Origin of the sequence: Piscibacillus salipiscarius (genome assembly GCF_042685285.1) — a bacterium.
Classification (GTDB): Bacteria; Bacillota; Bacilli; order Bacillales; family Alkalibacillaceae; genus Piscibacillus; species Piscibacillus salipiscarius.
Genome location: NZ_JBHUMZ010000050.1, coordinates 1 through 57,671, shown reverse-complemented (window position 1 = coordinate 57,671; position 57,671 = coordinate 1). Strand labels below are relative to the sequence as shown.

The following is a 57,671-nucleotide window of genomic DNA, read 5'->3' as shown; positions in this document are numbered from 1 at the left end:
AACAGCCTCACTTGCATATCTAGGGTCTCTATACCACACTTTCCTATTGCTTACTGATTTATGAGTTGGCTTCTCAATAGGCTTGTCTACAATGTTTCTTATATTGTCCTTATCAGGTTTCTTATGTAAATATTGCTCAAAGTCCAATTCTTCCTTTAATAGTTCTGCTTGAAATCCCCTAGCATTACTATGTTCTATGTATCTTTTGAAATGCTTGAAAGCTGTACTATACATTCTATTTCCTTTATTGTTTTTCTTTATAAATTCAGGATTAGAAAGAATTACATCTATAAATGTAGAGTCATTCAGATTATATAGATTCTTATCCTCCAGTCCATAACCTTCTAGCTCAGAGGATATAGTGTCTATTGCTCCTGCATATCTACCTATGGAATAAGGCTTTAATTTAGCCTGAGTCTCTAAGTACCTAGCAAAATCTTCTTTGTTCATCATTATTTGAACCTCTCCCCTCACTTGCCACACCTAATTCTTACAATAAAAAGGAAAGAGCAATAAAGCTCCACCCTCACATCTTAAAAACATCTAAAATGGTAAACCATCATCCTCTAATTCATAAATTTCATTTTTAAGCTTTTCAACAAACTCTAAGAGCATAATACCTTTTGGTACTGTTTCATCAGGCATCTCACTATACATTCTATCTCTATATTCATTTGCTTTAGTATAATCTAAAGTTCCAAGAGTAGAGATTAAGTCTATGGCTTTATTCACTATTCTTGGAGATGCTATATTTAATGCCCATGAAATTGCATCATCATAAATATGAGTAGAAAAAGCCTTATCATTCTCACTAAAAGCAATTTTTAATTCATTTTTAAAGTGAGCTTTCTCCTCCTCAACTAAATATTCCATTAACTTATTTATCTGTACATCTTTGAACTGCTTACTAAGAGAAGACACTACACCTATTCTGTATGCCATTAATTTAGCATTTTTTCTCTTCATTTCTTCTACCTTATCATCTGATTTTCTTATATGTTCCAGCTCTTTGTTAAAGTTCTCTACTTCTTGCTCTGGTACACCATCGCCCCAATATTCTCTTGCATACTTAACAAATTCATCTATTCTATACATATAAAATTTTTGTGATGTTTTTTCTAAAAATTCATGAATCAAATTAGGTTGAGGTCTTTTGATACCTCTTTTATCTTTTTCCCACCAATCTTCTTTTTTATCTTCAGTAATAAAAATTATTGGAGTTGAATGTTGGTCACCTTTAGCTTTGTCAATCATTTGATTCCATAAAATTAAGTCACCATATTTTTGAGTATATTTCAATGTACCATAAGTTCTTATATTTTCTTTGTTATTGTCTTTCGCATCTTCCCATCCTGGTGGAACCTCATTATGGTATCTTTCTCCACCTTCATTTTCTATGGAATTTATCTTATCTTGGGTATATGGATGTCCCACAATTCCATCCATCAACTCCAAAACCTTTTTCTCTGTATATTCAGCTTTTGGTAACTCATTAATTTCCTCAGTTATCTTTTCTTGTACCTCATCAATTGATTTTTTCAACTCATCTATAAAATACTTGAATTTGGATATTTCTATGTAAGGATGTGAGCTTTCAATTGTCGAAAATGCTTTCTCAGCATCCTTGTTTAGTTTAAGGAGTTTTTCCTTTAAAGAGTTATATCCTTCTGTTTGCTTGGACATATTGCTTTCATAATTGTGAAAGTATTCTAATGCTACCTGATGAGGAATCCACAACCTCTCTTCAATTTTTAATCTCATTAGTATATTAAACAAGGTCTCAGATTGTTTAGATGAAAACTTATAGAAATAAATTAGGATATTGGTATCTACTACAACTAAGGCATTTTCCCACAAATTTTTAAACTCTTCATCAGAGTAGCCAATAAACCCTTTGAAATTTTCTAACACTTATAATCCTCCTATTATGCGAGTTTTTCTTTCTCCTTCCTAATTAAGGAATATTAACTACAAGTATACAATATTATACATTCAATTTAAAAAAGGAGACATTTCTGTCTCCTTTCCTTACTACTCCTCTGTCTGTCCTGCTTTATGGTCTCCTACTCTTTTGTACTAATGTTACCCTATACATTCGCTAAGTTAGTAACAGTACAAATAAACAAACAAAAAAACAGCCATGTTATTACGACTGTTTTACACTTATCAAGCTTTGATTTAAAGTATCCTGTATTTTCCATAACTCATCAGAAAGAATATATCCAATAAATGATTGTAATCTCTTTTTGTCTATCGTAAATACTAAATCAAAATCCCACACAAAAAATCCTCTCTTATCTTTTTCCCCATTAGATACTACGACAATTGTGCAAGGACTATGTTTATTTCCCTTGTCGTTTTGTATAACTAGTACTGGCTTTAAAGTACCATATTTGGATGTTAATAAACCTTTTAAATTTGCTAATAATATCATTCCTCTTTTTACATCAAACTCACTCTTAGATTTCAAAATAATGCACCTCTTTTTAAATAAGATGCAAAATTATATAATGAAACCTTTTTATATCGAAATTAGGCTCATTCTTATATCTTAATTTGACATTTATCTTTATCAATATATAATGACTTAAATATTTTTAAAGTGAGTGGTGATTAAAACAATTATTTTAGCGATTGACCCAGCTTTAACAACAACAGGATATTCAATATTTCAAATTAAAAATAAAACTTATATACAATTAGAATACGGTCGGTTTAAATTAGACAATAATTTAAACTATTTTGACCGCATAATAACAGTTAAAGTGCAACTTGATAAACTACTCTCTAAATATAAAATAACCGATGTTGTTATAGAAGACATTCATTACCAAGCAAGAAGTGGGATAAAAGTTTATAAAAAGTTGGCACAAATGCAGTTTTACTTATTGTATTACTTTTTTAATTTACAGATTTGCACAAGTTTAGTTCAGGTTAATTCGTGGAGACATCTTGTTTGTAAATTTTATGGATTAGAAAATGCTAAAAAAAGTACATGGTACAAATTTATTTGTAATGAAATGATAGTTACTGACATCGATAACAATACTGCAGATGCAATTGGAATTGGTATATGGAAATATATAAATTTAACTAACCTCAGTTTATCGATAAATAAAGATATATTTGTCGATTAAATAAAGTCGTTGTTTCAAAATTTGACTTTATATAATCCTAATATATAATTCAATTACATTATTAAATACATATAAAAAACTACCTCAACGTATGGCTGTACGGAGGTAGTTAAAAGGACTAAAATTTCATATTTAGATACGTAACTATACCATATAAATAATAAAATACAAATTTTACGTATCGATGAGTCCTTTCCATTTTAACATCAGGGAAGGGCTTTTTTATATAAAACTACCGTACAAAAAAATAAGAGGTTGGTAGTAAGCCTCTTCCCGTTACTCGCCATAACGGAGATGTCGCACGTTAGAGGTGCATCTGCTTATATGGTGAGCAACAATTTAGATACACCATATAGGTCATAGAGTTGGCGACTTCCCTGAAGCTCCAAATTTGGAGGTCAAACCGTCCCAGTGCCATTAGGCAGGGATAGTACTAGCAGTTAGAGGGATTTTCTTTCCTACTATGTGTGGTAAAGCTGGACCAGGGCACAATATGCTAGTATGCGTTTATAACGCTGCTATACGGATACATTCGACACACTGACGGCTCCGTCGGTCATTATAAAGTATAGAACTATCTCCCTTTCGTACATAAAGTCTATTTTTATGTGCGGAGGGGGGATATACTAGCCGTTGCACTTCTCTTCCTAACTCACCGTTTGTCATTATTTTAAAACCTAAAAGATTTACAATCATCTAAATATATATATAAACGATATACAGACTAATGAATATAAATGTTAGCATTATTGGCATCCAGCTGGAAATAACTTATAATCTATAGTAACTCTTTTGAAGGGAGAGTAATAATAATGTTTAACGAAATAGATATTATGTTGCTACTAAAGTTGCAAATATTATGTATATGTTTAATTTTATCCTTAATATCGATATATTATTTCCTCGCTGTAAATCTAATTAAGCAATCTCATCAATTTGCTAAAGAAAAAGGATTATTAAATGACCGATTAATTAAAAAATGGATTAAAGAGAATCGCTTTAATTTACAAGAACATATAGAGTAGTCACTAATAAGCGAAAATCGTTTAAACTTTAACGTTTAAACGATTTTTTATTTATAACAATTTTTATATCAAACACCACTTTTATTTGAAAGATGCTCATTTTTTTACAATATTATATTAATACTTATCATTTATAAAGCTTTACGTGTATTCTTTATAATCAGTTCAATATTATATATTTTAGTACCAGCACTTAAGTACGTTACAACATTCAAAAAACTATTAATCCTATTTAACATATAAATTTTACATATAAGATATATCTCCTATAATAGATTTGTTATATACAATAAATTTGTTATATACAATAAATCCATTATAAATAATATATACCATCTAATGCATATACCTATTCCTTGTATTTTCAATTTAATGTAGAAGTTTATTCACCTAAATCTTTGAGCGCATCAGTTAATATCACACAATTGTTCTCATCTTCATTATCAGTTATTGTAGTACTTCCTTTAATAAAACGAGTAGAATTCAATGATGCTCTGATTTTTTTAAAGTATTCTTCTGCCTCTTGGCGAGTATAAAATACCTCAGTTGAATATTCGGTAAAATCTCCCCAAACTTCTACAATAAAGTTTTTTTCCATTTGTTACACCTCTTGTTTGTGATTTCATCTGTCATTTTAGCTAATATAATTTGTTTTTTATTCTACCTATTAAATATATTATTTGATTTTACAAATATAATGCTACCAGCTAGAATAGGTCCATTCAATCAAAATGATGAGGTGATAAAAATGGAATTCAATGAACTTCAATACAAACGTTGTGCATTCTATGTAAGGTATTACAATGATAAAATGAAAACTAATCAACTACTAAGCCTAATGGAATTTTGTCACGAATACGGGATTCTACTAGGGTATTCCGCATATTTCGAAGATTATATGAATGACGAATATACTGAACGTAAAAACTTCTCTCAACTCATCAAAATAGCTAAGTTAGGTGAAATAGAAGTAATTGTCGTGCATAGCAGTCACTTTATTGATTTGGATTACAACCAGTTCTGCTCCCTAAAAAATGAATTACATCAGAATAATGTTCAATTAATTACTTTAAGTGATATATCATAAAGGTCTGACAAATAATTAGGTGTTTTTTAATATTCTCTAAAATACCTTTATATTGTTTATATTAGACCCCTGAATAATAACTTTCCTATTATTCAAGGGTTTTTAAAAAATTATAATCAAATCCCTATTTGGGCACTTTCATAATATTATCGTTGTAGCTTGATGTAGCTAGTCAAATATTAAAAGTTTTTTTGTAGTGACATTCAATGTTTTTAAGGATTAACAATAAAACTATCCTCTGAAAATGTAATTTCTGACTCGTTTTTTTCAATTTCATTCTCTATTTTAACAACCTTATTTCTCGACATCTGATTACTAATAATTTTAATTTCTACAACATTTCGACCGTCTATAATATATTCTGATAAATCCAATGAATGGGTGTATTGATTTCTAGATTTTTTTATGTAGAACTTATAATTATCTGTTTTTGTATCATCATATACCTCAATTACATTTCTATTAAAGTCATTATTATCTAATCTAATAACATTTGGCGATATATTTTCTTTATCATTAACAATATTAATTGTAGCTTCTATATTCTCCATGTTTTGCACAATTAATTCCAAAGCTATATTTTCATTGTTATCTTTAAAATTAACCTCAACAAACTGATTTTGATTGAATGAAACTAATGTTATACAGATACCTACAAATAGTGCCAGAAAACTTATATATATTAGAGAACCATAGGGTGCTATAGTTTCTTCAATTTTTTCAGCTTTTGATACAACTTTTTTTAATTTCTCTTTTTTGACAAAGAATAAAATAATAAAAAATATTAAGGCTAATAAAGCGCCAAGTATAAAATACCCTAATAAATTGGGGTCATTAAACAATTCAAAAATACCAAACAGTAGTGCTACTCCAAGTATTGCATAAGCACACTTTTTAATAGTTTTAAAGATATCATTAAATTTAATATCTGCGCTCTTATAAATTGTTTGTTTTTCTTCCTCACTTTCAAACATTTGAAAAGTTTTAAGCTCTGCATAAATGTAAAGGATTACCTTTATTATTATTGTTAATATTACTGTAAATGATATCACAGATATTATATTCTCTATACTAATAAAAGATTGGGTATATGCACTTGAAGAAAAAATATTAACCCATGATTTAAAAACATTTTTTAGTAAAAACCAGGTTCCACCAAACATTGTTAATGTTACAATTAACCTAGTTGTTCTATCTACTTTATTATTCTCCATTTTATAAAACACCTTTTTATTTATTGTTAAGTTGTTATTTATTAGAATTTATATCGCTAAATTTCAAATTTTCATATTTACTGTAATTGAATTTTTTACCTAATTTTTTATCTGCGTACCTCTTAATTTTAGTATTGTCACTTTCTGCAGCACTTCTATTAAAAAGTTGGTTATTATAATTTATTCCACTTAATAGTTCAATAATATTTCCTCTTGAAAATTTGTCCAAATAAGGTTCTATACATCTCATAAATGTAATATCTGCTTCATCAAATGAACCACTATAACAATGATGTTCTATAATAAAGTCAAAAAATTCCTCGGAACAGTTGTGACTATTAGAAAGTTCTTCTAAAAACTTTATTTGAGGAGGAGTTATTAAATATTCCAACCTATATGGCGAGTAATCATATCGTTCTTTGTGTAGTGCAATTGATAATTCTTTAAAATGTTCTACTGGATTATCATATAAAAAATGACTCTTAATTTGGAATGAGTATTTAGTTTTTACTTTTTCCTTTATAAGTTGCTTTGAATGGTCTTCCAGCAAATTAAAAACTCCATCATATGTTGCAAGAAAATCTATCATTTTTTCTATATTGATATTATTTCTTGAAATTTGGCTGAAGTAAGAAGTATTTTCTTTAATTATCTGAAATAAATTCACTCTATTCCGCTTAAACATAATTGTCAAAACTCTGTAATTGATAACTCTATTGTTCTTAAATTGTTCTCCATCATCATCTTCTTTTCTAAATACAAACTTCCATAATGCTTTGAATACTTTCTCCTCTAAATTTTTATTAAAGTATTTAAAATATTTTGTATCAAGATATTTTTCAAGATTATCATCTTCTTTTTTGGGAAAATATTCTTGATTTTCCGCAATATCTTCCATAAAGAAGTCAAATACATCTTTTGAAAAGATTGGTGATTTAACTAACAAACCTTCAAGCATATTACGAATGTGACTCCTTGCATTTTCCTTAGTTGGCATAAATAAAATATCAAGTTCATTAAGTACAGGGTGAGCAGATAAATGACGATGTTGTTTCAGATGTCTGATATTTTCATTAACTACATTATCTAATAAATTTGTTTTCTCAAATACTAAGTTAATCAACTTTTGTTCCCAATCAGGGGAAGTTGAAGACTTTCGTTGTTCCTCCCTAATGATTTCAAGTATTTCTTCAGCAGTATCGTCTTCGTACTTCTCATAAAGTTCTTTAAGTTTATAAACTAAATCACATACAACAACAGAATATAACATTACAACTGCTGAACGATAATTACCAGTTGTATATGAGTCGAGGACCTCTTCAAAGTATTCTTTTGTTTTTTTGTGATAGATATTTTCGAACATTAACTCTATTGAAGACATATTAGACAATCCTTTCTTTAACTCACTTAATCTCTATTATATAATTCTCCTGTTCTTATTTTTTCAATCAATTCCTTTGTATGTTCATTATCTGCCCAAATTGATGAATGGAGGCTTCCATAATTACCTTTAAAATAATCTGCTAATTGCATCATTATCTTCTGTATTGTCTGCTCATTTAATAGATTAGCAACTTTAATATATTCAATCTCTCCAAATCTAGCTTTATAATATGCAATTTTTTTTATGTTCATATGTTGATAGTTATAATCGATATCGGACATAGTTTCTATTGCAAGTTCATTCAAGAAAAAATAACCCAATAACTGTAAGTTATCTAATTGATTAAATTCATTATATTTGGTTGTTTTGAAATCATATAAGGTATCGTCAATAAATACATCAGCATCTGCACCATTCACCAACAATGAAGCAGCACCAAATTTCGGGTTAAATACAACTTTACTTCTTTTTTTTATTATTTCAGGCACGATGAAATTCTTCTCAAAAACATTTAATAGACCGTCTAGTTCATTCAACACATTTTTAGTTGCTGGTTGAAACATGATGTAATTTACATCGATTTTTTCTTCTCTTACTCTACTTCTTGAGAATTGTTCTAACTTAGCTAAATGAACCGCTGAGTCATAAATGGTATTTATAGAAACTGATTCGCTTTTCAAATACTCTAATACAGGATTAACTATTTTAAATATTCATCGTCATCTAATTCTCTATATCTTTTCAACTTGTCAAATCCTTTTAGAGCAACGAGGTCATAAACTGCATCATTTTTATTTATAAATTTACTAATTCTAAAGCGAGCAAGGTAATCGAATGCAGTACCCACCAAACCTGAGTCATATGTATTATTCAATTCATTTACTACAAAATAATTATAATTTCTTGAGAACGGTTCCAAACCGCTCTGTGTAAAGAAATCCTGCTTAGAAGGTGCAACCGATAATAAAATGTTTTTAAAGTGTTTATCTTTTTGATTCTTCGCATTAAGTTTGCTCGTTAATGACATGAAAACATCTCCTCGCTAGGTCATTGCTAAAGTCACTTATCATTATAGTACCATATTCTCATATTAATCCATCTATGGAAACAAAAAGAAAAATCATAAAGGTTAAGTGCAAATTTGAGTTCCGTTACTTAAATTTCTTGTTATAATAATAGCAGTTTAATCATTTGTGCATTTTATATTTATAATAAATAATCCAATAGTATCATAACTATAAAATCACATTCATCCCATTTTAATATAGGAGATTCATCCGTTTGACAATTACTAGTGGTATGATTCATCGAAATTATTTACTCCCACTTAAATGTCATAACTCCCTCTTAGAATAATCATTACTTTTCTAATACTTCTATGAATATTAAAAAAATATATTATTAAAGTTACAATTAAAGAATGAGGTGAAATTCATTGAGAAAAGCTGAGCTTGGAAAATTATTAAAAGATATGTATAACTCTGCTCCTCCAAAAGAACAAGTGACATTTATTCATCTATTTGGAATTAAATATGGAACCGAAATCTTACGAAATGATTATAATATCGCTGAAATTGTTAGCATTTCAGGAATTAGTGAATCTTACAAGACAGAAGTGAGAAAAGGTGTTAATCTATCAAAATACGTTAATATAATGAAATAATATAAACTAACTCTCTAAATCTTTATTTCTGTGAAACAAATAAAGTAAGTTGCTCAACATTAGAATAAGTTGTCGGCATTTTGTCGGCAAAAAGGGAACAAGCAGAAAAAACTAAAAGTGATTAAGAGGGAAATAGTACATTTACAAACACTTAAGAACGCTGATTTAAAGAGGTTTTTGGTCACTATAAATTACATCGGGTGAAAAGAGGTTGAACAATACCTCTTAATTGACAGGGTGGAGGTCGGTGGTTCGAGCCCACTCGGAGTCATAGGGTGCCAAACCCCAAAGACCCCTTTCGTCGCAAGGCCTGAGGGGTCTTTTCATTTTTATATACTATATAATAATGATTAAAAATAAGTATGCAATTGATGACCATTTAAAAAAAGAACCAATTATAATACTCTATGTTTCCATTTCATCAGTTATGAATCTTATCAATTATTTTTATTTCCCCTGTTAACAGATATTCCCATAACGGTTTAAAACCAAATTTTGAATTTAATTCTTTATATGTTTCACCTGACCAGTAAATATTAGCAAGTAGGGAAAACATTAAATATGATTGCTGAATACCTAACAAGTTCATATCTGCTCTAAAGTATTGGCTACTTTGCACAAGGTATATTGTTCCTCCACTAATATTAAGCTTAGATTTCATCCTTTCTATATCATCAAGTGTTGAAAATCCAAAAAACGACTGAAACCTGGATGGCTTGTCTTGAAAATTACTTCTGCGTACATATTCAAAGAACCATTCAGTCTGTGCATTATTACCTTGAAGAGCATTAATATATTGTAGTCCATGTTTACTAATACCCTCTTTAAATAATTCTTTAATGTGATTTGAGATCTCTTTAGAATTCGAATTAACATATATAGGATTTAGTGATATTTCTTTACCAATTTCTAAACTTCCAATTCTATCTAGATGGTAAAATTGTCTAGAATTTTTAATCTCTTCATCAGTTGATTGTATATTACCAAATTCGCTCATAATACCCCCCCCTAATCATTTTTTTCGACAAATAGTAACTTTTTTCCTCTATATAAGGATAAGGGGTTAGTGGATGATATAGAAAAGTTAAAATAACTCAGGATAAGAAGGGTAAAACACGATTATTAACTGCATAGATTAATCTCAAAAAAAATAATAAGGATAGCGTATAAGCTATCCTCTAATTAATGCGGATAATATTGGAGCTTCCATTTATTTTGATTCCCTGAAGCTCTCCCCTCTTAACATGATGAATACTACATCTTTCTCGCTCATTTTCATTGTTTTTTCATTGGCTACGATGTGCTCATCTTCTCCTCCACGATCTACAATAGCGACACCTTTTTTAATTTCATTTGTAAATGTTGTCATTATCTAATATCCTCTCATTTAATAAATTATGATGGTTCAAAATGTTCAAAAGTTCTTTGCCCCATCTTCTTTCGTGTAGTTCACATCATCAGCTAAATTTAAAACAACGTCTAAAACTTCTGCATCTATTTTCGTTTCAAAATATACTTCGTGTAATTCTTTGATGGTCATTAAAAACCCTCCCTAAATGATGTTATGGAATCTGCATTACGATGTATCGTCATCTTTCAAGTGCGATGTTATTTTTAACATGAAAATTAACGTAAAACTAGATTTTAATTTTTAATATGGTATTCCATTAATAAAAGGCATACAGGAATATCTCTGTAAAAACTTATTACAAGTGTTCTGAAGGTTAATATCCCAATATATGTAGTCATGCATATAGGAATGTAGCATAGCGTTGCATAGATCGTTTCATATTACATAGTACATTCAAGTGAACATGAGATTTAATGTTACATGTGCTATTCAAAACGATATAGTAATCCATATAGGAGGGTGTTATAAGCGTTGTAATAGATGGACAATAGATATGATCTATCTTTTTTCTTGTCCTAAGTTATGGGAATAGATCGTAAAACTCATATACATGAGTTAAATTAAATGAGTGGTAGGCTTCAGTCTTTTTTCTCCTCCCCTCTTCCGTATGTCAGGGTGAAATATTATTTAATTAATGCGGACAAATAGCAGGTTAATCACTTGATTGAATCTAGTATCTAAAAAAAGATGTTTATGTTAGGTAGGTGGGTAGTTCTAAAAAAGTGTGAGAGTTTAAAAAAGCACTCAATAAAATGAGTGCTTTAAATATCAAATTCATTAATTTTAAAATTGCCTAACTTATCAATCTCTAATTCATAAGCTCCTTTTGATTTAAGGTATTTTAGAATATTGACTAACATCATGTAGTTAATACCTTTTCTCTCCATTGATAATCTGAATTCTGTAAAGTCAGGCATCTCTTCTAATGGTTTCTCTTGTTTGTAATAAGGGTCTAATTCATCCATTACTAATGATACATGACTTTGACTTATCATATTTAGATCATCCAATTCACTTTCAATCTGTTCTTGAAAGCCATTTATTAATCCAAATATAATTTTTATATCTATTATGGCCTTTTCATTAAGTATGTAGTAAATTATATAGCGAAAAAAATTAGAAGGCTATTATGAGGGATAAAATAATGTACCCGTCTATTAAAATTTATTAAATAGAATTGTAGTCCCTTCATGGACGTCACGGGGCTACATCATATCTAGAAGTTATTTAAAACTGCAATGCATCCTTTTTAAAAAATAAGTATAGAAAAAAAAGAAAACCTGTTGACTGTTTTCAGAAGGCTTTTGTCAACAAGCTTCATAAAAAATTCTAAAAATTATTAAACTTTTAGCTTTTTCAATCTAAGTGAGTTAGTTACAACCGATACAGAGCTAAATGCCATCGCTGCACCTGCGACCCATGGTGCCAGAAGACCTACAGCTGCAATCGGAATCCCACAACTGTTATAGAAAAGAGCCCAAAATAAATTTTGTCTTATATTACGCATCGTTTTCTTACTCAATCTAATGGCATGAGAAATATTAGATAAATCACCGCCTACTAAAGTTACATCTGCTGCTTCAATCGCAACATCTGTTCCAGTCCCAATAGCCATTCCAATATCAGCTGTTGCTAATGCAGGTGCATCGTTAATTCCGTCACCGACCATCGCTACTTTTTTACCGATATTTTGTAGCTCCTTTACTTTACCTGCTTTATGCTCTGGTAAAACTTCGGCAAAAACGTGATTATTAGGAATGTCTAATTCTTTAGCTACAGCCTTTGCTGTTAACGTATTGTCACCAGTCATCATATAGACTTCTATTCCAATGCCTTGCAGATCTTTTATAGCCTGTTTTGAGGTTTGTTTGACAGTATCTGCAATTGCAATTAAAAAACGAACTTCTCCGTCAATGGCAGCAAGAACAGCTGTTTTTCCTTCTTGCTCAAAGTTCTTCATCTGGTCTTCAGCATCACTTATGTTAATTCCTCTTTCATTCATAAGCTTACGAGTACCAACGTAAACATCATAGCCATCAACTTTTGCAAAAACACCGTGTCCAGAGACTGCTTCAAACGAAGCAGGATCTATTACTGTAATTTCTCTTTCAGTTGCATAAGCGATAACCGCTTCAGCCAAAGGGTGTTCTGAACGTTTTTCAGCTGATGCAACTAATGAAAAGTCTTCCTCTTTGCCTGATAAAGTCAAAACATCTGTCACACGTGGTTTACCTTCAGTAATGGTTCCTGTTTTATCGAGTAAAACTGCTTCAATTGCTTGAGTGCCTTCTAAATACTCTCCACCTTTAAATAGGATACCTTGCTCTGCTCCTCGACCTGAACCAACCATGATTGACGTTGGTGTAGCAAGACCTAAAGCGCATGGGCATGCTATGACTAATACTGCAATTGATGCTTCAAGCGCTGATGACCATACTCCCGGGTCTACGGTGAAGAACCATACTGCAAATGTTACGATAGCAATGACTACAACTATAGGTACGAAAATACCTGAGATTTTGTCGGCCATTCGTTGAATAGGTGCTTTCGACCCTTGTGCGTCTTCAACAATTTTAATAATACCTGCTAATGCGGTGTCTTTTCCGACCTTTTTAGCAGTCATCGTGATTGTTCCATTTTTATTAATTGTAGAACCTATGACTGGATCTTTTTCATTTTTATCTACAGGTATCGATTCTCCTGTAATCATGGATTCATCGATAGACGTCGTACCTTTAGTAACCTCTCCATCAACAGGAATCTTCTCACCTGGTTTAACAATAATGTAATCCCCGACTTGCACTTGCTCAATTGGTACACGCTCTTCTTTACCATCGCGCAAGATCGTTGCTTCATTTGCTTGAAGTTTTAATAAATTAGAAATAGCTGCAGTTGTTCGTCCTTTGGCTAATGCTTCAAAATATTTACCTAGAATAATTAATGTGATCAAGACTGCACTCGTTTCAAAATATAGCTTGGCGTGCATAATTGCTTCAGATTGCCATAATAATGTTTGAACAACGCTATAAAAAAAGGCAGCTGACGTACCAAGTGCGACAAGTACATCCATGTTAGCACTTTTATTGACCAACGCACGATACGCACCTGTATAAAACGGCCAACCGATATAAAATTGAACAACAGCCGCAAGGGCGAATTGAGTCCAAGGATATTCTATAAATGCTGGTGCTGATAGGCCGATATCAAAAGGCATATGCCCTAGCATAGTTAACAATAATGGAAAGGACAAAATTGCTGAAAGAACAAATTTATTCCTCTTATTGCGAATTTCTTTTTCTTTATGTGATTGATTTTCATCATTATCTTCTTGTTTTACAAATGCTTCATACCCTAATTTCTTAACTTTTGCTAATAAATCGTCAATAGTTACGACACCAGGTGTATATTCTATTGTACCTGATTCTGAAACTAAGTTAATATTCGCTTGAGAAATTCCTTCCATACGTGAAAGACCTTTTTCTATACGGGTTGAGCATGCCGCACAAGTCATCCCTCTGATATCCAATTCAACCTTCTCTTCTTGTACTCCATATCCTAACTTTTGAATCCGTTCTACTATATTATTAACAGTCGTTTGCTCTTCATCATACGTCACGGAAGCTTTCTCCATAGACAGATTGACATTCGCATCAACACCATCCATTTTATTTAAAACTTTTTCTATTCTTGTTGAACATGCTGAACAAGTCATTCCTGTTATGTCCAACTGGGTTTGTTTTCTTTCTTTTTCTTCAATCCCCATGTTTTTCACTCCTATTATTTTGAGTATTGGTTAATCACTTTCATTAACTCTTCCATATACTCTTCACCATTACCTTGTTTAACTGCATTTGTCACACACATCTTTGCATGTCGCTCTAACATTTGATAGCCAACTTTATCTAGTGCTGCTTTAACAGCAGAGATTTGGACCAGCACATCAACACAATATCGACCTTCATCTACCATTTTTTGCAGTCCTCTAACCTGACCTTCTATACGTTTTAGCCTGTTAGTAACAGCCTCTTTCTCAGAATTTGTTCGTGGAACAACAGGTTCTTCCTGGTTCACAATTTTCATATCTTTTTCTTCATTCATGGTCATCCACCCTCTCACTATATACTATACCCCCCTTACGTATTTTTTTAACAGAATTATATAAGGGGTAAATCAATTTTCACAAAATAAATTTACTTAAGTAATCAAGGTTTATAAGAGTTATTTATATTATGTAAAATTCCCCATATGTATTTGTTTACATATGGGGAGAATATAATTATGCAACCACGTCGTATCCTTCTTCATCAATGGCTTGTTTAATTTGGTCTTCAGATGTTTTAGAATCATCAAAAATAACATCAACTTTTCCATTAGCTAAATCAACTTCTACATTAGAAACTCCATCAAGTGATCCTACTCCTCCCTTGACGGAAGAAACACAGTGACCACAGGACATTCCCTCTACATTTAATGATAATTGTTTCATTTGTTATCACCCCTCTTTTATTGACTCTAATTTAAAATTAACATACCCCAATACGGTATTCAACTTACTTGTTTTAATTTTTCTAATTTTACCCAACGATCATTATAAAAGAGATACATTAACCAGACTGCTCTGAATAAGTTATCAATTAAAATTGCTATCCATACACCAGCAATTCCCAAGCCTAACACTACTCCTAGTATATATACCCCTAATGTACGAATTAACCATATTCCTACTGTTGTTATATACATAGGTATCTTGGTGTTAGCTCCACCTTGATAGGCACCTGTTAATACTAGTACAATAGCTAAAATAGGTTGTATAAAAGCATCAATTTTTAATGCAATAACAATTTGATTAATCACACTGAAATCCTCTGTAAATAGAGTTGCTAGAAATTCTGAACTGAAATATAGACCTATACCAACAATACTCATAAACCCTACGGCAATCCAAACACAATCATGGGCATATTTTTTTGCTTGCTTATACTCTTCTGCCCCCATCAACTGCCCAACAATTGTTGTTGCTGCTGTCGCAAACCCATAACCTATCATATAAGAAAAAATCTCTATACTTCCTGCAATTTGATGGGCTGCAAATGTTGCAGTACCAAGTGATACAATCAATCCAAAGTAAAGTACCTGACCGACTCGCATAACTAGTCTTTCACCTGCTGCCGGTGTACCTACACTAAGTAGTTTCTTCATGAAAGACCAATCAAATGAACCAAAACTCAATTTCTTTTTAACGCTTTCAGTTAATATGTTCTTTAATATAAATCGAAATAACCAAACAATCCCAATGAAACGAACAATTACGGTTGCAATTGCTGCACCAGCAATACCTAATCCGGGTATGATCCAGAATCCAAATATGAAAATATAATCTAAAAAAATATGAATTATATTTATCCATATACTTACTTTCATAGGAGTTTTCGTATCACCAGTACCTCGGATAATACTTGCTAGTACAAACGATAGTGCTAATACAACAGATGGAACAGCGATGATTTGAAAATAAATTGTACCCGCTTGAATAACTTTTTCATTAGCACCCATTAGACGCAGGATTGGTTCTGCAAATAATAATGTTACAAATCCTAAAATAACTCCCGATATTAAAGCTAAATAAATTGATTGCCACGTCGTAATTTTTAAAAGTCGTTCATTATTTGAGCCTGTAAACCTTGCAATATATATGTTGGCTGCTATTCCTATTGCCATAAAAACGGCAAAATAAACTTGTAAAATAGCATTGCTAATACCGACAGCAGAAACCTCAATAATTCCAATTTTTGCAATAAAAAAAGTGTCAACAAAACCTATTACTGTTTGAAAGAAATTTTCGATTACAGCTGGTACAGCTAAAAATAAAATCCACTTCTTACCTGTCAGCTTCCTCTGTTCATTGAACATTATATACCTCCTACTAAGAGACAGGTTTTTTATCGAAAATTTGTTCTTTTGGTAAGCCAGCTGGAACCTTATCTAAACAACTACATGCAACAAAATGATTTTCTTCTTTTTGAATGAAATCTGGCGAGTGATGTTCACAATGTTCTTCTTTGAATGGACAACGGTTAACAAATATACATCCTTTTTTCTCCATCGTTGCATCCACTTCACCATCCAAAATAATGCGCTCTCTATTATCAATAAAATGATTCAAATCTGTTACGACGGAAACGAGAGCCCGTGTATACGGGTGACTTGGATAATTTATAACTTCTTGAGTTGTTCCAATTTCTACAATTTCACCTTGATACATAACTGCAATTCTATCGCACATATAGCTTGCAGTTGTTAAATCATGTGTAATGAACATCATAGTTAAACCCATTTTTTCTTTTAGTTTTAATAATAAATTAAGAATACCGGCGCGAACAGACACATCCAACATTGAAGTTGGTTCATCTGCTGCTATAAAGTCAGGCTCCAATATTATTGATCTAGCAATAGCAATCCTCTGCCGTTGACCACCACTTAACTCATGTGGGTATCGATATATAAATCGTTCAGCTGGCTTTAAATCAATGGCTTCAATCGATTCTTTAACCATAGCTTTTTTTTCTTTATGCGAAAGCCCTTTTAAATGAGCATTAATTGGCTCCATTAAAATATCAATAATTCTCATACCAGGGTTTAAGGTATCATAAGGATCTTGGAAAATCATTTGCATATTTGAACGAAACTTTGCTGTCTGTTTTTCATTTAATTTGCATAAATCAGTACCTTTAAAATATATTTCTCCACTGGTTTCTTTTTGTAGCCGTAATAACATTCGAGCCGTAGTTGTTTTTCCACAACCACTTTCTCCAATAATTCCTAGCGTCTCTCCTTTTTTAACTTCAAAAGATACATTATTTACCGCATGAACTGGAATGACTTTTCTATTGAAAAGATGCCTACCTACTTTCTTTGTAAATGTTTTGTTTAATAATTTAACTTCAATTAAGTTTTTATCATTCATTGTCGTCACCTTCTTCCAAAATACAAGCTACGTGATGACCTTCTTTTATTTCCAATAATGGTGGTATTTTTTCTGCACAACTTTCCATTACAAACTGACACCGATCTCTAAATCGACAGCCTGATGGAGGGTGAACCAAATTGGGAACACTTCCAGGTATTGATGTAACTTCCTTATCTGGATTTAATAAATCTGGTGTTGCATTTAATAAACCTTGTGAATATGGATGTCTTGCATCTTCAAGTATTTCTTTGGTACTGGCCCATTCTATAATTTTTCCAGCATACATTATTGCAATTCGATCACAAATAGAAGTGACTAAAGGTAGATCATGAGAAATCATAATGATTGATAAATCTAGACGTTCTTGTAAGTCTTTCATTAACGCAATGACTTGGGCTTGTGTTAAAACATCTAAACCGGTTGTTGATTCATCTGATATGATTAACTTTGGATTACATGATAAGGCCATAGCAATAGCGACACGCTGTTTCATACCACCACTAAACTCATGAGGATAACTTTTCCACCGACCTTTATCAATTCCAACCAATTCTAATAAATTCTTAGTCCTCTCTAATGCTTCTTTCTTTGTTACATCCTCATGTAATAAGATTGATTCAATAATCTGATCTCCAACTGTGTAAACAGGGTTTAATGAATTCATTGCACTTTGTGGTATAACAGCAATATCTTTCCATCGAATCTTTTCCAACTCTTTATCTTTTGCTCGAATTAAATCTATTCCATCTAATATAACCTCTCCAGAAACAATTTTACCCGGGTATTCAATTAAGCGAAGGATGGATGAGGCAATTGTGGATTTCCCACAGCCAGATTCTCCTATTAATCCTAGCATTTCACCCTTCTTAACAGTGAAAGAAACATCTCCAGCAGCTTCAGCAGGACCGTCTGGAGTAGTATAATGTGTTGTTAAGTTCTTTACAGTTAAAATATCACCCATTATGCCTTCCCTCCTTTACGTAATCGTGGATCTAAAATTTCTTCCATTGAATAACCTGTAAAGGCAAAACCAATAACAAGTAAAGTGATTAATAATCCTGGTGGCAATATCCACCATAACCATGCATCAGTTAAGAACGCCCCACGTGCTTGTGCATAATATAAAACCGTTCCCCAACTTTTATTGAAAGGGTCTCCTAACCCTAAAAAACTTAATGACGCTTCTATCAATATAGCTTGACTAGCCGCAAGTACAAATTGTGATAATGCTATAGGTACTACTCCAGGCAGAATGTGTTTAGATAGTATTGTTGAAATTTTAGTTCCAATTGATCTAGCAGCTTCAACATAACCTCTTGTTTTTACAGTTAACACTTGTGAACGTATAACACGAGCGGGCCCAGCCCAAGTTAATACACTAATTACAAAAATGATATTCCAAAAACTTGGTCCAATGAAAGCTGCTAATAAAATCATTAATGGTAAAAATGGAATAACTAGTACTAAATCTACTACTCTCATTAAAAAAGCATCCACTTTTCCTCCATAGTAACCAGCAATAATACCTATTAAACAACCAATAGCAACAGATAGAAATGCTGCAATTATACCTATCAAAATTGAGATTCTTGTACCATATATTAATTCACTCAATATATCCTGACCAACATCATTAGTTCCTAATAAAAAATCACTACTAGGTGCTAAAAAAGGCGTACCCACTCTAGCTGCTGGATCATAGGGAGAAATTAATGGTGCACACAACGCTATAAATATATAAAAAAGTAATATCGCAACACCTAACATTCCAAGATTATTATTTGTAAATACTTTTAGATAATGTCTCCATTTTTGTTTATCCATTGCCTTTCCCCACTTTCGGATCTAAGAATGGGTAAATTAAGTCAGCTAAGAGGTTAGCTACTATAACACTCAGCGTAATAATCATAAATGTTGCTTGAATTAATGGATAATCCCTAGCTAAAACCGATTCAAACATAAGGCGTCCTACTCCTGGATAAGCAAAGACTGTTTCAATAACAGTTGCACCAGAAAGCATGAATCCAAGACTCAGCATAAAAACTGTAGCAACAGGTAGTAACGCATTACGCATGGCATGACGGTATTTTATTGTTTTTCCTTTTACCCCTTTAGCCTTTGCCATCTTAATATAATCTTCACCTAACACGTTTAACATCGAATAACGCATAGTCATAAAAACATTTGTTACTGAAATCAAAACAAGTGATGTCAATGGCAAAGCTAAATGCTTTAGGATATCGATTATACGGTCCCAACCAGTATAATTTGCCCAACCTGACTCAGCTCCATATACAGGAAACCACCCTAAAGTGGCTGAAAAAATAGATACTAATATCATCCCTATCCAAAAAGATGGCATAGCACTTAAAAACATAAAAAAGGTTAACATATTCACATCGGTACGCGTTCCCCTTTTCCACGCTGAAATCGCACCAAACATACCACCTAAAATAGTAGCAATTATTAAATTTGTACCTGCTAGTAATAAAGTCCAAGGTATTCGTTCCCCTAATAACTCTAATATAGGTCTTTTTTGTTGGTAAGAGTATCCGAAATCACCTGTGAACATACTTTGTATATAACGACCAAATTGGACGATCATAGGATCATTTAAACCTGCATCTTCTAAAACTTGTTGTTTTTCTTCAGTTGTCATAAAGCCTACATCTTCACCAGCTAAGTAAATGAGTGGATCACCTGGCATTAGGCGTGGCAATAAAAAATTCAATGTTAAAATAATAAAAATAACAATGACATATTGTGACACTTTTTGAACCATATATTTACTCATACCTGCCACCTCCAACTTACAAAATTCATAATTAAAATAAAGTGGACCGCAAGAAAGCTTGCGGCACCACCAATTTTCTAAGAGTTAGCTCCTTTTTTCTTTAAGAAAAGTAATCCTCCACCAATAAGTAATACTGCTATTAACAAGATCCATAAGGTTGAATTACTACCTCCACCAGTTGATTCACTTTCAACACTCGATGTTTCTACATTATTTCCCTCATTATCTTCTCCAGTGGTTTCTGAGTCCACCTTCCCTTGTTCTTCTTCATCAGTTTTAGCCTCTTCTTCAGAATTTGTGTTTTCAGAAGTAACAAAGGACAGTTTATTAATAATCCCCTTACCTATCTGGAAAGTGTACCCATCAAACACATTTGGGTTGTAAGCATTAATAATGTTTTGGTAATATAAAGGAACATTCGGTGTTTCATTTGCAACCAAAGTTTGTATTTCATTAATTAATTGTTCTCTCTCATCTTGACTTACTGTTTCTATTAATGTTTCAGCTAACTCATCAAATTCTTCATTACTATAGCCCCCAATATTAACGGATCCTATTGAAGGATCCGAATGGAATAGTTCAGCCATTCGATCTGGGAAGAGTTGCATGGTACTTGACCACCCCCATATTGATAAATCAAAATCTCTACCTTGGCTGACATCAAACTCCGGCCATACTAATGAATCAACTGTTGTCATATCCATCGCTCGTACAGAGGTATTTATTCCTATTTCGTTCATCCACTCTGTAATAATTTCAGCTGTTCGTATCCTTGTAGGACTATTAGAATATACTAGCATTTCTAAAGTAACTTCTTCACCATTTTGGCCTTCTATAAAGCCATCTCCATTAGTATCTTCAAAACCAACATCTGTAAGAGTTTGTCTTGCAGTATCTAAGTTGTGTTCAATAGATAATTCATCATTATAAAACGGTGAGGAAGGGTGGATAAAACCAGGGCTACCTTCTTGTGCATACCCTAGTAATATAGTATCTATTAAATACTGTCGATCAATCGCTAGGGAAATAGCATTTCTAAAAGCAGTTTCTGTCATTGGATATCTATCAGCATTCAGTTGTAATAAGGTAGTAGAAAAGCCTGCACCTTGTATGATTTCTACATTTGGACTACTTTCGAATTGTTCTACCAATTCTGGTGAAACGTTAGCAGATACAGCATCCAACTCACCTGATCTTAAAGCAGTAAATAAGGCTGTAGTATCTTCAACAATCGGAAGAACAATTTCGCCAATTGGTGGTTCACCTAAGAAGTAATCCTTATTTGCTTCTAATTGATAATATTCCCCAGACCGGTGTTCACTCAACTTATATGGTCCACTTCCGATATTATTATCAGACTCATCTGGATCGTTTATTTCTGACCAAATATGTTCTGGTAAGACAGGTAAATCAGCTAGTGGCTGAATCATAAAGTTTGCCGAGGCAGAACTTAGTGTCATGGTAAACTCTGTATCACTTTGTACCTCTAGACTTTCAATTACTCCTAATGGATTAGTAAATCGAGACTTTGGATATTCCTTAAAATACTCGACTGTAAATTTAACATCATCTGCTGTTAGAGGCTCTCCATCATGGAAAGTGACATTCTCATGTAAGACAAATTCATACGTTAATCCGTCTTCACTAACACTATAATTTGAAACTAACCATGGGATTGGCAAATTTTTTTCATTAAGTTGGAATAACGTATCATACATTAAATGAACTAGATCTAAACCTGGATTTCCAGTAACGTAAGTGTAAGGATTTAGAGTGTTTTCACTAGTAGAAATGCCTACCCTTAATTGTTCTACTTCTTCTTGAGCTTGTATAATCACTGGAGTATTAGTAAATAAAAACAAAACAGTTAAAAACAAATAAAACACTTTTTTTAACAAGCAAGCTCCTCCTTTGAATTTTTATTTAATTAATTCATCTAAATGGAAATTCCCTTCACGGCGAAAAGCCTCAGCAAAGGCATAATGGCCATGTGTAGCTAATCCATGGTATACGTGAACGGCATGATCTAAAGCTTTATGTACCGCACGTCCTTTTTCATAATTATTTGGTAACTTTGAAAAACCAGGTACTAGATTTTCTAGATTTGAATCAGATAATGCCTCTTCAAAATGTTGACCACTAAATTCCATTTGACTTTCCAAAACACTCATTGCTTCATTTTTCAAATTCCATACATCTGATACATCTACTACAGTGTTAGGTTGATGGGGTGTCATATAATAGATTGTTGGAATTGGATGAGGGTCAAGTCCAGGTAGTTTGTCTAAAGCATACGGTCTACCAGCTAAAGCAATACCTTCTAATATAGTAATCATCGCCTGCCTACGGTCGGGGTCCAAATCGTGGAAAGAATGTTCAGGATCTTGTGTAATAATAATGTCGGGTCTAACTTCTCTAACTACCTTTATAATTTTTTCCTTCGCTTCTGAGCTAACATCAACATTTCCCATTTCAAAATCAGTAAAGTTTACTGTTACACCAAGAACATCAGCAGCTTTTCTTATTTGGGGTTTTGAATTTTCTTTAGACAACATGATTGAGGCAAATGATTCACCTCCATTTTGTGCATTTTTGGCTAGTGCACCACCACATTCAACAACTTCCATTCCATAAACACCTAAGAGTAATACTTTCTGCTTTTTCACTGCAACATTCCCCTTTTTAAATATTTTAAATATACCGAAAATTTATAATAAAAAATATAAGGGGGAAATTACGTTACCCCCCTAATGTATGTTGTTAAAAATGTTACCCTTGTTTCTACAATAAATCAAGGGGTATTTTTAATTTTTATTAAAAATTTCTTTTTTAATATCCTCAAAACCGTAACGATTTATAAATCTGGAAAATTTTTCCCTTTTTCTACCATTTTGATAGTATATATCCAATATTTTGTCAACAATATCGTATAATTTATCTGGTTCTAGTTTATCTGCAATTAATTTTCCAACTTGTGCATTTTGTCCCTTTGATTGCCCACCTATATAAATCTCGTAGTGTTCCTTCTTTTTCATGACACCAATATCATTAATTAATGGTTCACCACAACCTATTGGACACCCTGTATAAGCCGGTCTTAATGTAAAAGGAACTTCTTTCCCGGAAATTCTCCTGTTTAGCTCTTTAGCAACAGGCATCCCTTCTTCCTCCTCCCCTTTACAGAAGTTGCACGTCCTTAAACTTTTGACATAATTACCTACTTTATAATAATGTAATCCTTCTTCCTCAAATTTTCTTTTTACTTCTTCCAATTCATCTTCTGGAACTTTAACAATTAATTGTTGTAAAGTTGTTAATTCTATTTCTTGGTCCTCTTCTAAATACTCTCCTAGCACAAGTAGTTGCTTAGGTTTTAACCATGATCCAAAGCCAATACCACCGTTAACAGCTAATGGGATGTACTTTTTATTCAACGTTAAATACCCCCTAATTTAAAATCAATGTATATTGCACAAAATTATAGCATACCCCTGTAGAGTATACAACGAAAATTTTAAATTAGATACTTATGATTACCAGCGTTCAACTTTCAAATAAAAATATACCTTCATAATATTAATTATGAAAGTATATTTTAATAATATTATAGTTCTAAAATAAATCTTGGAGGCAAAACTTATGAACATTCTTATGTTTTCTTTAATTATTCTTACGTTAAATTTTTGGGTAGCTAGTTTTTTAATTCGTAAACCACAGAATCAAATGGAGTCAATGGTTTCTACTATGAGTTTATGTTCCAGTTTTGGACTAGTTATCGGTTTTATCATATGGTTTCATTTTTATAACCAGCCATTAATAGCAACACTTACAGCAATTGCAGTAGGGTCAATTATGGGACTGATTATTGGGGCTAAATTTGGCCCGCACTCTCAACTTGAAGGTTTCTTTTCTGGATTGATGGCTTCCATGATGGCAGTCATGCTTTTATTTATGTTTCCTGTTAGTGAAGGGACCTTTTTAATCATGATTGGATTAGCTTTCTTGAGTGGAATTACTATACTATTTGTTGCTAAAAGCTATGAATTAAACTACAGATTTTTAATATTATCTTGTATTGTGGTATCACTAATATTCTATTTGTTCCCAAAGGATACAATAGATTCAAATAAACATGAGCCTTTAACTCATCATAAAGGACATTGATTCCCTATACTGATAAAAACACTATAATAGTTATTAATTATGATCAGACAAATCACTTAATCGCTCTTTATACTCTTCTTTGCTTATTTCCCCTTTTGCCAAACGCTCCATTAGTATATCAATCGCACTATTGGAAGGCTTTGAATTGTTATTTTTGGAAATACTTTTAAATAGGTAAACCCCTAATCCAATGATAAATGCTCAAATAATAATATCATTAGTCCGCCACCAATCATCATTGGTACAAAACTAGAAAGAGAGACTATACGTTTTCTTATGAATAATACATCTAAAAAAATTATTGGAGTGGAAGAACAATCAGCAATAGAATACAAGGCTTTTACCTAATTTCGTTGTAACCCAACCTTTTCTGTCTTTCTCAATCCAACCTAGTTCTGAAAGTATAGGATTGATTCTAAATCTCGATACCTCAAATTCTCCAGCCAATTTAGTTGTAGATAAATACTTTTCATTAATGTTGTTCTCTTTAAGTTCTGAATCATCCATCACCGAAGTAGGCCATGTTATCCATTGGCGGTCACCTCTTGATTTTACTTGACCACCCTTTTCTATACCTTTTTCAGTAAGAACCCATTGATCATCAACTCTATCAATACAATTACTTCTAAGTAAACGTTCTAACATTTCTTTAGAAAGGTTAGTAGACGATAGATATTTCACTTTAGATGTTGTTCATATAAATACCTCCAAATTCACAAATAAACCTAGTAATAAAATTCGACATAAATTGTTAAATTCCTCCAAGTAAAAAAAGATACGCCTCTTTTTTATATGTGAGAGGTGTATCTTTTTTATACTGTAAAACCTTAAATAGAAAACTCTCTAAACATAATCAAGCTTCTCTGGATTCCTCATGACATAGATTTTAGCTATCTTTCCATGTCTTTGATGCAAGAATAGAGTTGCTACTGTTCCATCTGTTGTATGAAGCAATACTCCACGACCACCATTTATAGGTGCTACCTCGAAATTATAATTACCATCATAATAGGACTCAATGCCCTTCATCGTGCCATGCAGAAAATTTACTACTTGATTAGGAAACTTAATAGGATGCTTCGCTGCAACAGCTTTTCCGCCACCATCAGATTCGATAACGACGTCATCAGCTAGCATGGTCAGAAGATGATCAATATTACCTTCCTCTAAAGCCTTGAGAAACTCATTCACCTTATCTGAACCTACGTCTTCAATATCTATCATTTCTTCCCCATCACTAAGAATTCCCAACTTTCTTTTTGCCCGGCTCATCAGTTTACGACAGTTGGCCTCTTGCTTATCTAGAACTTCAGCAATCTTGGAATATTCAAAGTCTAATGCTTCACGCAGTACAAAAACTGCTCGCTCAGTTGGTGTAAGCCTCTCAACCATTACCATCATAGCGTATGACAACAAATCTTTATAAACGACTTTCTTCTCAGTCGAGTCTTTATCTTGTGTCCGAATTGGTTCAGGAAGCCACTGTCCAATATAGACTTCCCTTCTCTTACGTGCAGACTTAAGAAGGTTGAGGCAACGGTTTGTTACCATTTTGCATAGATATGCCTTGGGTTCTTCCAATTGATTAAGTTGAATGTCACTCGCCTTAACAAACACATCATGTACCGCATCTTCTGCGTCTTCTACTGATCCTGTTAATTGGTAAGCTAAAGCAAACAACAAGTTTCTATATTGATTATAAAAATCTTTCATATCTGCCTCTCCCTTGGTAGACAAATTAAATGGCGTAGGTTCACCCCTTAACCTGTAAATGGCATTGGCCCTAAACGCCCCCATGCTATAAACAATGCGAGTGTCAGATAGATTATATTCGCCACAATTGGTTTAGTATAACCATGTCGATAATGAACAATGATTGCGCCTAACATTAATAACACCCAACAAATGGCGGTTATAGGTACTAAGATTGGAGCGATATCTAGTACAGCGGGTAGAATTAATCCTGCTGCTGCCAAGAGTTCTAGAAATCCAATTGACTTAAGAAACTTCACATTGAAATCTCCAACCCAACTACCAGCAGGATGCTCTGCTAGTTTCTCTTTTGGAACACAAGATTTACTGATGCCACCAACTAAAGCTATTAAAGCTAATAAACCAGTTGCAATCCATAATGCAAGATTCATATTCCTCACCTCATTTATGGTTTACATATATAACAATATAGAGAACTGATTTGTGACGTAGAGTGAATATATTTTAGAAGGAGATTGCAGAAAGTTTATAGAAGTTATAACTCAAAACATTTTTGGAGGTAAATATGGATTCAACTAATTTATTTAAACAAATGTCATTTTGGCGCTCGTTAATTGTTGGATTATTAAATGAAATTCCAAACGATGATGGTTATAAGACACCTCAAGGATTCAATAACAATATCCTATGGAATGCAGGTCATGTTTTAGTGACTTATGAGGAGGCTTTTCATAACTTTAATGGTGCTAGCAAGCAATTAGATGATAAATTCTATTCTTATTTTTCTACAGGGACAAGTCCAAATGACTGGAACCATGATGATTTGCCTACAATAACGGAAGTTACTAATCTGTTAGATCAGCAGGTTAAGGATTTCCAGAAAAACTGGCAGGAGCGTTTAAATGAACCGTTAGTTAAACCACTTGAATTTGAAAAAACTGTAGAAGAGTTGCTCTTTTTCTTAATCAGTCACGAGTGCTATCATTTAGGTGTGATGACAAGCATGAAAAAAGTTATATAACATAACTCAATTTTAAAGATAGACCGAGAGTTGGAGCTTGGTCTATTTTTATGTGAAATAGTCCTTTGACATATGCATCTAGTAAGACTATTTGATAATTCTTAGAGCATTCTAAATTCTTTTTTTACCCTCAAATCCTAGTACTGGTTTCAACTTTCTCCATTTCTTTGTAAGTTCATATTCAATTAAAGATTTCTGATAATCAGTTCGATCAAAGTAATGAAAACTTACTTCTCATCTGTATTTATGTTTACAAGGTAAAAGATTATACTTAAAAATATAATTGATAACATAAACAAAATAAATGTATTTAAATTGAAGTAAACTACGTTAGAGCTCATGGATAAAAATGATGAAGATAGATCAGTTATAAATTCTTCATCGACAGGTTGTGACTTCTCTAAATAAGCAGCTTTTATAGCCTCGCGGTAATTTTCCTGAAATGATAAATAATGATAAACACCATAAACCCAGTAACCAACAATGACTAATAATATAGAAAATAATACACGCTTATACGGGGAAATGATTTTCAATAAATAGTTCCAAAGAAATATTAGTATGATACCAATGGGAATCAAAATAAAAAGAAAAAGTATCGCAGGATTTCCATTGCCTGATGACATTCCAGGTTCAGGAGCTGTGATATTAAATAGATAAAATATTCCCCCGCTAATCAACGTCAAGCTGATGATTAATATCATTTTAACCTTCAAATGATCACCACTCTTCTTTCATAAATTTCCATTTTGTCCCTTTAACTCATAATAATATAACTTCATCACATAAGAAAGGTAATTCGTGTTCGTTTATAGTTTTTTACCTAATATGTAAAGTGTGCTTGACAGTAAAGTTAACTTTACATTATGATGTTAGAGAAAGGGTGTTGTTCCATCCATGAAAAATCGAATGAAGGAATTAAGAAAAACGAGAGGAATTTCTCAAGATAAAATGGCGCAAATGCTTGGTGTCTCCAGGCAAACTATTATATCTATCGAACGCGAAAGGTATAATCCATCATTACCTTTAGCTATACAGATCGCTCGTTGTTTTGATGCTCAAGTTGAAGATGTCTTTATATTAGAAGATAAAGATCTTAATTAGGAGGAAATAATATGTCAAAGCAGTATGATCGTAAAATGTACATATTTTTGGGAGTTGTTATTGCATTGATGACTACCATCATTAACATCGCAACCATTACAACTGGAACGTTTCCTGCAGGGCACGATGTCATTTTAATCGCCATGACGATTATGGTGTTTTGTAATGCTTATCTTGCTCCGCAATTTATACAAAACGATGAAAGAACGAAACGAATTAAAGAACGAGGAATGTTCTTAAGTTATTTTTTTATATCGGGCTATATGCTTCTTATGATGACATTATTAAATCTTGGACTTATAACTATTAGTGCTTCACAAGCCGTTACAATATTAGCAGGTCTCACGATTTCAACTGTGTTTCTATCATTCGTCATCCTATCATTTAGATATTAATAGAAAGGGGTCATTAAATTGGACCAGTACATATTTTTAGGTGTTGGGCTATTATCAGCTATAATTCTATACTTTTTGGTTAGAAACGACCGAGATGAAAACAATGCGCTAACTAAGAAAGGTTTTTATAAAATAGTAGGATTTTTTCTCGCGATTTTCATTGTTACATTTCTAATGGGATTATTGTCTAACTAATAAAGAAGACTATATTTTAAGACAAATATTCCTCAACCAGTTCATAACAACGTTCTTCTGTTAAATTTGCTAACACCGCAACATACTCTAAATGCTCCTGCGTTCCACCTTTATATTTTAATGATGCTTCTAAGGCGGTTTCATCCCTAGTGGTAATCCAAAGTCTTTGTTCCTCTCTAAGCAGATCCATTTCTTCTTTTGCGAGCTGATTTTCTAGTACGCCATAAATCTCATTTAATAAATCATCCCACAGGTCGTATCTTTTATTTTCAACGTCTTTTAAAGCATATGTAGACGAGTCGATTACTTCAAGCTGTTCGACTTCACTTTTTGTATGTTGTAGCTTCTTAATAAACTTGTCTTTCTGATTGGCTATGCTTTGATCTTTAAATGAATCTACCTTTTGTTCGCCTGAAGTTTGGACGTTAGTAGAATTACTCTTATTCTGATCTTCAACATTTACTTCAGTTTCATCTTGTTTATCTGACTCCGCATTTGCTGCTTCATTGTTACATGCTGGCAATAAAAGCATGGTTAACCCAAGTAAAATTAATAATGAATTTTTGTACTTCATGACGCACTCTCCCTTTAGATGTCAGTAGGTACTCTACATTATACACTAAAGGTAGATGTTGCCAATGCACTTATTTTTGTTTTCTTTTCTCCATCACATCTGCCAATTGTTTTGAGTTAATCCTTTCTTCTTTATATAATTCATCAATAATATTCTGGTAATCTATTTGACTTCGATTTTGACTTAATTTATACGAGGCTTGAACCTCATTTACTTTCACTTTAAATCCAACAATACCTTTGATTTGTTTTTTAGTATCTGAAGACAGGTTTTCCCATGTCGCAGGGTTTGATCGATGGCTATCGTATTTATTTAAAAGGCGTATGAGATCTTGTTGTAACTCATCTTCACTCAATATATTAGCTTTTCCGTAAACATGAACAGCTTGATAATTCCAAGTTGAGACATCTTCTGATTCATACCATGAAGATGAAATATAGGAATGCGGACCTTGATAAATAATGAGAACCTCATCTTCTTTGTTAAACGTTTTCCATTGAGGGTTCGCATAGGCAAGGTGTCAAGTTATATAGTAATCTTTCCCGTCTTGATGTAACTCTAACGGCACATGAGTTGCAATCGGTCTTCCGTATCCTGTTGTAACAATCGTTCCAAATGAATTTTCTTGAATAAATGACTTAACCTCTTCAAAATCTGTTATTTTGTAATGTCTTGGAATGTACATAGTAGGATAACCTCTCTTTGGATATAGTTGTTGAATTGCAAATGTCTACTCTTTAAAACTTTCTTGACTTAGAAAAGTTTTTCCTTCTACGTAATCCATTTTAACCCCCAATATTAGAAAAATTTATTTATAGAATATAAAGGAGAAGGCTGATGGCTCGCTAACTCCTTTTTTAAACTTTTAAGTTTAACTATTGACTAAGTCTTTTCTCTCCAGCATCTCTTAAGTAGACTTCAACATTTATGTCTTCAAGTGAATCTTCATTCAAATGCAAAGCCTCATTCACAGTTAGTTGTTTCCATTTATTTGGATTTTCTCTAAATAAATGATAAGAAAAGCTGTATACATCCCCATCAAGCTCCAAGCCTTTTTCATACGTTCTTCTTAGGTCTTCTTTTATTTTTTCCTTTACAGACTTTATAATTTCCTTTTCAGTGGTTTCTTGAGACATTTCTATTAGGCTTCCAGCTACCTTAACATCGATCTTAAATTTGACTGCTTCATTAGATACAACAGGTTTCACATTAGTATCTCTAACTCTTAACACAATAAGACCTTTTACCTCTCCTTCTTCATTATCAATCACAATTGGTGCTCTTAATGTATCTTTTTGATACCAACGAATTCCATTAGCATCCTCTTCATGTAAAAATCCATAAAATTTTTCATCACTAAGAAGTGCTACAGATGAAATGTTAAGGTTTGTCTTTACACCTTGTTTATCAAACCAACTTGATTCATCAACATCTAATACCGGTAAAATCACTGTCCGGCCAGGCCCTCCGCGTTCAGCTACAAATCGATTGTATTTAAACGGTTTAACGATTGAGCTCTGATTATAACTTTCGAGTGGTTCGCCAAAAAATGAATAGATTATATTCACACCAAGCGTTGGTAATGTGTTTAAAAGATCTCTAAAATTTTCATCAGTCGCAAAAATCCATGGAGTTGGTCTAATCTCTGAGTAGCGTGAAATTACGTCTAAAGCTCCATCAATATCATTAAATAGCACATTTTCACTAAACACAACACTTGATAGATGTCCCCAGAATATTTTCCGCTGAGTAGTCGAATATAAATCATGAACTGCATCTACAACTGTGACTCCTTCACCTAATCCAACTGTTGTTTGTGTGACTTCTCCCCCGGACTCAGCTCCAGTTGGTAGTGATTCAAAATTAAACACCTGTGCATAAACATAATAGCGCCCTTCTTGATAATCCAAACCAATCGAGTGAATATACAACATTTCTTCAAGCTCATCAGAATCCCAACAACCACTTATAAAAAGTATTGAAGTTAAGAGGAAGTAAACGAGAAAGAAACGTTTCAAGTTACTCCCCTCCCCTCTTAGAGTCACGAACCCTAAGCATTTTAAACCTTGTCTTTTTGAGTTTTTCAGGCATATGAAATAGTGAATTTACAATGTCTTTTGGTGTAAATGGTGCCAAAGGTGCTAGGTAAGGTAAATTAAATGATCTTAAGTTTGCAATATGAATCAATACAAAAAATGTCGCTACAAAAAATCCAAATAAGCCCAAAAAAGAAGAAATAATTAAGATAAAGATTCTAATTAAACTAACGATTCCAGATAGAGATTGGTTAGATATTGTAAAAGTTGCAACTGTTGAAGTAGCTATCATCACAACATTAGCAGGGCTCGTAATACCTGCTCTTATAGCCGCATCTCCAATAATTAATCCTCCTACAACACCGAGAATTTGTCCAACTGAGAAAGGTAACCTTAAACCAGCTTCTTTAAGCAAGTCAAATAACAAAACAAGAATTAAGGCTTCTACTGGAGTAGGTAGAGGTATTCCCTGTCTTGCTTGTGAGGCACTAGATAGAAATACTAATGGTATTTGATCGGGATGGAAAGCAGCAAGAGCGACCCAGAACCCAGGTAAAGTGATTCCAATAATCATACCGACAATACGTAGTAACCGTTCAAATGAATTAAAGAGCCAAGGATATTCGTAATCTTCACCAGTTTTTAATAAAAAAGGAAGGTTAACTGGGCCAATTAAAGCAATCGGTGAACCGTCTATAAGTATTAAAAATCGCCCTTCTATTAAAGATTGTATAGCAAAATCTGGTCGTCCTGTATAATGCATCATTGGTAAGACGCGGAAAGGTGTTTCATCTAATAATTCTTCAAGCTGGTTATTATTTACCAATGCATCAATATCAATTTTTTCAATTAATGATTGGATATGATTAATTGTTTCCGAATGTGCAATATCTTTAAAATACAAGAGGCCGACCTGTGTTAACGAACGTTTCCCCACTTTAAAGGTTTCAAATGATAAAGATGATGTTTTTAATCTTCTTCGAATAAGTGCAACATTAATATCTATTGATTCTACAAATCCATCACGTGGCCCTCTTACCGTTACTTCAGCGCTTGTTTCCTCAGGTTGTCGATTAGGTGGGTCTCCTAGCTCGAAAGAGTACACATTTTTTTCATGTTGGATATAAAGTATTAACTCACCTGAAAAAACTTTTTCAATAATTTCTTCTTGTTTAGATAGCTGCTGATAATTAACCTTGTTATATCCTTTTAGAATATTAGATTTATTAAGCTTTTCTGAGATGTGTTTTTCTAATGTTGGTATAAATTCATCCATAAGAAATTCTTTATCACATAATCCCTTACAATAAATACACATAATTTTTATATTATAATCGAAAGTAAATTCTATAAATTTTACATCTTCAGATCCTTGAAACATTAATTTTAATTTAGATTGATCTAGGTTCATTTAGGGTTCTTCCCCTTTCCTTTGATCACTATTAAAATAAATAAAATTAACGATAATAGTGAAAGGAAGATTAAATTAAATGGCAAATATATATTTTTTATAAATGAAACGAATAGAAGGTCATTGATTGGTAACAAGGTTACAATCACAATTAGTGAACCGACAACTAGTAAAAATCTTCTTCTTTTTTTCTTGTCATCAATTTGAAGTACTTCAGCTAAAACATATAGAGTTAGAGATATTCTAATAAGCGCTCCAGATAACCATTGGTATATAGAAAAGAAATCCAAATGTTCTATGAAGCGGCCAATTGATACTAGTTGCCACTGTATGTATGCCGGAAAGCGTTCCTTTATGACTGCATCAGGGCCAAATGCTGCGATCCCTCCCATGACTGGACCAAGACCTAGTAAAATTAAGAATAAAGTAACGATGACCAATCCAACATAGTTGATTTTATTTTTGATTTTGTGCTGTAAAAATAGGATCATAAATACTTCAAGTATGCAGGCCGTTGTAAATATCATTCCAGTTAACATAGGGCGAAAGCCGTCAACAAATACTGGTAATAATAGTGAATAATCTTTATTTGGCATATTCGTAGTTGCTACGAAAATTCCTAAAAAAATAACTATTGGAAGTAATATTGTATTGACTATGACAATAGTTCGGATGTTTGTTAATGCCAAATAAACACAAATACTAATAAAGATAAGAATAATGACAAGCTTGGGTGTTTGAGGTAAATAAGTAATGTTTGTCCAAATAATTAAATCATTAGTCGTAACCGTAGCCGTCAAAAAAAGAAATACAACAATGAAAAACATTAATGGGTATGCTAAAGCTTTAGGCGAGTTGGATTTTATCCATTTAGCTAAATGTTGTTGCTGTGTTCTTCTAGCTATAAAAGGAATTACTAATAGCCAAGGTAATACTAAAAAGAATGTAAAAATCACTGATAACCAAGAGTCACGTCCCGCTACTTCATATAACGTTGGTATCATAATGACATGATTGATCAAACCAACAGTTGTAACAAGTAAAAGAAGAACATATATAAACCCAACTTTGTCATTACTGTTCATATGGTCCCTCCTGGTTAATAAATTATTATTAGTCTAGGTGTATAAGAGCATTTTTATTCTCAACACTGTAGCTTTCAATAGTTCAAAAACAGCATTTTCAATAACTAAATGAACAACTCATGTATAAAATATACATAAATTTTTTATGGACCAATATGTTTATCGCTAATTTGTCTCTTTAGCACTAATGTAAGCTATGTTTTAGAATCCCAATAATAGGAAAAATTAAATTATAGAATGGATCAAGTAGGAGAGATGGTATGACAGAGGAAGAGAATCAAACTAATGCGCAACATCAGTCGCGCGAAGATTACATTGATGAACAAATGCAACAACACAAACGTTTTTACAAAAAGATCTATAACGTCCTTTATACACTTAATGACTTTACGGTGGCATTTTGGTTTTTAATCGGAAGTATATTCTTTTATTTCGAGTCGTTAAAAACTTGGGGTGTCACGTTATTTGTCTTAGCCAGCTTTCAGTTTGCGATTAAACCAACCATCAGGTTAATTCATGAAATTAAAGCTCGTGGGCATTATGGTAGGGAATATGACCAACAGAATCAGGATTAAACCAGCGCTTGAATACTTTGGTAAAAAAGGTATTATTAATATTATTAATTATTACCAAAGGTGGATTTAAGAGCGTAATGAATAACAAACTTATTAATTTTATCTATTTAGGCGTAGTAACTTTTTTATATATTGCTTACATTTACATTGATATTAAACATTTTTACCACTCCAAGCAGCTTATAACAAAAGAAAAACTTTCATCTAAAGAAATAGAACACATTAATCAAATAGGGACTCTATTAACTAGTATTAGTAACTTGATATCGGTTGCGTTTATCACTGTTTTAATTATCGGGTTAAAGTTTGTTTCATCAAAACACAATTTCTTGAATCACTTTTTAAAGGTTAATATTATTTATCTAGTAACAGTCATTATGGCAGGACTAATGATCAATTCACTCACTAGCTTACCAATCGGTAATTCTATGCAGTTTGCATTTATTCCTCTTTCCTTGGTTTTAGGGCTAGCAGGTTATATGATCATTAAAAAACTTTTCTCATTTAAAAAGAGCTCTATTAATCCTTCTTAATAGAGCTCTTTACTAATTTATTCGGTCTTTTCTTTGTGGTATGGTAGCTTCCTTTCACCGATTTGCTGCTGAATTAATGTTGCTTTTCCTTCAATAATCGGCTGAGATAACGTAATGACCCACTTATTGGATAAGAACCAGACCATTGTACCTGCAATAACCGCGAGCGGGATGATGTCTAGGTTCTGATTCAGTTGCAATAAATCCTCTCGTCTTATGAACTGAATAAATAGTCCATGTAATAGATAGACGTATAGCGTATATTGCCCTAAGTTGGTAAAGCTAAATCGTTTTTTCGGTATTAAAATGACTAATGAAAATACAATTAATAGGCTCAAGCTATATAGTCCTAAACGGTTGATCATGCCTGTTGAAACCATATTTAAGGCTTCATAAGAATAGGATCCAAACATGAGCTCTGCTGGAATAACAGGTTTAAAGTAACTTACAACTAATGTTACGGCCACAACACTCACAGCAGCAAATTTATATTTTACATTCTTCAATTGGTAGATTTGACTCTGACTAATCCAATATCCCATTATGAAGAATGGAAAAAAGACAAACGTTCTGGATAAGCTGAATTCATGGCCTATAAATGGCACAAACCCTATAAACGTCCCCATTAAGAACGCTAGAATAATTCCCGGAACAGCTGGTATTTTTTTAAACCAAATTAGTAATACATGCCAGCTAAATAAGCTTAATAAGAACCACAATGACCAATGTGGATCTATTAAAGTTTGATACGGTCCATTACTTAGTGCTGTCACAACCGTATATATAAGCTGAAAAATTAAATATGGCAATAGTAGTTTCTTTGTAAGTTTTTTCAAATATTCCTTACTACCTGCACCACTTGCAAAGAACCCACTAATAAATACAAACGCTGGTATATGAAATATATAGATCCACTGATATAAGGCATCAGCAGTCTCAAAGTTCCCTTTCATTGGCTGAATTAAATGGCCAAATACAACAAAAAAAATGAAAAGGAGTCTTGCATTATCGAAATAAGCTTCTCTCCTCATACATATCTACTCCTAAGACACACTTTTACTATTAAACTACCCCATATATCTTTATATTGAAACGGTTTTAAACGCTTTGTTATGGGATTGTTAACACTGTGTAACTATTAAAATATGCTTTTAATAAGGAAAATTTATTGATAAACTGTTATTATCTCTTATGAATATGTATATAATGAGTATGAACTATCTAAAGGAGATGGCATAATGAAACGTCAGCATGCCTTCCGGTTTGTATTTTTAACAATCTTAACTGCATTTCTAATCGGAAACTTTAATGGAACAATTACAGATGGCCTTCCAGTTGATTTACCAAATAACGTTACTGAAAATAGTGAAGCACATTTTTTTACTTCTGGATTAAACCATAATGATTTTTCAAAAGTAACTTTCTTTACCAATGCGATTATTATATTTATTCCGATTATCGGATACACTTTTTCATTGATTCCAACATGGTATTACCAATTAAGGAAAAGGCGACTAACTCCTGTCTTTTATAGGAGTTCCTATTTAATTCAATTTCCTAGTTATTGAAAACTAAATAACTAGGAGGGATCAGATGTTAATTTTTAGATTTATGATGATTGGGTTATTTTCATTAACTGCCTTGAGTCTATTTTCATTTCAAGGTATAGAAATTTATCATGCTTTTCTCGATCTTTTCAAAAATAAATAAACACTGCTGGGTGCATAGTTGCTAAACTATGCACCTTATCAACTTAATGACTCGTTTAATCCCTTCATTAATTGCCCGTAATTCATACGATTAAAAAGCTCGACTAACTTCTTTGCCGTAATTCATCGCATAGTTAAGAGTAAAATAAAAAAGAATGAGTTATAGTTTCCTGTTTCCAGTTAAAACATGTTAACTGGTTCTTTTTTTGGGAAAATATCTACCCCATCTTCGGATTTATCTAACCCATTTTGAAATATATCTACCGCGAAATTTGTCGACGAAGTAAAAAACATCAATTTATCCACCCCTAAAATCAATTTATCTAACCTTACAGAACAAAGACTTAGAAAACTCCCTCTTTGGAACTCTCCATGTCTTTTACTAATCATTTCCTTGGAAATCAATCATTCTCAAGCAATCAGGGCGCTTATACTGCTTTCGTTAGATTTAAAGTTTCCTAGATATGTTGATATAATGGTTTTTATCATTGATTATCAAGTTTGCTTTAAAAGAAAGGGTGACAGTTTTGGAATTTAGAGATTTTACAGTAGCGCAAGTTAGAGTGGCGAGACCCACTGATCAATTAAAAGAAGTGGTGCGTTTCTATAAAGAAGGACTCGGACTTAGTGAAATTGGACATTTTGAAGGTCATCGGGGATATGAAGGTGTCATATTAGGATTACCTGGTACGGATTATCATCTGGAGTTCACACAGCATGTAGACGGTAGTCCGTGCCCTGCCCCATCAAAAGATAATTTATTAGTCTTCTATATCGAGAATAAACAAGAGATCGATAAATTAGCTAACCGCCTAGAAGGCATGGGTTATCCTGAGGTTGAACCTGAAAATGACTATTGGAAAGAACAAGGAGTTACCATTGAAGATCCAGATGGTTGGAGAATTGTGTTAATGAACCGTTCGTTTGTATAAACAAAAACTACAGTTTTTTACTGTAGTTTTTGCTCAATCAATCGATTCACTTCCTCTTTAGTTGGCATGCCAGCTTGTGCACCCATTTTTTGAACAGACAGCGCGGCTGCAGCATTCGCAAACTGTACCGCTTCAGGTAGGCTGTTCCCCTCTCCAAGTCTGACGGCAAGTGCTCCATTAAACGTATCTCCAGCGCCTGTTGTATCAACGACTTTGACATTATAAGCTGGCATAAGTTGCTTTTTTCCATCTAAAATAAATTCAGCTCCACCTTTTCCTTTCGTCACAATTAATGATTCGATTTGTTCTCCATTAAATAATTGTGCATGTTCTGTCTCATTAGGTGTTACATAGGTAACCTTTTTCCACCATTCAGAAGGTAACTCCATAGCTGGTGCGGGATTCACAATCAGTGGAATGTCATATTGATGACATAACTCTATGCAATACATAATTGTGTCTTTCGGAATTTCAAACTGCAGCAAGACATAATCACTGTTTATAATGGCTTCTTTAGTTTGATCTAAATAATCCGTTGAAACATGTTCATTGGCTCCGCCGATAATAATAATCCGGTTATCTTGTTCACTTAAAATAATATTGGCAAGCCCCGATGATGTATTTTGAATACGTCTCACATTGCCAGAGTTGATGCCTTCTCGTTTTAAGTTACTTAGAAGCTGTTCACCAAACTCATCATCCCCAACACATCCAATCATTGTTACATCAGCTCCAAGTCTTGCAGCCGCTACTGCTTGGTTCGCCCCTTTTCCACCTGGAATCGTTTGGAACTCAGATCCTCTTACCGTTTCTCCTTGAACTGGGAATTGGTCTGTCATAGTGACAAGATCCATGTTAATACTGCCAACAACAGTGATTTTTGGTCGTTTCAACGTACTTCCCCCCCTCTCTAGCCTATGAATATGATGCAACACTTTTTTCTAGTAAGGTCCAAAACTTCGAAGTATTAGCTTCAGTTGCAAAATGAACATTGGGTTCTTTTCCAGTCACACCAAGCCTGTCCACTGCTGTCATCCCATACGAATGCTCGCCCTTTGTTTCGATGTCGACATGAACATGTTTAAACGTGAAGATCGATGGGTCAATCAAATAAGCAATCGTACACGCATCATGAATAGGAGCTCCTTCAAAATCAAACACGTCTTGGTACGTTTTAGTGAAGAAATGTAGTAATTCAACGACAAATTCAGATACATTATTATTAATGTTTTGTAGTTTAGCAATCTCTTCATTTGTTGCGAGTACTTGATGAGTAACATCTAGGCCAAACATACATATTGGTATACCACTTTTGAACACCACATCAGCCGCTTCTGCATCTACATAAATGTTAAATTCTGCTGCTGGCGTCCAGTTGCCGAACGTTCCCCCGCCCATTAAAACAATCTCGCTAATCTTTTGTTTTAGTTCAGGCTCTTTAATTAAGACCATCGCAATATTTGTAAGTGGTCCTGTTGCAACTAACGTAATCGGCTCATCCGTATTATGTAAAATCTCTAAAATCAAATCCACAGCATGAGTGTCAATAATTTGCTTTGTTGGAACATCTGGTAAATTTGGGCCTTCTAAACCTGATTCACCATGAATACTCTCAGCCACTTCAATATCTTTAACTAACGGCCTTTTAGCCCCTTTCGCAACAGGCACTTGCTCTAGTCCGATAATATCGCATATTCTAAGCGCATTAAGCGTGTTTTTCTCGACTTCCACATTACCGCCAACTGTTGTGATGGCTTTAATATTTAATAAGTCTTGATTAGATGCTGCTAAAATCATCGCTATCGCATCGTCATGTCCCGGGTCGCAATCGATGATAATGTTGGTTTTTGTCATGAAGCGTCACCTCTAAATTCTCTATATATACTGTTATTTTATCAGTAATTATGTTCCGACTCTAAGAAAGTGTCTTCCTTACACAAATTACATTTTTTTCATCTTGCTGTATAATAAAAGTTAACTTTTATACTTAATGGGGAATGGAGTAATTGTTACATATAACTTAAGGAGGAACTGTTTTGATTTTTGCCATCATCGCACTTATACTTGTCTCATTTTTCTTCTCTGGAAGCGAAACAGCATTAACAGCTACTAACCAAGTTAGACTTCGATCTAAGGTTAAAAATGGTGATAAAAAATCTGAGAAGCTTTTAAACCTCGTGTCTAAACCTAATGAGTTTATCACATCCATTTTAATCGGTAATAACATATCAAATATAATTTTGCCTACACTTGTGACAACAATGGCTATCGAATACGGGTTTGATGTAGCCATAGCGACAGGGATTTTAACCATTACCATCATTATTGTAGCCGAAGTCATTCCAAAGTCTGTCGCAGCCGCTTTTCCAGATCGTATTTCTTACATGGTATACCCCATTATTAGAGCTGTCGTTTTTATATTAAAACCTGTGACGCTAGTTCTTAATTGGATGACAGATTCGATTACTAACAGGCTATCTAAAGGCCAACAACAGGAATCCTCTTTTTCAAAAGAAGAGTTTAAAGCGATGGTCGACATTGCGGATTCTGAAGGTACTTTCCTTGATGAGGAGTCATCTCGAATTAAAGGTGTTTTAGATTTTCAAAATTTAAATGTTAAAGATGTCCTTCAAACACCAAGAGTTGAAATTGTATCACTGAAAGCAGATGCGTCATTCGAAGAAGCCCGAGATATCGTCATCAATAATACGTTTACAAGATATCCAATTATTAGTGAAGACATTGATCATATTATAGGAGTCTTCCACTCTAAATATCTGATTCAATGGTCAACTCAGCCTGATCAACCATTAAAAGCATTTAGCGACATGGACCCTTTAGTCATTTATGAATTTCAATCTATTGAACATGTCTTTCGTGAGATGACCAGACATAAGAAACACATTGCGATTGTGCTCGATGAATATGGTGGTACAGAAGGCATTGTGACCCATGAAGATATTATTGAAGCGATGATTGGACTTGAAATTGAAGATGAAATTGATGCTGAAAATGATTCGATGGTTGAGAAGTTAACAGAAACAGAAATCATTTGCGATGGAAAAATTCCATTAAGGCGTCTAAATAGTATATTTAATACTGAAATCCCTGAAGAAGAAGATGTTCTATCAGGTTATTTACTTAGTATTTTGAACGATTTCCCAGATGAAAATGAAGTGATTGAACAAGAAAATTTAACTTATAAAGTACTTGAAGTGAATGATCGTACGATTAAAAAGGTTCAGATTGTTAAGTAACATAATTGGGCATGATTAACAAAAGTTGATCATGCCTTTTATTTAATCAATGGTATTTTGATTTTAACTAGAAACTTTTCATCTTTATGCACGAAGTCCAAAAAGCCATCGTATTTCTTAACAATGTCTTTAATAATCTTAGTCCCTAACCCTTCATGAGTCTCCCCTTTAGTTGTAACACCATAATCAATATATAGCCGATCTAATATTTTGGCTGGAATTGTTACACTATCATTTTCACACGTTAATATGTATAATCCGCTTCTTTTATAAAAGTCTAATGTGATTAATGCTTGTTTTCCTTTTTCAATTTGCCAATGTTCACATGCATCAATTCCATTAGATAGTAAGTTACCCACCAATGACACAATATCACGATCAGACATAGGTAATGAAGATATAGGCACATCTAGACTATAATCTACCGAGATTCCCAATTCCTTAGCTCTTTTATATGATTGATGTAAGCTAGCGGCTACAACTCCAGTTTCCCCTTTAATAGATAAATTAGTTTCTTCGTAGCTATCTACTAATTGATCTAAATAGAATTTAGCTTCTTCATGTTTATGACTTTCTAATAAAAAATGGATGGCTGAGATATGCTTTAAATAGTCATGTCGTTCGCTTCTAACTGTCCGAAACGTATTATTTAGGTTTTCACGCTCTCTCTCATATTCTATAATTTTATTATGTGTGTCTTTAAACTGTTTTATAATGATATGTCTGAACCACTCTAGACCAATAAAAATAATAAATAAAGAAAGAGATCCCCAGACCGTTTCAGATATAAAATTAATAAATAATATAACTAATTGAATACACCCTAATATCACTCTCCATAATATTGGGCCTTCCTTAGTTTCCAAATTAAATTTTCGACTAACCAATGCTACAATAACAACAATGACTAATGTCGTAATGAAATATGATAAATTTATAGAGAAACTTTTCATTAATTCTTGTATATGTAAACTAGTAAATAAAATAATCATTATCCAATAGATGATGTTGAACAACTTGTTCACCTCTAAAAATAGTTCTCTTGTATGAATTTAACTTTATCTTTTGTAATCATTGCCTGTTCATCACGATTTTCAAAATTTACTAGATATGAGTTCTTAGCATAAAGATTAAAGTTCTTTACATACAAAATATTAATTATAAATGAACGATGAGAACGTATAAAATCTCTTTCTCGTAACTCCCCTTCTAATTCATTTAATGTTAGATATGTTTTAATTTCTTCATTTTTTGTATATATAGTAGTTGATCTTCCTGAACGCTCAATGAAAATAATATCTTGCTTTAGTATAATATGTATATCATTCTTATGCTTTATGAATAGTCTACCTTTCATTTCAGTAGATTGATGTTTTTTAATTAATTTTTGAACAGACTGGACAAGCCTTTCTTTTGGATAGGGCTTCATAATATAATCATGTACATTCAGTTCAAAAGCATTAACCGCATAACCACTTGATGCAGTAACAAAAATAACCGCAATATCAAGAGCGTGAGAATGAATAATATCAGCCAGTTCAAAACCTGACATATTAGGCATCTCAATGTCTGCGATCAATAAATCAAGCGCTTCTGATTTTATTTGATTATAAGCTTCTTCAGCTGATGTTGTTCTAAAAGTAATATTAACTTCTTCTATGGAAGACACAATAGCATGCATCTTATCTAAGTCAATTTCTCGATCGTCTACTAATCCTACTTTCACAGCCATCCCCCATAAATATCAATTCATTTTAACTAAATATTAACATACATCTAATAATCTTTTGACTTTTTCGCGACATAAAATGGAACATTCACGACATAAGTAAAGAAATCATTAGTCATTATATATATGATTAAATTAACAAGTTTAAGGGAGGACATAAATATGATTGAAGTGACAGATCTTACTAAGAAATTTCAAGACAAAAAAACATATATAACCGCACTAAAGCATGTTTCTTTTAGTGTTGAAAGCGGAGAAGTCGTAGGTTTACTTGGAGAAAATGGCGCAGGTAAAACCACTTTATTAAGAGCCATTGCAACTCTTGTTCAGCCAACAGAAGGGGTTATTAGAGTAGCTAATTATGACACCCTTAAAAATCCTAATGAAATAAAGAAAAAAATCGGTGTCTTATTTGGTGGCGAAACAGGGTTATACAATCGCTTAACAGCACGAGAAAACTTAGAATATTTTGGGGCACTCTATAATCTTAGTCAGCATGAAACTAAAGTTCGAATTGATGAATTAAGTAGAATGTTCGGAATGAGAGATTACTTGGATCGTAAAGTTGAAGGGTTCTCTAAAGGAATGAGGCAAAAGTTAGCTATTGCTAGAACTATAATTCACCAACCTGACATTATTTTATTTGACGAACCGACAACTGGCTTAGATATAACTGCAGCTAATGTGTTTCGACAGTTGGTTCATCAACTGAAACAACAAGGGAAAACTATAATTTTCTCAAGTCACATAATGGAAGAAGTACAAATGCTATGCGATTCTGTAGCTATGATACACAAAGGTGAATTAATCTATCACGGAAGCATTGAAACATTATATGAAGAAGAAAAAAGCGAAGATCTTAACTATATATTCATGAGTAATTTAGTAAGGGGGAGTTAATATGTTTTTTACAATGTTTATTAAAGAGCTTAAAGACTCATTTCGCGACAGAAGAACTCTACTATTAACTGTAGTATTACCATTGATTATGATGAGTGCTCTTGTATTCTATTATGAAAGTCTAATCTCAGATAGTTCCGATTCTGAAACAATAAATCTAGCGGTAAATGTAAATATGGATAGTCAACTCAAAGAATTGTTTTCTTCAAACAATTTTAATGTTATTGAGTCTTCTAATCCTGAATCGTTGTTAAAAGATGGTGAAGTTCAGGCAGGAGTAATGTCAGAGAGTCAGTTTGTTGAGAAAATTAATTCACATAAACAACCATCAATTACCGTTATGTTAAGAGATGAATTTAGCCAAGACTCCTCCGTGAGCACAATAGTCATGTCGGCTTTACAACAATATAAGCAATCAATTGTTAATGAACGTTTATTAAATGCAAACTTAGAACGTGAGATGATTAATCCTTTTCAAATAGAACAAACAGAAATCAGTGAAACGAATGCTGGGATGGCTTTATTAGGAACACTCATTCCATTAATACTTGTGCTAGCTATTGGAATTGGTGCAGGTCCATCTGCAGCTGATTTGTTTGCAGGTGAAAAAGAAAAGAAAACAATGGAAGCATTACTTATGACTCCTGTTAACAGATTCACCATTATTATGTCTAAATGGTTAACTATTTCTGCAATCGGAAGTATTTCAGGTGTTGTGACATTAATAGTGGTCGCATTAGAAATTCAGTTTATGACCGAACATTTAAAAGATGCACTTTCCAATACAGCAAACATTGGTTTAATTGTAGTAATTATTACTGCTATTACTATAATTTACGCTATGTTTGTTGCATCGATATTAATGGTTACAAGTATCATGGCTAAAACGATTAAAGAATCTCAGAGCTACAGTACTCCTATCATGATGTTGGCTATATTTCCGGTTATGGTTCTTACAAGTGTTGGTGTAAATGAACTTGAATTTCATCACTTCGCCATACCAATGTTTAATATTTTTAGTAGTTTAAAAGAATTGTTGCTAGGAACTATTGATTGGGAACATATTGTAATTACTTTAGGTAGTAACATTATCGCAATTTTAATTATCTTTGGGGTCGGTAGAATGATGTTTTTAAAAGATAAATGGGTGATGAATTAAAATTTTATACTCAATAAGGGAGAGATCAAATGAATTTTTCAAAATTACTTTTTGTTTATAGTATGGTATTTATACTTGCCGCAGTTCCATTTTTAGAAGGACCCATCATTGCACCAGTAGCTGTATTAGCTGGTTTGTCATTTTGGCCTGTATTCATCCTTGCAGTCATTGGAAATTTAATAACTGTTTATTTATTAATTATTTTTATTAATAAAGTTAAAGAGTGGCGCCGCGCGAAAAAGAAAGAAAAACAAAGCAAGCGTGAAACTAGAGCTAAAAACTTATGGGACAAATACGGTTTGCCAGGGTTAACATTGATTGGACCATTTTTTGTTGGAAGTCACGTCACCGCATTTTCAGGTATATTACTTGGAGGGAGTAAAAAGAAAGTAGCTTTTTGGATGTCTGTCAGTATTACCGGATGGAGCTTATTATTCTGCGTTTTAGTGTTGTATGGTTTTTCTGATGTACATGAAACTAATCCATTTGTTGATCGCTTAATGAAAGTGTTTGAATCATGAAAGAATAAACAAAAAAGAACCCGAAAACTAGTTCACACTAGAATTTGGGTTCTTTTAGCACTAAGTTAATATTTTCCTATGAACTCTTTTTCCACTGTAACTAAATAGTGCCTCTTCATCTTCGACAACTGTTTGAAGGTGAACGGGTCTACCCCATAAGTGATAAACATAAGGTAACGTTCTTTCTATATATTTAACATCTAACTCTGATCCTTCATAATAATGTTTTAATAGCAGTTCTCCTTGGCGAAGATAATCGCCATCCTCTACTAGGATAAAAGGAAATCCACCATTTACTCTCGATTGTATCAGCTGATCGCGGACATTTTCCCAGTCTTTATCAACAATCGTATAGTTATGACCTTGTTTTTGAAATAAATACAGGTCTAATTCTTCGACGAGGTCCTTCGTGAGATAGTTCCTAAGGAAGGAAATGTCACCTTCAATTTCCCTCACTTCAAATAGTTTATCCCTACCTTGGTTTGGAACCCTTCCGTAACGTTCTTGTTCTTCTTCTGTTGGATGGTCCCAACGCCTTTCTATGTCTTCAAACATTTTATACCCGAGATAATAAGGGTTGATGCTCGTTTTGGATGGCTGAACAACTGATGCGTTAAGTTTAGCGAATTCAATTGTTTCATCTTCTGTTAAATCCATTTCTCTTAAAATCCTAACGTGCCAGTAGCTAGCCCAGCCTTCGTTCATGATTTTTGTCTCAAGCTGTGGCCAGAAATAAAGCATCTCATCGCGCAGAATCGTTAATACATCACGTTGCCATTCTTCTAATTCTGTGCTGTATTCTTGAATGAATAATAGAACGTCTTTTTCAGGCTTTGGCGGAAAAGGTTTACGTTTCCTTTCTTTTGTTAATGACTCATTCTCATCTGGGGTTTCATCTAATGCCCACAAATCATCATAAGGACCTTGTTTTTTAGTCATTGACGATGGCTCTTCACTCATTTGTTCATTAAACTGACTTCTTAATAAAGAAGGGTCAATATGTTCTTGTATCGCAATGGCGGCATCTAATAGATCTTCAACTTCTTGCTTTCCATATTTCATCTCATAAAACCTAATTCGTTCTGCACTAGCGGACATGCTTTCAACCATATCACGTGACGTTTTCGAGAAACGAACATTATTTTTAAAGAAATCACAGTGGCCGAGTACGTGTGCGACAATTAACTTATTTTGAATTAAACTGTTACTTTCAAGCAAGAATGCGTAACAGGGATTTGAGTTAATCACGAGTTCATAAATCATGCTTAGCCCAAGGTCATATTCTAATTTCATTCGGTGGAATGCTTTTCCGAAACTCCAATGAGAAAAACGGGTCGGCATTCCGTAAGCCCCGATTGTGTAAATAATATCAGATGGACAAATTTCATATCTCATAGGGAAAAAGTCGAGACCAAAACCCTCCGCAATTTCCGTGATCTCATTGATCGCTCTCTGTAGTTCTTGATGTTCTTTTAAGGTCACCCACTCTCCCTCCTAGCTAACTGCTTCGTTTTTACTTGAAAAGAAAACTTTTAACGCATCGTACACTTCGCCTTTTTCCCGAATAACTGCGTGACGGAATCTTGGGTCATTGATCGATCTAAAGACAGACATTAACGATGATGAGCTATTACGATACTGGTTGACTTCACAATAACCAAACATGTTAGAGACTTGCATGAGTTGTTTAACTAATTTTAGACTTTTTTGATTATCAGAAGACGTATTATCTCCATCTGATATATGAAAAGGATATATATTGTATCGTTCTGGTGAATAACGCTCTTCAATTAACTCTAAGGCTTTTAAATAAGCCGATGAACAAATGGTTCCTCCACTTTCACCTTTTGAGAAGAATTCTTCTTCATTGACTTCTTTCGCTCTTGTATGGTGCGCCACGAAAGCAATTTCAACATTTTCATATTTCGTTCTTAGAAAACGAACCATCCAGAAGAAGAAACTTCTTGCGATATATTTTTCAAAATACCCCATAGAAGCCGATGTATCGAGCATTGCAATGACGACTGCGTTAGAATGGGGCTGTATTTCCTCTTCCCACGTTTTAAACCGTAAGTCATCTATTGTAATATTGAGTAAATCATCTTTGTTTTCTAACGCATTCCGTTTAATAGCTTCTAGTAATGTCCTCTTCTTATCAACATTCCCCATTAAACCCTTTTTTCGGATATCATTAAAACGAATATCGTTCACTTTAATTTGGTCTCGCTCTTTTTGTTTTAAATCGGGGAGTTCTAATTCTGAAAAAAGGATCTTCTCTAGCTGTTCGAACTCAACTGCCGCTTCATAATAATCTTCACCAGGCTGATCGCCTGCACCTTTCCCCTTTCCTTGCCCTTTTTCGGGTGTGCCATCGCGGGCAACTACATCTCCTACTTCACTGTCACCATCCCCTTGCCCTGTGTGTTGTTTTGTTTCATGATTAAATTTAAATTTATATTCATCCAATGAACGAATTGGAATCTTAATAATGTCACGCCCATTGGACATAATCACGCTTTCTTCTGTCACTAAATCTGGCAAGTTATCTTTAATGGCTTCTTTAACCTTTTCCTGATGTCTAGTCTGATCTTCATACCCTTTGCGATGGAGGGACCAATCATCTTGAGATAAAACGAAATTCGGCTTTTGTTTCAACAGAAATCCCTCCTGTTTATTTGACCTATCGATTTAATAAACTACCAACATATCTCAGTAAGTCATTAGCTGAAGCAGCTGTATAACCATGCTCTTCTACTAATCGGTTTATAACTTCATTTATTTTCTTAAGCTGATTTTCATCAGGAGTTTTAGTCGAAGTCGTAATCTTAACGACATCTTTTAAGTCGGCAAATAATTTCTTTTGGATTGCTTCGCGTAAACGTTCGTGAGAATTATAGTCAAATCTCTTTCCTTTTCGTGCGTAAGCTGAAATTCGAATGAGGATCTCTTCGCGAAACGCTTTCTTCGCATTTTCGGAAACGCCGATTTGTTCTTCAATCGATCTCATGAGTTTCTCATCTGGCTCAATCTCATCTCCAGTTAGTGGATCTTTCATCTTCTGCTTATTACAATAGGCCTCCACGTTATCGAGATAATTATCTAATAACGTCTTAGCCGATTCGTCATAAGAATACACGAATGCTTTTTGGACTTCTTTCTTAGCTAAATCATCATATTCCTTACGTGCTACTGATATAAAATTAAGGTATTTCTCTTTTGTTTCGTTCGTGATAGATGGGTGTGAGTCTAAACCATCTTTAATCGAACGTAACACATCTAATGCGTTTATATAATTATGATCTGTATTGATAAGAGCACTGGATATGCGGTTAATCACATATCTTGGGTCGATTCCTGACATTCCTTCATCAGAAAATTCGTTGTGGAGCTCTTCAACATCTGCAAGCTTAAAGCCTTCAACTGTTTTACCATCATAGAGCTTCAACTTTTTAAGCAAATCAATTCCTTGTTTTTTGGATTCTTTTAATCTGGTGAGTATGGAGAAAATAGCTGCGCTCCTTAACGCATGCGGGGCAATGTGCAAGTTTCCTAAGTCACTTTGTTTTATAAGTTTTTGATAGATTTTTTCTTCTTTTGATACGGATAAATTGTATGGAACAGGCATGACAATCATTCTAGATTGAAGTGCTTCATTCTTTTTATTACTAATAAATGACCGATATTCTGATTCATTGGTGTGCGCAACGATTAATTCATCCGCTGAAATGAGCGCAAAGCGTCCTGCTTTAAAATTACCTTCTTGAGTAAGGGATAGCAAATTCCACAAGAATTTCTCATCACACTTTAGCATTTCTTGAAACTCCATTAAACCACGATTGGCTTTATTTAATTCTCCATCGAACCTGTAAGCTCTTGGGTCTGATTCTGAGCCATATTCGGCAATCGTCGCAAAGTCAATACTTCCTGTTAAATCCGCAATATCTTGTGACTTGGGATCAGACGGACTAAACGTCCCAATTCCAACGCGTTTATCTTCAGACAGAAAGATCCGCTCAATTTTGACTTCCTCAACTTTACCGTCGTATTCTTTTTCTAACATGAGCTGACAAGATGGACACAGGTTTCCTTCAATTTTCACACCATATTCTTCTTCAAAATCACCACGAAGTTCATTTGGTATTAAATGAAGTGGTTCCTCGTGCATCGGGCAACCTTTAATCCCATATACTGCTCCCTCATCCGTACGTGAATACTGCTCCAAACCTTCTTTTAGCATGGTCACAATAGTTGATTTACCACCACTCACTGGCCCCATTAATAGCAAAATTCTTTTCCTCACATCAAGCCGTTTAGCAGCTGAATGAAAATAGTCTTCAACTAATTGTTCGATTGCTCGATCTAAGCCATACAACTCTTTACTGAAAAACTTATACTCATTCGTACCCTCTTCGCTTTTCCCCACCCCTGAACTCTTAATCATGTTATAAACACGAGAATGGGCAGTGCCTGCAACCTCAGGTGTTTCGTTAACGATATTCAAATAGTCTGCAAAAGTCCCCTCCCACCGCAAACTCTCTTCATGTGCGCGATGTTCGGAAATTCTTTTTAAAATGTCCATGATGGCCTCCTCTCAAAATTCATGAAAAAAAGAGAAAATTTAAACGGCAGTTTTTGTAAATAATATATGCTTTTTCATTTTTCAAATGAAATCTATTACGATTAGTACAGTTTATGCGGACAGGAAAAATTAAGACACCAAAAAGGTTGTACAATATTAAATTGTTGAAATTTTTATTTTGGGTTTGTATGGATCCCTTAAATTCTGTTTTTCTCTTCTACTCATAGTTGACCCTTACTTAAACTGTTGAATGAATTTTACCGATAAACTCATAATATGGAGGAAATTTCATTTGAAAGGAAGGTCAATATATTGAAGAAATTACTCATTCTTATCCTCATGATAAGCTTGTTGCCTGGATTAACTATACAGGCTGAGGACAATCAGAACGAAGAAATAAGTCAAAAGCAGGTCCAGTTCCAAAACGATTTCCGCAGATTATGGATTGATCATGTATTATGGACAAGCAATTATATTACAAGTGCAACAACTGCAGGTGCAGAGGATCAAAAAGAAGTTCTAAACAGGTTACTCAGAAACCAAGTCGAAATTGGAGATGCGATTAAACCTCTTTACGGTGATGAAGCTGGTACTCAATTAACAAATTTATTAACTGAACACATCGAAATTGCAGGTCGGCTTGTGAATGCTGCTATAAACAATGAAGATAGTTCAGTTGAGGATTTAAACAAAGAATGGTATCGGAACGCTGTTGATATAGCTGCATTTCTAAGTAGCGCTAACCCTAATCTAAGTCAAGATGAATTAGATGACTTACTTGAAACTCACTTGGAGTTAGTAGCTGATGATCTAGAAGCTAGTATTAACAAGGATTGGGATGCTAGGATTGATTCTATTGATGAAGGGGTCACCCATATCATCATGATGGCCGACACCATCTCTGAAGCTGTGATCAAACAATTTCCAGACCAATTTTAAATTCAAAACAAAAGGAGCCAACCATTTGGCTCCTTAACTATAATCCTTAATAAAGTTTAATGTTTCTTTAATAATTAAATCTTGATCATGATCTAATGTCGCAACGTGATAGCTGTTACTTAACTGAACAAGCTTTTTGTCTTCTGATTTAATCTTTTCATAAATGTCTTGCGAATTTCTAGGTGGCACGACGTGGTCTTCCTCTGAAACTAATATAAGAGTTGGTACCTCAACCTCTTTTAGTTTTTCTCTTACTTGTTTCATTAATTGATTGATCTCACCAATTGATTTAACCGGTGTTTTCTCATAGGCTAGTTCTTCAACTCCAGGCTTTTTAATGTCAGAGCCGATCGCATCTAGGAAACGTACATCTTCTTCTATCTCTGCCATAGCTGGGATATCAATTGCAGCATTAATTAGGACAATCCCTTTTAAGTCAGCATGTTGTTGCGCCATATCAAGTGTTAACGTGCCTCCCATGGATAAACCCGCCATATAAATTGAATCACAACGTTCTTTTAACCATTCATACCCTTCTTGAATGGAGTTCTGCCAGTCTTGATAAGTCGTTTTCTCCATATCTTCATAATGAGTGCCATGCCCTTTTAGCCTTGGCATGCAAACGGTATAACCTGCCTCAATTAATGCTTCACCTAATGGTCTCATGCTTTGGGTGGTACCAGTAAAACCGTGAGATACTAAACAACCTACGTGGTTCCCTTTCGCATATAGCTCCTCTGCACCTTTTAGAACTGGATGGTTCTCTTGCGTCATCTGAATGACCTCCTTTTATTGAAGATAATTCGACGCTAGAGACTTTTTATCCTTTACCTATTTAAAAAGCTGAGCCCTTCGTTTGTAAATTGACTAATAAGCTTTGCCATTTCTTTTGGACTCTTGTCTAAATCATTATCGAGCCAATCTTTAATGACATTAATAGCACCACTCACAACGAAAGTACTCAAATAGCGAGAATCGCTTTGTTCTACGTTATGTTCATTCATCCAATTAAACATGATAAATCGTTTGGCAATATTCATCATTCTTTTCTCAAACATGGGGTCGGCATTTTCATTTAATAAAATTTCAAACATATATTGATTGTTGGTGATGTATTCGAGTAATTTTTGCGTCATTTCGATAGATTCTTCTTCAATAGACAAACTATAACTGTTTAAGTACTGAACGAGGTCATCTGCGATTTCTTCTTCTATTTTTTCTAATAAATCGAATTGATCATTATAATGCGTATAGAAAGTTGACCTATTTATATCAGCTAGTTCGCAGATTTCTTTTACCGTTACAGATGAGATGGGTTTATCTTTTAAGAGTGAAATGAGGCTCTCTTTTAATACTTTCCGTGTGTACCTCTTTCGTCTGTCTAATCGTTCAGACATAAACGCGCTCTCCTTTGTGACATTTTTGTTATAAATCAACATATTAACTAAAGGTGTTGGTTAACTAACAAACCTTATCATACTGTTTGTTGATTATCCAACACGGTGTCCATATAATGATAAAGTGTGATTAGGTTTTTGGCAAGAGAGGATGAGACTTATTGGACCTAGCTGACAAAATTATTAAGCATAAAAAACTAGTGGTTGCGACTTTTATCATCATTACACTAGTTAGTGCAGTTGCCCAATTTGGTGTTGGTGTCAACCACAATATGGTTGATTATCTTCCTGAAGACACACCTTCTATGGAAGCAACTGATTTAATGGAAGAAGAGTTTGATGAACCGATTGAAAATGCCAGAGTCATGATTAGAGACGTTTCCATCACAAAAGCTCTTTCTTATAAAAATGAGCTTGAAAACATTGATGGCGTGACCCATGTTACATGGCTTGATGACGTCATAGATCTTAAAACACCTTTAGAACTTGCTAATGAGGATACAATAGAGTCTTATTATCAAGAACAAAATGCTTTGTTTTCTGTAAGCATATCTGAAGGAGACGAAGTTGAAGCTACCAATCAAATTTATGATTTAATTGGAGAAAATGGTGCAATTGCTGGGGATGCATTAGATACGGCCACATCACAGAAAATGGCTTCATCTGAAACACTAAATGCAGCAGCACTTCTTGTACCAATTATTATCATCATTTTAATTATATCGACAACGTCCTGGATGGAACCAATCTTTTTCCTAACAGCGATTGGGGTTTCTGTTTTAATCAACATGGGAACAAATATCTTCCTTGGTGAAGTATCGTTTATAACCCAGTCCGTTGCGCCCATTTTACAGCTTGCAGTTTCTCTAGATTATGCGATTTTCTTACTGCATAGTTTCCAGGATTATCGTAAGCAGGTTGACGATCCTAAAGAAGCCATGAGTCTAGCAATGAAACAATCGTTCCCTGCGATTATCGCAAGTGTTAGTACGACATTCTTTGGTTTTATGGCATTAGCCTTTATGGATTTCGGTATAGGTGCAGATCTAGGAATTAACTTAGTTAAAGGTATTTTATTAAGCTTCCTAAGTGTCATGATTTTCTTACCTGCATTAACGTTACAATTTTATAAATGGATTGATAAAACTCAGCACAAACAAATCGTTCCTGACTTTAAAAATGTTGGTAAGCGAGTGATTAAGTTTAGAATTCCTGTATTATTATTAATTGCTTTAATGATCGTTCCAGCCTTTTTAGCTCAAAGTCAGACGCAATTTTTATACGGTTTTGGCGACCAGCCAGATTCTACCCGGGCAGGGCAAGACCAGCGTGCAATTGAAGAGGAGTTTGGCAAGAACACACCTATGGTAATTTTAGTACCTAAAGGTGATGTGGCTAAAGAAGAAGAATTAGTTCACGAACTTGAAGATTTACAATACGTATCAAGTATTTTCGCATACGTCAATACGGTGAGTTCAGCAATCCCTTCTGACTATTTAGATGAATCTGTGACAGAACAATTCTACTCAGACGATTACAGCCGAATCACCATTTTCACCAATACTGACCCTGAAGGAGACGTAGCCTTTAACTTAGTTAAGCAGGTTCGGGATACAGCTAATGGCTATTATGATGAAGTTCATCTATTAGGAAATAGCGTTACGCTCTATGATATGAAACAAGTTGTGGAAGCAGATAATAAATTAGTCAACCTATTAACTGTTGCGACAATTGCACTCGTCTTACTGATTACTTTTAAATCGTTATCGGTTCCGGTTATTTTACTACTAACGATACAGTCAGCTGTTTGGATTAATTTATCCGTTCCATACTTTACGGATTCGCCGCTTGTTTATGTCGGATACTTAATTATTAGTACAGTGCAATTAGCTGCAACAGTCGACTATGGTATTTTATTTACCGAGTATTATATGAAGGTTCGGCAGAAGATGCCTGCCCTTAAAGCTATTAAGAAAACAATCGATGATAAAACGTTTGCGATTTTTATATCCGCTTCGATATTATCAAGTGTTGGATTTATACTCGGTCTAACATCTTCAAACCCAATTGTATCGTCAATTGGACTATTGTTAGGTAGAGGGGCTTTATTAGCTTTCTTATTAGTCGTCTTCTTCCTACCTGCCATGTTATTGGTGTTTGATAAATTGATTGAGAAAACGACTTTTAGAGCAAACTTCTATAAACAGAAAGGGTGATCAAGATTGAAACGAATGATAGCTGTCATGACAGCAATTGTTCTTGTTGTACCAACTTTTCTAGTATCTGCAACGACTCAGAATCAGTCACCTGACGAAAAACCTCAAGGTGATGGGTCATATTCAGAGAAACACGAAGTCGTCTATGCGACGTTAGATTCGTCTGGTAACCAAGAAAGTATGTATATCGTCAACAATTTTAATATAGAAAAAACAGGTAAAATAATCGATTACGGCCCATATACATCTGTTCAGAATTTAACCAACTTATATGAATTAAAGAAGGATGGAAACAAAGTTGAGTTAATTGCAGATGAAGATCAGTTTTACTATGAAGGAACAATAAAAAATAAACAGCTGCCATGGAACATTGATGTTAATTATCAACTAGATGGTAAAGGCATTGCAGCCAGAGAATTAGTAGGTCAGGATGGGCATGTGACCATCCATATAAAAACTGAAGCAAACAGAAAGACTGGTCATGAATACTACAACAACTATTTATTACAAATAACAGTTCCGCTTAGCACCGATCATTTCAGTAATATCGAAGCACCAGATGGAACTGTTGCTACTTCTGGTAAAAATAAACAAGTTACCTTTACCGTTATGCCAGAGAAGGATGGAAACTTTACGGTTGAAGCAGATGCCAAGCAGTTTGAAATGGACGGAATCCAAATCAACGCCATGCCATCTTCCATGTCAATCGATTCACCAGATACAGGTGAGATGACCAGTGACATGAAGTCGCTGTCTGATGCAACTTCAGAAGTCAATAATGGCGTTGGCGATTTGAAAAACGGAATTTCTGAGTTAGCTAACGGGATACAAGATCTGCAAAGCGGTTATAAAGATTATCAAAATGGAATCAATCAACTATCAGTGCGTTCTTCAGAGATTATAAATGGATCCAAACAGATTCAAGGCGCTCTTAATGAGATTAATGGATCATTAAGCAGTGAATCAGGAAATATGAACGTTGGCAATTTAAAAGAATTACAGCAAGGACTCTACAAAATGGCAGATGGACTTAAACAAACAGAAAACGGATTAAACGAACTGAACACAAACTATCAACAGGCTTACCAAGCGTTGGATGGTGCCATAAATGAAATTCCGGAGCATCAGATCACTCAAGAGCAAATAAAGAAACTATATCAAAGTGGTGCTGACCAAAAAGTAATTGATCAGTTAGTAGAAACTTATAAGTCTGCACGAAAAGCTAAAGGAACATATAAAGAAGTACAACAAGCATTCGCTGCGGTTCCATCAACTTTAGATTCAGTAACAGGCTCACTTAGTGAAATGAGGACGAATCTGAGGGCAATGGCAGATGAATTAGGAAAGGGCCTTGAGCAAATGGATGTGGCTAAATCTATTCAACAGCTTCAAAATGGCCTAAGTCAACTATCTTCTAACTACGAAGCTTTCCATTCAGGATTAGTGAAGTATACAGATGGTGTCTCTCAGCTTGCTCACTCATATGGTGACTTACACGGAGGGATGACGCAGTTGGCAAATGGTGCTCATGACTTAGAAGATGGTGCGCAAGAACTTCATAATGGTACAGCAGAACTCGCACAGTCAACATCAGATTTACCTGACGAAATGCAAAACGAGATTGATCAAATGATTAATGAATTTGACAAATCTGATTTTGAACCAACCTCTTTTGTTTCACCTAAAAACGAAAAGGTTGAAACCGTGCAATTTGTAATTAAAACGGAAAACATTAAACCAAATGAAGAAGAAACTAAAGAACCTGAAACGAAAGAAAATAAAAGTTTTTGGGATAAGTTATTAGATTTGTTTAGATAAGTTAAAGGTTCCCTGACATTCAGGGAACCTTTTTTAATTCTACAATCACGAGATATTGTATGCAGCATTAGTTTGATATTTTTGTCGAAAAATGTAAAATTATTTTGAATTTCAGAGTATTTTGTATTGATTTTTATTTCGGCACACGATATAATTTTTCTCGGAGTCAAAAATTTCAAGCACATAAAAGGGAGGGAGTTTCATGCGTTATTTAGTCATTTTATTAGCATCATTAATGTTAATTCTTGCAGCATGTGGAAGTAACAACTCAGAATCTGAAGAATCTACAAGTGGTTCTAATCAAAATAACGAAGAAACTGAAAACACAGAAAAGGACTCTGAAGAAACAGCTGAGGCTAGTGATGATGAACTAGTTGAAGAAGCTATGAATTCTTATAACGAAGCGATGGAACAGTTCCAAGCGGACTATGTTGATGGTTCACAAGTTAAAGAATTCACTTCAGTAGAAGAAGTGACTAACTACTTCTTAGAAAACGCACCAACAACAGAAGCTTTCGCTAACAGCATTGCTGAAAAAACTGTTGAAGAAAAAGATGGTAAGCTGACTTGGTTAGAGCGTGATTACACCGTTACGCTTGAAGCTGAAGAGTTTAACATTTACTCAATGGGTGACACTCAAAAGTTCTATAACTTTAGAATTGCTGGAGACGCTAAGGAAAACCGTGGTGACTACACTTACGAGCTTCTAAAAGAAGACGGAAAATGGTTAGTTGATGAATTTAACTTCGGTTATTTAGATGGGGAATATCCAAAAGAAGAATCTGAAGAAGACGCTGAGTAATAAAACAAAACCTTGGTCCACGAGTAGAGTGGATCAAGGTTTTTTATTGGCTAAAATCAATCAATTAAGCTGTACTAAACGACATTCTCGTCTGTTCAAACAAAAAAATCTCAGCCCATTCGGTGGTGACCCCCAAAAGTTAGAGTTTTAATTATACAGCTGATTGGCTGGTTTGAGTTCGGTATTGAACTGGACTTGAACCAGCCAATTTTAATTTAATTCGTT

General features: G+C 33.7%; 61 protein-coding genes and 1 pseudogene (1 of these 62 running past the window's edge). 20 read left to right on the top strand and 42 right to left on the bottom strand.

Features of this window, described 5'->3' with window-relative positions:
* The 3 genes from ACFSW4_RS14290 to ACFSW4_RS14280 form a co-directional block, all read right to left on the bottom strand.
* On the bottom strand, positions 1 to 453 hold the 5' portion of the coding sequence (locus ACFSW4_RS14290) for an HNH endonuclease (RefSeq protein ID WP_377330113.1). 309 nt of this gene lie to the left of the window's left edge; only the first 453 of its 762 coding nucleotides appear in the window; the start codon lies at positions 451 to 453; its stop codon lies beyond the left edge, outside the window.
* A gap of 90 nt (positions 454 to 543) precedes the next feature.
* A complete protein-coding gene (locus ACFSW4_RS14285) occupies positions 544 to 1,911 on the bottom strand; it encodes a PIN-like domain-containing protein (protein ID WP_054753973.1) in 1,368 nt (455 codons plus the stop codon).
* A gap of 235 nt (positions 1,912 to 2,146) precedes the next feature.
* The gene (locus ACFSW4_RS14280; protein ID WP_377330111.1) at positions 2,147 to 2,470 is read right to left on the bottom strand and encodes a type II toxin-antitoxin system PemK/MazF family toxin; all 324 of its coding nucleotides are present in this window, start codon (positions 2,468 to 2,470) and stop codon (positions 2,147 to 2,149) included.
* A gap of 139 nt (positions 2,471 to 2,609) precedes the next feature.
* On the opposite strand from ACFSW4_RS14280, the gene ACFSW4_RS14275 reads away from it, so the two are divergent.
* On the top strand, positions 2,610 to 3,137 hold the full coding sequence (locus ACFSW4_RS14275) for a crossover junction endodeoxyribonuclease RuvC (RefSeq protein WP_279401703.1): 528 nt from the start codon (positions 2,610 to 2,612) through the stop codon (positions 3,135 to 3,137).
* A gap of 1,407 nt (positions 3,138 to 4,544) precedes the next feature.
* Here ACFSW4_RS14275 and ACFSW4_RS14270 read toward each other — a convergent pair.
* Positions 4,545 to 4,760 (bottom strand): hypothetical protein, encoded by a 216-nt coding sequence (locus ACFSW4_RS14270; protein ID WP_377330109.1) that lies wholly within the window; start codon positions 4,758 to 4,760, stop codon positions 4,545 to 4,547.
* Between the two features lie 150 nt (positions 4,761 to 4,910).
* On the opposite strand from ACFSW4_RS14270, the gene ACFSW4_RS14265 reads away from it, so the two are divergent.
* Positions 4,911 to 5,249 carry a recombinase family protein gene (locus tag ACFSW4_RS14265; protein WP_377330107.1) on the top strand — a complete coding sequence of 113 codons (339 nt, stop codon included), beginning with the start codon at positions 4,911 to 4,913 and terminating at the stop codon, positions 5,247 to 5,249.
* 212 nt (positions 5,250 to 5,461) lie between these two features.
* Here ACFSW4_RS14265 and ACFSW4_RS14260 read toward each other — a convergent pair whose 3' ends face one another.
* Genes ACFSW4_RS14260 through ACFSW4_RS14245 form a run of 4 tightly spaced genes read right to left on the bottom strand, consistent with a single transcriptional unit; the run spans position 5,462 to position 8,874 of the window.
* The gene (locus tag ACFSW4_RS14260; protein WP_377330105.1) at positions 5,462 to 6,463 is read right to left on the bottom strand and encodes a hypothetical protein; all 1,002 of its coding nucleotides are present in this window, start codon (positions 6,461 to 6,463) and stop codon (positions 5,462 to 5,464) included.
* Between the two features lie 34 nt (positions 6,464 to 6,497).
* The gene (locus tag ACFSW4_RS14255; RefSeq protein WP_377330103.1) at positions 6,498 to 7,844 is read right to left on the bottom strand and encodes a hypothetical protein; all 1,347 of its coding nucleotides are present in this window, start codon (positions 7,842 to 7,844) and stop codon (positions 6,498 to 6,500) included.
* 26 nt (positions 7,845 to 7,870) lie between these two features.
* Positions 7,871 to 8,527: a hypothetical protein gene (locus ACFSW4_RS14250; protein WP_377330101.1), complete on the bottom strand. Its 657-nt coding sequence runs from the start codon at positions 8,525 to 8,527 to the stop codon at positions 7,871 to 7,873.
* Positions 8,528 to 8,547: 20 nt separating this feature from the next.
* On the bottom strand, positions 8,548 to 8,874 hold the full coding sequence (locus ACFSW4_RS14245) for a hypothetical protein (protein ID WP_054753989.1): 327 nt from the start codon (positions 8,872 to 8,874) through the stop codon (positions 8,548 to 8,550).
* A gap of 408 nt (positions 8,875 to 9,282) precedes the next feature.
* Here ACFSW4_RS14245 and ACFSW4_RS14240 point away from each other — a divergent pair, with 408 nt between their 5' ends.
* Complete coding sequence (locus ACFSW4_RS14240) at positions 9,283 to 9,510, top strand: HTH-like domain-containing protein (protein ID WP_054753991.1); 228 nt, start codon at positions 9,283 to 9,285, stop codon at positions 9,508 to 9,510.
* A 421-nt stretch (positions 9,511 to 9,931) separates the two neighbouring features.
* Here the strand turns inward: ACFSW4_RS14240 and ACFSW4_RS14235 are convergent, their stop codons facing one another.
* The 15 genes from ACFSW4_RS14235 to ACFSW4_RS14165 form a co-directional block, all read right to left on the bottom strand.
* Entirely contained in the window at positions 9,932 to 10,507 is a 576-nt protein-coding gene (locus ACFSW4_RS14235) for a hypothetical protein (protein ID WP_054753993.1), read from the bottom strand.
* A 213-nt stretch (positions 10,508 to 10,720) separates the two neighbouring features.
* Positions 10,721 to 10,879 carry a hypothetical protein gene (locus ACFSW4_RS14230; protein ID WP_279401706.1) on the bottom strand — a complete coding sequence of 53 codons (159 nt, stop codon included), beginning with the start codon at positions 10,877 to 10,879 and terminating at the stop codon, positions 10,721 to 10,723.
* Between the two features lie 45 nt (positions 10,880 to 10,924).
* Positions 10,925 to 11,050: a hypothetical protein gene (locus ACFSW4_RS14225; RefSeq protein ID WP_279401707.1), complete on the bottom strand. Its 126-nt coding sequence runs from the start codon at positions 11,048 to 11,050 to the stop codon at positions 10,925 to 10,927.
* A gap of 632 nt (positions 11,051 to 11,682) precedes the next feature.
* The gene (locus ACFSW4_RS14220) at positions 11,683 to 11,916 is read right to left on the bottom strand and encodes a hypothetical protein (protein ID WP_054753995.1); all 234 of its coding nucleotides are present in this window, start codon (positions 11,914 to 11,916) and stop codon (positions 11,683 to 11,685) included.
* Positions 11,917 to 12,260: 344 nt separating this feature from the next.
* Positions 12,261 to 14,684 carry a heavy metal translocating P-type ATPase gene (locus tag ACFSW4_RS14215; RefSeq protein WP_377330098.1) on the bottom strand — a complete coding sequence of 808 codons (2,424 nt, stop codon included), beginning with the start codon at positions 14,682 to 14,684 and terminating at the stop codon, positions 12,261 to 12,263.
* Positions 14,685 to 14,698: 14 nt separating this feature from the next.
* Positions 14,699 to 15,025, bottom strand: coding sequence for a metal-sensitive transcriptional regulator (locus ACFSW4_RS14210; protein ID WP_377330097.1), 327 nt, complete (start codon positions 15,023 to 15,025; stop codon positions 14,699 to 14,701).
* Between the two features lie 172 nt (positions 15,026 to 15,197).
* The gene (copZ, locus tag ACFSW4_RS14205) at positions 15,198 to 15,407 is read right to left on the bottom strand and encodes a copper chaperone CopZ (RefSeq protein ID WP_054753997.1); all 210 of its coding nucleotides are present in this window, start codon (positions 15,405 to 15,407) and stop codon (positions 15,198 to 15,200) included.
* A gap of 59 nt (positions 15,408 to 15,466) precedes the next feature.
* Positions 15,467 to 16,831 carry an MATE family efflux transporter gene (locus ACFSW4_RS14200; RefSeq protein WP_377330095.1) on the bottom strand — a complete coding sequence of 455 codons (1,365 nt, stop codon included), beginning with the start codon at positions 16,829 to 16,831 and terminating at the stop codon, positions 15,467 to 15,469.
* Positions 16,832 to 16,844: 13 nt separating this feature from the next.
* A complete protein-coding gene (locus tag ACFSW4_RS14195; protein WP_377330093.1) occupies positions 16,845 to 17,885 on the bottom strand; it encodes an ABC transporter ATP-binding protein in 1,041 nt (346 codons plus the stop codon).
* The gene (locus ACFSW4_RS14190; RefSeq protein ID WP_377330091.1) at positions 17,878 to 18,849 is read right to left on the bottom strand and encodes an ABC transporter ATP-binding protein; all 972 of its coding nucleotides are present in this window, start codon (positions 18,847 to 18,849) and stop codon (positions 17,878 to 17,880) included. Before ACFSW4_RS14190 ends, ACFSW4_RS14195 begins: the two co-directional genes overlap by 8 nt.
* On the bottom strand, positions 18,849 to 19,712 hold the full coding sequence (locus ACFSW4_RS14185; protein WP_377330089.1) for an ABC transporter permease: 864 nt from the start codon (positions 19,710 to 19,712) through the stop codon (positions 18,849 to 18,851). Before ACFSW4_RS14185 ends, ACFSW4_RS14190 begins: the two co-directional genes overlap by 1 nt.
* Entirely contained in the window at positions 19,705 to 20,682 is a 978-nt protein-coding gene (locus ACFSW4_RS14180; protein WP_377330087.1) for an ABC transporter permease, read from the bottom strand. The genes ACFSW4_RS14185 and ACFSW4_RS14180 overlap by 8 nt, the downstream gene beginning before the upstream one ends.
* Positions 20,683 to 20,759: 77 nt before the next feature.
* The gene (locus tag ACFSW4_RS14175; RefSeq protein WP_377330085.1) at positions 20,760 to 22,580 is read right to left on the bottom strand and encodes an ABC transporter substrate-binding protein; all 1,821 of its coding nucleotides are present in this window, start codon (positions 22,578 to 22,580) and stop codon (positions 20,760 to 20,762) included.
* A 21-nt stretch (positions 22,581 to 22,601) separates the two neighbouring features.
* A complete protein-coding gene (locus ACFSW4_RS14170; RefSeq protein WP_377330083.1) occupies positions 22,602 to 23,348 on the bottom strand; it encodes a PIG-L deacetylase family protein in 747 nt (248 codons plus the stop codon).
* Positions 23,349 to 23,486: 138 nt separating this feature from the next.
* Positions 23,487 to 24,116 carry a nitrite reductase gene (locus ACFSW4_RS14165; RefSeq protein ID WP_377330081.1) on the bottom strand — a complete coding sequence of 210 codons (630 nt, stop codon included), beginning with the start codon at positions 24,114 to 24,116 and terminating at the stop codon, positions 23,487 to 23,489.
* 205 nt (positions 24,117 to 24,321) lie between these two features.
* Between ACFSW4_RS14165 and ACFSW4_RS14160 the strand changes: the two genes are divergently transcribed.
* Positions 24,322 to 24,846, top strand: coding sequence for a hypothetical protein (locus tag ACFSW4_RS14160; RefSeq protein WP_377330079.1), 525 nt, complete (start codon positions 24,322 to 24,324; stop codon positions 24,844 to 24,846).
* 318 nt (positions 24,847 to 25,164) lie between these two features.
* On the opposite strand, the gene ACFSW4_RS14155 is transcribed toward ACFSW4_RS14160, so the two are convergent.
* From ACFSW4_RS14155 to ACFSW4_RS14145, 3 genes are all read right to left on the bottom strand, one after another.
* The gene (locus ACFSW4_RS14155) at positions 25,165 to 25,527 is read right to left on the bottom strand and encodes a hypothetical protein (protein WP_054754007.1); all 363 of its coding nucleotides are present in this window, start codon (positions 25,525 to 25,527) and stop codon (positions 25,165 to 25,167) included.
* 162 nt (positions 25,528 to 25,689) lie between these two features.
* Entirely contained in the window at positions 25,690 to 26,559 is an 870-nt protein-coding gene (gene sigJ, locus ACFSW4_RS14150; RefSeq protein ID WP_054754009.1) for an RNA polymerase sigma factor SigJ, read from the bottom strand.
* A 47-nt stretch (positions 26,560 to 26,606) separates the two neighbouring features.
* A complete protein-coding gene (locus ACFSW4_RS14145) occupies positions 26,607 to 26,990 on the bottom strand; it encodes a DoxX family protein (RefSeq protein ID WP_054754011.1) in 384 nt (127 codons plus the stop codon).
* A gap of 134 nt (positions 26,991 to 27,124) precedes the next feature.
* Here ACFSW4_RS14145 and ACFSW4_RS14140 point away from each other — a divergent pair, with 134 nt between their 5' ends.
* Positions 27,125 to 27,580 carry a DinB family protein gene (locus ACFSW4_RS14140; RefSeq protein WP_054754013.1) on the top strand — a complete coding sequence of 152 codons (456 nt, stop codon included), beginning with the start codon at positions 27,125 to 27,127 and terminating at the stop codon, positions 27,578 to 27,580.
* Between the two features lie 227 nt (positions 27,581 to 27,807).
* Here the strand turns inward: ACFSW4_RS14140 and ACFSW4_RS14135 are convergent, their stop codons facing one another.
* Positions 27,808 to 28,296 (bottom strand): hypothetical protein, encoded by a 489-nt coding sequence (locus tag ACFSW4_RS14135; RefSeq protein ID WP_377330076.1) that lies wholly within the window; start codon positions 28,294 to 28,296, stop codon positions 27,808 to 27,810.
* Positions 28,297 to 28,477: 181 nt separating this feature from the next.
* On the opposite strand from ACFSW4_RS14135, the gene ACFSW4_RS14130 reads away from it, so the two are divergent.
* Genes ACFSW4_RS14130 through ACFSW4_RS14120 form a run of 3 tightly spaced genes read left to right on the top strand, consistent with a single transcriptional unit; the run spans position 28,478 to position 29,274 of the window.
* Positions 28,478 to 28,684 (top strand): helix-turn-helix transcriptional regulator, encoded by a 207-nt coding sequence (locus ACFSW4_RS14130; RefSeq protein ID WP_054754016.1) that lies wholly within the window; start codon positions 28,478 to 28,480, stop codon positions 28,682 to 28,684.
* Positions 28,685 to 28,695: 11 nt separating this feature from the next.
* Positions 28,696 to 29,079: a hypothetical protein gene (locus ACFSW4_RS14125; RefSeq protein ID WP_054754018.1), complete on the top strand. Its 384-nt coding sequence runs from the start codon at positions 28,696 to 28,698 to the stop codon at positions 29,077 to 29,079.
* Positions 29,080 to 29,097: 18 nt separating this feature from the next.
* On the top strand, positions 29,098 to 29,274 hold the full coding sequence (locus ACFSW4_RS14120; protein WP_377330074.1) for a DUF3976 domain-containing protein: 177 nt from the start codon (positions 29,098 to 29,100) through the stop codon (positions 29,272 to 29,274).
* Between the two features lie 16 nt (positions 29,275 to 29,290).
* Here ACFSW4_RS14120 and ACFSW4_RS14115 read toward each other — a convergent pair whose 3' ends face one another.
* From ACFSW4_RS14115 to ACFSW4_RS14095, 5 genes and pseudogenes are all read right to left on the bottom strand, one after another.
* On the bottom strand, positions 29,291 to 29,848 hold the full coding sequence (locus ACFSW4_RS14115) for a lysozyme inhibitor LprI family protein (RefSeq protein ID WP_377330072.1): 558 nt from the start codon (positions 29,846 to 29,848) through the stop codon (positions 29,291 to 29,293).
* A 70-nt stretch (positions 29,849 to 29,918) separates the two neighbouring features.
* A pseudogene (locus ACFSW4_RS14110) lies at positions 29,919 to 30,533 on the bottom strand (FMN-binding negative transcriptional regulator).
* A 190-nt stretch (positions 30,534 to 30,723) separates the two neighbouring features.
* Positions 30,724 to 31,866, bottom strand: a complete 1,143-nt coding sequence (locus ACFSW4_RS14105; RefSeq protein WP_377330070.1) for a Ger(x)C family spore germination protein — start codon at positions 31,864 to 31,866, stop codon at positions 30,724 to 30,726.
* A gap of 1 nt (position 31,867) precedes the next feature.
* Entirely contained in the window at positions 31,868 to 33,295 is a 1,428-nt protein-coding gene (locus ACFSW4_RS14100) for a spore germination protein (RefSeq protein ID WP_377330068.1), read from the bottom strand.
* Positions 33,292 to 34,380 (bottom strand): GerAB/ArcD/ProY family transporter, encoded by a 1,089-nt coding sequence (locus tag ACFSW4_RS14095; RefSeq protein WP_377330066.1) that lies wholly within the window; start codon positions 34,378 to 34,380, stop codon positions 33,292 to 33,294. Before ACFSW4_RS14095 ends, ACFSW4_RS14100 begins: the two co-directional genes overlap by 4 nt.
* A 260-nt stretch (positions 34,381 to 34,640) precedes the next feature.
* On the opposite strand from ACFSW4_RS14095, the gene ACFSW4_RS14090 reads away from it, so the two are divergent.
* Both ACFSW4_RS14090 and ACFSW4_RS14085 read left to right on the top strand, forming a co-directional pair.
* Positions 34,641 to 34,955: a YrhK family protein gene (locus ACFSW4_RS14090; protein WP_054754035.1), complete on the top strand. Its 315-nt coding sequence runs from the start codon at positions 34,641 to 34,643 to the stop codon at positions 34,953 to 34,955.
* Between the two features lie 77 nt (positions 34,956 to 35,032).
* Positions 35,033 to 35,488, top strand: coding sequence for a hypothetical protein (locus tag ACFSW4_RS14085; RefSeq protein WP_377330064.1), 456 nt, complete (start codon positions 35,033 to 35,035; stop codon positions 35,486 to 35,488).
* Between the two features lie 17 nt (positions 35,489 to 35,505).
* Here the strand turns inward: ACFSW4_RS14085 and ACFSW4_RS14080 are convergent, their stop codons facing one another.
* A complete protein-coding gene (locus ACFSW4_RS14080; RefSeq protein WP_377330062.1) occupies positions 35,506 to 36,519 on the bottom strand; it encodes an acyltransferase family protein in 1,014 nt (337 codons plus the stop codon).
* A gap of 207 nt (positions 36,520 to 36,726) precedes the next feature.
* On the opposite strand from ACFSW4_RS14080, the gene ACFSW4_RS14075 reads away from it, so the two are divergent.
* Positions 36,727 to 37,056 carry a hypothetical protein gene (locus tag ACFSW4_RS14075; protein WP_377330060.1) on the top strand — a complete coding sequence of 110 codons (330 nt, stop codon included), beginning with the start codon at positions 36,727 to 36,729 and terminating at the stop codon, positions 37,054 to 37,056.
* A gap of 668 nt (positions 37,057 to 37,724) precedes the next feature.
* Entirely contained in the window at positions 37,725 to 38,129 is a 405-nt protein-coding gene (locus ACFSW4_RS14070) for a VOC family protein (protein ID WP_054754063.1), read from the top strand.
* Positions 38,130 to 38,146: 17 nt separating this feature from the next.
* Here ACFSW4_RS14070 and rbsK read toward each other — a convergent pair whose 3' ends face one another.
* Positions 38,147 to 39,022 carry a ribokinase gene (gene rbsK / locus ACFSW4_RS14065; RefSeq protein ID WP_054754044.1) on the bottom strand — a complete coding sequence of 292 codons (876 nt, stop codon included), beginning with the start codon at positions 39,020 to 39,022 and terminating at the stop codon, positions 38,147 to 38,149.
* Between the two features lie 22 nt (positions 39,023 to 39,044).
* A complete protein-coding gene (locus ACFSW4_RS14060; protein WP_054754045.1) occupies positions 39,045 to 39,983 on the bottom strand; it encodes a nucleoside hydrolase in 939 nt (312 codons plus the stop codon).
* A gap of 182 nt (positions 39,984 to 40,165) precedes the next feature.
* On the opposite strand from ACFSW4_RS14060, the gene ACFSW4_RS14055 reads away from it, so the two are divergent.
* Entirely contained in the window at positions 40,166 to 41,386 is a 1,221-nt protein-coding gene (locus tag ACFSW4_RS14055) for a hemolysin family protein (RefSeq protein ID WP_054754047.1), read from the top strand.
* A gap of 38 nt (positions 41,387 to 41,424) precedes the next feature.
* On the opposite strand, the gene ACFSW4_RS14050 is transcribed toward ACFSW4_RS14055, so the two are convergent.
* The gene (locus tag ACFSW4_RS14050) at positions 41,425 to 42,402 is read right to left on the bottom strand and encodes a sensor histidine kinase (protein WP_279401725.1); all 978 of its coding nucleotides are present in this window, start codon (positions 42,400 to 42,402) and stop codon (positions 41,425 to 41,427) included.
* Positions 42,403 to 42,413: 11 nt separating this feature from the next.
* The gene (locus ACFSW4_RS14045; RefSeq protein WP_377330057.1) at positions 42,414 to 43,118 is read right to left on the bottom strand and encodes a LytR/AlgR family response regulator transcription factor; all 705 of its coding nucleotides are present in this window, start codon (positions 43,116 to 43,118) and stop codon (positions 42,414 to 42,416) included.
* 159 nt (positions 43,119 to 43,277) lie between these two features.
* On the opposite strand from ACFSW4_RS14045, the gene ACFSW4_RS14040 reads away from it, so the two are divergent.
* Genes ACFSW4_RS14040 through ACFSW4_RS14030 form a run of 3 tightly spaced genes read left to right on the top strand, consistent with a single transcriptional unit; the run spans position 43,278 to position 45,695 of the window.
* Positions 43,278 to 44,015, top strand: coding sequence for an ABC transporter ATP-binding protein (locus tag ACFSW4_RS14040; RefSeq protein ID WP_054754049.1), 738 nt, complete (start codon positions 43,278 to 43,280; stop codon positions 44,013 to 44,015).
* 1 nt (position 44,016) lies between these two features.
* On the top strand, positions 44,017 to 45,174 hold the full coding sequence (locus ACFSW4_RS14035) for an ABC transporter permease (RefSeq protein WP_054754050.1): 1,158 nt from the start codon (positions 44,017 to 44,019) through the stop codon (positions 45,172 to 45,174).
* 29 nt (positions 45,175 to 45,203) lie between these two features.
* A complete protein-coding gene (locus tag ACFSW4_RS14030; RefSeq protein ID WP_377330055.1) occupies positions 45,204 to 45,695 on the top strand; it encodes a small multi-drug export protein in 492 nt (163 codons plus the stop codon).
* A 60-nt stretch (positions 45,696 to 45,755) separates the two neighbouring features.
* Here the strand turns inward: ACFSW4_RS14030 and ACFSW4_RS14025 are convergent, their stop codons facing one another.
* The 3 genes from ACFSW4_RS14025 to ACFSW4_RS14015 are packed head-to-tail and all read right to left on the bottom strand — an operon-like array spanning position 45,756 to position 50,274.
* Entirely contained in the window at positions 45,756 to 47,177 is a 1,422-nt protein-coding gene (locus ACFSW4_RS14025) for a SpoVR family protein (RefSeq protein WP_377330053.1), read from the bottom strand.
* Between the two features lie 12 nt (positions 47,178 to 47,189).
* Positions 47,190 to 48,350: a sporulation protein YhbH gene (gene yhbH, locus ACFSW4_RS14020; RefSeq protein WP_377330051.1), complete on the bottom strand. Its 1,161-nt coding sequence runs from the start codon at positions 48,348 to 48,350 to the stop codon at positions 47,190 to 47,192.
* A gap of 25 nt (positions 48,351 to 48,375) precedes the next feature.
* On the bottom strand, positions 48,376 to 50,274 hold the full coding sequence (locus tag ACFSW4_RS14015; RefSeq protein ID WP_377330050.1) for a PrkA family serine protein kinase: 1,899 nt from the start codon (positions 50,272 to 50,274) through the stop codon (positions 48,376 to 48,378).
* 312 nt (positions 50,275 to 50,586) lie between these two features.
* Here ACFSW4_RS14015 and ACFSW4_RS14010 point away from each other — a divergent pair, with 312 nt between their 5' ends.
* On the top strand, positions 50,587 to 51,213 hold the full coding sequence (locus ACFSW4_RS14010; protein WP_054754053.1) for a hypothetical protein: 627 nt from the start codon (positions 50,587 to 50,589) through the stop codon (positions 51,211 to 51,213).
* A gap of 33 nt (positions 51,214 to 51,246) precedes the next feature.
* On the opposite strand, the gene ACFSW4_RS14005 is transcribed toward ACFSW4_RS14010, so the two are convergent.
* On the bottom strand, positions 51,247 to 51,987 hold the full coding sequence (locus tag ACFSW4_RS14005) for an alpha/beta hydrolase (RefSeq protein WP_377330048.1): 741 nt from the start codon (positions 51,985 to 51,987) through the stop codon (positions 51,247 to 51,249).
* Between the two features lie 53 nt (positions 51,988 to 52,040).
* Positions 52,041 to 52,610 carry a TetR/AcrR family transcriptional regulator gene (locus ACFSW4_RS14000; RefSeq protein ID WP_054754055.1) on the bottom strand — a complete coding sequence of 190 codons (570 nt, stop codon included), beginning with the start codon at positions 52,608 to 52,610 and terminating at the stop codon, positions 52,041 to 52,043.
* A 272-nt stretch (positions 52,611 to 52,882) separates the two neighbouring features.
* On the opposite strand from ACFSW4_RS14000, the gene ACFSW4_RS13995 reads away from it, so the two are divergent.
* The 3 genes from ACFSW4_RS13995 to ACFSW4_RS13985 all read left to right on the top strand — a co-directional run bounded on the left by ACFSW4_RS13995 (position 52,883) and on the right by ACFSW4_RS13985 (position 57,446).
* Entirely contained in the window at positions 52,883 to 54,826 is a 1,944-nt protein-coding gene (locus ACFSW4_RS13995; RefSeq protein ID WP_377330160.1) for an efflux RND transporter permease subunit, read from the top strand.
* Between the two features lie 15 nt (positions 54,827 to 54,841).
* Positions 54,842 to 56,644 carry a YhgE/Pip domain-containing protein gene (locus ACFSW4_RS13990; RefSeq protein ID WP_377330158.1) on the top strand — a complete coding sequence of 601 codons (1,803 nt, stop codon included), beginning with the start codon at positions 54,842 to 54,844 and terminating at the stop codon, positions 56,642 to 56,644.
* Between the two features lie 202 nt (positions 56,645 to 56,846).
* Complete coding sequence (locus ACFSW4_RS13985; RefSeq protein WP_054754061.1) at positions 56,847 to 57,446, top strand: hypothetical protein; 600 nt, start codon at positions 56,847 to 56,849, stop codon at positions 57,444 to 57,446.
* Positions 57,447 to 57,671: the final 225 nt, after the last annotated feature.

Coding starts and splice junctions, on each gene's coding strand:
- ACFSW4_RS14235 (WP_054753993.1), bottom strand. CDS start 10,507: ATGAGCGAATTTGGTAATATACAATCAACTGATGAAGAGATTAAAAAT.
- ACFSW4_RS14045 (WP_377330057.1), bottom strand. CDS start 43,118: ATGGCTGTGAAAGTAGGATTAGTAGACGATCGAGAAATTGACTTAGAT.
- ACFSW4_RS13995 (WP_377330160.1), top strand. CDS start 52,883: ATGGTTGATTATCTTCCTGAAGACACACCTTCTATGGAAGCAACTGAT.
- ACFSW4_RS14130 (WP_054754016.1), top strand. CDS start 28,478: ATGAAAAATCGAATGAAGGAATTAAGAAAAACGAGAGGAATTTCTCAA.
- ACFSW4_RS14185 (WP_377330089.1), bottom strand. CDS start 19,712: ATGGATAAACAAAAATGGAGACATTATCTAAAAGTATTTACAAATAAT.
- sigJ (WP_054754009.1), bottom strand. CDS start 26,559: ATGAAAGATTTTTATAATCAATATAGAAACTTGTTGTTTGCTTTAGCT.
- ACFSW4_RS13990 (WP_377330158.1), top strand. CDS start 54,842: ATGATAGCTGTCATGACAGCAATTGTTCTTGTTGTACCAACTTTTCTA.
- ACFSW4_RS13985 (WP_054754061.1), top strand. CDS start 56,847: ATGCGTTATTTAGTCATTTTATTAGCATCATTAATGTTAATTCTTGCA.
- ACFSW4_RS14040 (WP_054754049.1), top strand. CDS start 43,278: ATGATTGAAGTGACAGATCTTACTAAGAAATTTCAAGACAAAAAAACA.
- ACFSW4_RS14255 (WP_377330103.1), bottom strand. CDS start 7,844: ATGTCTTCAATAGAGTTAATGTTCGAAAATATCTATCACAAAAAAACA.
- ACFSW4_RS14180 (WP_377330087.1), bottom strand. CDS start 20,682: ATGAGTAAATATATGGTTCAAAAAGTGTCACAATATGTCATTGTTATT.
- ACFSW4_RS14115 (WP_377330072.1), bottom strand. CDS start 29,848: ATGAAGTACAAAAATTCATTATTAATTTTACTTGGGTTAACCATGCTT.
- ACFSW4_RS14225 (WP_279401707.1), bottom strand. CDS start 11,050: ATGACCATCAAAGAATTACACGAAGTATATTTTGAAACGAAAATAGAT.
- ACFSW4_RS14005 (WP_377330048.1), bottom strand. CDS start 51,987: ATGACGCAAGAGAACCATCCAGTTCTAAAAGGTGCAGAGGAGCTATAT.
- ACFSW4_RS14160 (WP_377330079.1), top strand. CDS start 24,322: ATGAACATTCTTATGTTTTCTTTAATTATTCTTACGTTAAATTTTTGG.
- ACFSW4_RS14195 (WP_377330093.1), bottom strand. CDS start 17,885: ATGAATGATAAAAACTTAATTGAAGTTAAATTATTAAACAAAACATTT.
- ACFSW4_RS14085 (WP_377330064.1), top strand. CDS start 35,033: ATGAATAACAAACTTATTAATTTTATCTATTTAGGCGTAGTAACTTTT.
- ACFSW4_RS14075 (WP_377330060.1), top strand. CDS start 36,727: ATGAAACGTCAGCATGCCTTCCGGTTTGTATTTTTAACAATCTTAACT.
- ACFSW4_RS14090 (WP_054754035.1), top strand. CDS start 34,641: ATGACAGAGGAAGAGAATCAAACTAATGCGCAACATCAGTCGCGCGAA.
- ACFSW4_RS14125 (WP_054754018.1), top strand. CDS start 28,696: ATGTCAAAGCAGTATGATCGTAAAATGTACATATTTTTGGGAGTTGTT.
- ACFSW4_RS14015 (WP_377330050.1), bottom strand. CDS start 50,274: ATGGACATTTTAAAAAGAATTTCCGAACATCGCGCACATGAAGAGAGT.
- ACFSW4_RS14140 (WP_054754013.1), top strand. CDS start 27,125: ATGGATTCAACTAATTTATTTAAACAAATGTCATTTTGGCGCTCGTTA.
- ACFSW4_RS14245 (WP_054753989.1), bottom strand. CDS start 8,874: ATGTCATTAACGAGCAAACTTAATGCGAAGAATCAAAAAGATAAACAC.
- ACFSW4_RS14030 (WP_377330055.1), top strand. CDS start 45,204: ATGAATTTTTCAAAATTACTTTTTGTTTATAGTATGGTATTTATACTT.
- ACFSW4_RS14210 (WP_377330097.1), bottom strand. CDS start 15,025: ATGACCATGAATGAAGAAAAAGATATGAAAATTGTGAACCAGGAAGAA.
- ACFSW4_RS14200 (WP_377330095.1), bottom strand. CDS start 16,831: ATGTTCAATGAACAGAGGAAGCTGACAGGTAAGAAGTGGATTTTATTT.
- ACFSW4_RS14270 (WP_377330109.1), bottom strand. CDS start 4,760: ATGGAAAAAAACTTTATTGTAGAAGTTTGGGGAGATTTTACCGAATAT.
- ACFSW4_RS14035 (WP_054754050.1), top strand. CDS start 44,017: ATGTTTTTTACAATGTTTATTAAAGAGCTTAAAGACTCATTTCGCGAC.
- ACFSW4_RS14080 (WP_377330062.1), bottom strand. CDS start 36,519: ATGAGGAGAGAAGCTTATTTCGATAATGCAAGACTCCTTTTCATTTTT.
- ACFSW4_RS14145 (WP_054754011.1), bottom strand. CDS start 26,990: ATGAATCTTGCATTATGGATTGCAACTGGTTTATTAGCTTTAATAGCT.
- ACFSW4_RS14060 (WP_054754045.1), bottom strand. CDS start 39,983: ATGACAAAAACCAACATTATCATCGATTGCGACCCGGGACATGACGAT.
- ACFSW4_RS14095 (WP_377330066.1), bottom strand. CDS start 34,380: ATGAACAGTAATGACAAAGTTGGGTTTATATATGTTCTTCTTTTACTT.
- ACFSW4_RS14215 (WP_377330098.1), bottom strand. CDS start 14,684: ATGGGGATTGAAGAAAAAGAAAGAAAACAAACCCAGTTGGACATAACA.
- ACFSW4_RS14000 (WP_054754055.1), bottom strand. CDS start 52,610: ATGTCTGAACGATTAGACAGACGAAAGAGGTACACACGGAAAGTATTA.
- ACFSW4_RS14100 (WP_377330068.1), bottom strand. CDS start 33,295: ATGAACCTAGATCAATCTAAATTAAAATTAATGTTTCAAGGATCTGAA.
- ACFSW4_RS14190 (WP_377330091.1), bottom strand. CDS start 18,849: ATGGGTGATATTTTAACTGTAAAGAACTTAACAACACATTATACTACT.
- ACFSW4_RS14220 (WP_054753995.1), bottom strand. CDS start 11,916: ATGATAAGTCAAAGTCATGTATCATTAGTAATGGATGAATTAGACCCT.
- copZ (WP_054753997.1), bottom strand. CDS start 15,407: ATGAAACAATTATCATTAAATGTAGAGGGAATGTCCTGTGGTCACTGT.
- ACFSW4_RS14260 (WP_377330105.1), bottom strand. CDS start 6,463: ATGGAGAATAATAAAGTAGATAGAACAACTAGGTTAATTGTAACATTA.
- ACFSW4_RS14230 (WP_279401706.1), bottom strand. CDS start 10,879: ATGACAACATTTACAAATGAAATTAAAAAAGGTGTCGCTATTGTAGAT.
- ACFSW4_RS14265 (WP_377330107.1), top strand. CDS start 4,911: ATGGAATTCAATGAACTTCAATACAAACGTTGTGCATTCTATGTAAGG.